The sequence below is a fragment of the Verrucomicrobiia bacterium genome, from assembly GCA_026414565.1.
In the GTDB taxonomy this organism is placed as follows: domain Bacteria; phylum Verrucomicrobiota; class Verrucomicrobiia; order Limisphaerales; family Fontisphaeraceae; genus Fontisphaera.
This window is the reverse complement of sequence record JAOAIT010000038.1, coordinates 57,672-115,342: the sequence shown is the minus strand read 5'-3', so window position 1 is coordinate 115,342 and position 57,671 is coordinate 57,672. Positions and strand designations below refer to the sequence as shown.

The following is a 57,671-nucleotide window of genomic DNA, read 5'->3' as shown; positions in this document are numbered from 1 at the left end:
CACATTGGCATGGATTTGCTCTGGATTTATTATGCCCGCTGGCGGTTGCGCCGCTATTTCCGCCTGGTGGCGGCCACGCCGGTGGGGCTGAAACCCCGCTACCAGGAGGGATAAATCGTGATGTTTCCCGCCATCGCCTGGCGCGAGGCGACCGTCAAAGCACGGCAGGAGAGCCTGATGGTGCAGCGGGTCCTGCTGGCGGCGGTGGCGGTGGCCATGGTGCTGGGCCTCCTGCTCATCGCCGAGGTGATGCGCAGTCCGCGTGGCATGGGGGAGTTCATGTACCATTTTCTGGGATGGACGTGCATGATTCTGGGGGGATTGGAGGGCCTGCGGCAGACACTCGACAGCCTGAGCCGGGAGAAACGCGAGGGCACCCTGGGGTTGCTGATGCTGACCCGTGTGACCAGCCTGGACCTGGTCCTGGGCAAATGGGTGGTTCATGCCCTTGCCACCTTCTACCATTTATTGGCCATTTTCCCTGCGCTGGCCATTCCCCTGGTGTTGGGGGGCGTCACCCTGGGCGAATTTGTTCGCCTGCTGTTGTGTGTGATGAACGGGCTGTTTGTGGCTCTGGCGCTGGGCATGTTGGTGAGCGCCCGGGGCCGCGAGGAATATGAGCTGTGGGCCACGGGGCTGTCCTGGCTCGTCCTGCTGATGGCCGCGCCCCCGGCGTTGGTGGCCATCATTACGAGCTGGCAAGGCTCGACCCAGCTCGCCTGGGCGGCCGCCCTCAGCCCTTTGAGAGCCTGGCAGCTTGCTCCAGCAACGGCCTACAGCCTGGCGCCCGGGCAGTTTTGGAGCGCCCTGGTCTTTTCGCACCTGCTGGGCTGGCTGCTGCTGGCGCTGGCCGCGTGGAGCATGGGCCGGGAGTGGAAACGCCTCGCCCGGGGGGCCGCGCCCAAGCGGTTGGGCCGGTTGGATCACCTGCTGCTTCCCGTGCTCAAGGTGTTGCGCTGGTGGGAAAGGCGCGCCGCGGGTGACCGTGGGTCTTCACCCGTGGAACGATTCCTGCGCAATGACCGCCTGCCCGCGGGATTGGTGCTGGCGCTGCTGGCCGTTGGCGTCCTGGCGCTGGTTGTTTTGTCGCTTTATACCTTGAACGATCTCTGGGTGGTGTATCTGGCGGCGGGCCTTTTTTATGCCGCGCATTGGGGACTGCGTTTCTGGGCGGCGGCCCAGAGCTGTCAGGTGCCCCGCCAACTGCGGGATTCAGGCTGGCTGTTCATCCTGCTTGCAGCCCCTCTCCAACCCGCCGAGCTCCCGCAGGCTTTGCTGCAGAGCCAGCTACCGGCACTGCGCATGGCGTTCTCCCTGCTCATGGCCATGGAAGTTCTGGTCGCAGCCACCTTCTTCATGCTGTTCTGGCCGACGGTCAAAATCTGGGTGATCTTTTCTTTGCCGTTGTGGTTTCTGGCAGCCCTCATCTTGTGGCGAGATTTAAAGGCCCTCAACGCCGCCGGCTTGTGGCACAGTCTGAATCTGAATCATTCCGCCCTCGCCATCCGGCGCACAATTTTCCAGGTTCTGCTGCTGCCCCTGCTGGCCGCGCCGCTGGGATTTTTCTGCATGGGCCTGGCCATTCCCTTCCTTATGATAGTGAAGTCCGTTGTTCTTTATTATCACTTTCGCGGGCGATTGCTGCGCGATTTTCGCCTGGGCCTCGAGCGCACCCAGGTTGTCACCGCCGAGCCGCTGCCGGAAAAAATCCTCTGCTGGCTGGGACTGAAAAAAGCGCCTCCCCGCCTCGCAAGCAGAGGCCCGGTGTGTGTCTCCTGCGGGCATGAGGTGGGCGATGCGGCTTATTGCCCTTTCTGCGGCTATCGTCAGCCCGGGGCCGATGTATAAGCCTCGCACCAGGGCACGACGGCCTTCTGCGGACCGGCAAGGCGGCCAGCTTCTCTGGACGCCGGTTCAACTCCGCAGTGCGCGGGCCACCTGCTCCCACCAGACGCGCTCGGGCACGGCATAGGGCCGGAATTTCTCCAGGTAACCCTCCTGTTCATTGTAGAACAGTCCACAATGCAGCCCCAGATGGCTGGCGCCGGGATCATCGCACAGACTGGCGGAATCATTGGCGCTCATCTGGAAGAGCACCCGCATCTCAAATTCGCTCAGGGCCTTGCGGCCCAGGAAACGGTTCACGTTATTGTAAGTGTCCACCGCCACAATCAAATGAATGCCGTGCGTGGGCCCTTCAGTAATGAGCTGACTGAGCTGCGCGGGCGGGCTGGCCTCGCCGCCACTGTCCATGGAGAAGGCAAACTCGTCCTCCACCTTGAGTTTCTTGAAGTTTTGCAGGCCGTGAACGAACACGAAGATTTCGGGCGCCTGGGCGGCGTCAGTTTCGGTGCGCGCGCGCAATTCCTGCACCAACTCGCCCAACAGGCCGCCCACATCACCGCTTTTGGCCAGGGTGAAGGGATGCGGAATGACGCCGGGGAGTTGTTCAATGAGCTGCCGCTGCGGTGTTTCCGGCGGCGAGGCATCCAGGAAATAAAACCGTGCGGCCTTTTGCGGGTAATGCGCTGCCAGGGCCACGGCCCCGACGGTGACGAGGGTCAGGATGGCCTCGTCGCGCTGCCCGACGATGAGGAGGTTGTTGCCGCTGCGCCGCTGGAAAACCACCTCGGTGGGGCCTTTGATCGAGTTGGGCGCGCCGAGCCAGAGCCGCGCCAGCGGCGGCGGCTGGATGGGGCGCTGCGCCAGCAGGGCCTGCAGGGCGTGGTTGTCGCGCACGTCGGCGGGGGCGTTGCCCTCAAACACCACCGGCCCGGTGTAGTGCGGGGTTTCGCGATCAGCCCGGGCGCGCACCGCGGCCAGCACCTGGTCGCGCTCCTCCTCGGGCAGCCACACCGTCTGGAAGGGACTGTTGCCCTCCAACGCGCCCGCGGCATCGTTGTAGATGCCTTCGCCAGGGCGTGAGAGCAGGCGCGGCGCGGCATTGTTTTCATCCATGATGAGGTAGGCATCGGCCTCGTTGCACTGCAGCGCAATGCGGATGACCATCTGCCCCATGGTGGTGCGGGCCAGGGTGTAGGCGCCGCCCAGCGTTTGCGAGCCCAGGATGACATGAATGCCAAAGGCCCGGCCCTGGCGCACAATCCGATCCAGCAGGACTGCCGCGGTTTGCGCGATGCGATCGTCCTCCACAAAAAACTCCTGAAACTCGTCAATCAGCAGCAGCGTGCGCGGCAATTTTTCCGCGCCGCCCGCGCGGCGGTAGCCGGCCAAATCCTGCACCCCGGCCTGGCGAAACAAATCGCCGCGCCGGCGCAGCTCCTCGTCCAGGCGCTGCAGGACGCTCAGGCCGAATTCACGATCACTTTCAATGGCCACCACCCGGGCATGCGGCAGCCGGTGATTGGCGTAACATTTGAACTCCACGCCCTTCTTGAAATCCACCAGGTAAAACTCCACCTGCTCCGGGCTGGCCCACCGGGCCAGGTTGGTGATGATGACGTGGAAAAGCGTGGATTTGCCCGAGCCGGTTTTACCGGCCACCAGCGCATGTTGTTTGGTGCCCCGGCCGATGGCCAGATATTGCAGCTTGGTGGCGCCGCTGCGCCCGATGGGCACGCGCAACTCCTCCGCCGTATCCAGCGACCAAACCTCCTCGGGCGCAGGGGCGACCTGCTCGAAAGGGACCTCGACGCGGTTGGCGCCGCGGCTCAACTCCCCCACCTGATGCAGGAAGGCAATGGCCAGCTCGGGCGGCGGCGGCGGATCAAGCTGCAGACGCACGCCCACCGGCCCCAGGCGGGCCAGCGTGAAGAAATCCCCCGGCCGTTGAATGCACACGCTGTTTTTGCGGAGGACGTCCGGCGCCAGGTCCGCCGTGCTGGTGTAGCGGTGATCCCAGTGAATCAAGGTGTAAACCCCGCAACGCGCCCCGCTCGAAGCAATGTGCAACAGCCGCTTGGCCGCCGCATCGCTGAAATTCATGGGGAAATCCGCAATAATGACAAAGTGGTATTTCTCCGCAATTTTCCCCGCCTGCGCGTTGTACTCGGCGATGGTTTCGTACTCGTTGCGCAGGTACATCTGGATGACCTTCTCCATGTGCTCGGTCAGGTCCTTGAGGCGCTCCTCAATCTGCGTGGTCTGGGTCCAGATGCGGCCGTTAATGAGGTTGTCCTCGTAATCGGCCAGATGCATGATGCCGGCAAAGTTCTGCCCCAGCTTGACCGGATCAATGATGGTGAAACTCAGCTTCCCCGGCGGCGTGGTGGCCAGCAGCCGAAAGAGGATGTTGTTGATGGCCGCAATGGCCTCGGCGCTGCCGGTGCGATTCGTCTCGAACAACAGGCAACCCTGCTGCGGATACAGCAGCCAGAGCGGCAGGGAAAGGTGTCCGCCGCCGGGCATGGGGAGGCGCGGATCCTTGGGCGCACCCTCCGCATAAAGACGCAAATCCACCTCCAACTGGCCAAACTTGATGCGATTCCGGGCCGTCTCGGGGGGCGTCCAATGCTCCCACAACGGCGGCTCCCAGGGCGGGGTGTCCTGCCGGGCAAACTCGGCGGCGGCCTGCGCCTCGCGCAGGAGCGGTTCGCATTGCGCCTGCCAGTCCTGCATGAGGGAGGCCCACAGCGCATCGGTCTCGGCATTCAAGCGGGCGGTGCGCTCGCTGCGATTTTGCTCCAAGGCGAGCCGCCGGCGCTCATATTCCTCCTGCAACTCGCGCAGGGCGTCCTCCCGCCCCCGCTGAATCTCCTGCAGCCGCTGCTGGCCAAGCCGCTCGTGGCGCTCCAGCACCCGCGCCAGTTTGCGGTCAATCTCTGCCGGCCAGAACTCGCGCAGGCGGGCGGCCTCCTCCGTGGCCTCCTGCCAGCGGCGGTTGATTTCCTCATTGGCCTGGCGCAGCTCGGTCTCAAGGCGTTCGACTTCCGCGGCGTGGCGGGCCTGGGCTTTGCTCAAAGCGGCGTTGTGCCAGCGGCGGGCGCGCTCGAGGGCCTGCGCAATCTTGCGGGCTTCAGGCAGGGCGGCGCGGCGGCTCAAAAAATAAAATATCAGCGTCGCCGCCAGCAAAGCCCCCGCCGCGCCGCCGCTGAGAGTCCAGGAAATTTCGGCCAGCTTGAAATATTTCAACAACGGCGGCAACCCCGCGCCGGCGGCCACCAGCACGATGCCCTGCACCCACACCGGCAGCAGCCGGTAAAACCAGGCCGCCGCCCGGCGGCGAAATTGGCGCAAATCCGCCTCCACCTGCCCGCGCAACTGGCCCAGCTTTTCCAGCAACTGCGGCTCCTCCTCCGCCGGCTCCGGCTCGTCAGGCAGGCCGGCGCCGGTGAGCATCTGCTTGAAATAACCGTACCCCGACATGAGGCGCAGGGCTTGCAGCTCGAGTGCCTCGAACTCCGCGCGCAGCGCGCCCAGTTGCTCGTGAAAGGCCGCCAGCGCGGCATCGTTACGAGCCAGGCCCTGTTCCCGGTTGCGGGCCGCCTCCATTTGCGCCTTTTGCAGGGCCACTTTCTGGCGGCCTTCATGATCCTCGATGCGCTTGAGAGCCTGCGCCTTGCTGGGCCGATGGCCCCGCCGGATGCGCTCCAGCCGCTGCCGATGCCGCAGCTCGAGGGCGGTTTGCCGCGCTTCGGACTGGGTGCGAATCCGGCTTTCCTCGGCGGCGCGCCAGACTTCCAGCTCCTCCAGGGCATTGCGGTGCTGGCGTTCAATGGCTTCGCGCTTCTGGCGTTCGTCGCGCAGCAGTTGCTCCTCCCGCCGGGCGCAATCGCGCACCAGGGTCTTGAGGCGCTCCAACAGCTCCAGCGTCTGGGGGATGGTCAGGGGGTTACTCACAATCGTGGCGGACGTGCTGCATCAGTTTATCCAGATGCTCAAAAACTTCAGCCGACTTGTCCACGCCGGTCATCAATTCGGCCAGGAAACGCCGCTCGAATTCCTCGCTCTTGGCGTCGCGCCAGTAGTTGCGGGTTTCCTCCCACCGCAGCATGAGGTCCTTGGTCAGGGCCAGGAGGGTTTTGCCGTTATTCCCCACACTCATAAGCGCTCTCCTTCGGCGGAAGCGCCGCCGGCGGCCGCATCGCTGCCGGCCGCCGGTCCGTCCGCCTCCCCCTCCCCGCGGGTTTCCGCCGCCGGCTCGATGGCGGGGGCCTTCATGCCGGTGTAGGCGTCCAACGTTTGCAAAATCTGATTCAAGTAGGCCACGCCCTTGGGCATGTCATGCGTGAGCACGGTGCGCAGGCTTTCCAACTGACGCAGCAGCGGCTCCACGCGGTGCTCATATTCGCGCGTCCAGTGTTTGACGCGATTGAGCTTTTCCTCGGCCTCGGCCAGCGCCCGTTGGGCCCGCTGAACGGCCAGGCGCTCGGCCGCGGAAGGCTCGCGCAGGTTGGCCATGCTGGCGCCGAAGAGCACCTGGCGGGCTTCCTCAAGGATTTTCTGGCGGCGGCGAACCTGGGCCTCCCAATACAGGCGGCGATCGGTTTGCAGCCAGGTGCGCAGCCGCAGCACCTCGTCGCAGGCATCCTCCAGCAGCAGGCGCGACTTGCTCAGGTACACCACCAGCGCCGCCTTGAACGCGTCTATGGCCTCGGTGGAGGATACGTGCGCGCGTTCGGCCATGGCTCAGCGCTGGTTCAAATAATCCTGGATGCGCTGGGCCTTGCGCATCAGGTAGGGCACATGCTGATCGGCCACCTCGATGAAACGCTTGAGCGCCTTGAGGGTCGTCTTGAATTCATCGGCAAACTTCACCTGCTCCTGGTCCTGCCAGGTCTCGCCCAGCGCGGCAAAGCGGGCCTGGAGGGAGCTGAGCCGGTTCTGTAAATCACGATTGAAGCGCTGCAGCTCTTCGGCAAAGCGCCTCACGTCCTCTGGATCCATGATGGCTTGCGGCATGGACTAACCTTTCTCTTTGGACTGCTTCAGCATGAAGTTGCCGCAGGCCAAGTCAAACCGATTTTCCAAAACGGCCACGCCGGCGAGGCCTCGCGTGGCAGACCTGCACCACCCGCCCCAGCGGCCCGCCACGCTCCACCCCGCGGCCAACCCCTCCGGGGCTGCCAGCCGGGTTTGCGCCCGCTCCGCCTCAGCGCGGCACCAACCGGGGGATGGGTCCCAGCGGCTGGCCGGTCAACCGGCTCCGAATCTGGAGCAAATCCTTATAGGCCTCCTGGAAGGCGTCGGCGTTGACCTGGTCCATGGCCTGGGGCGCCAGCCATTCAATCAATTCAATCCGTGCCTGGACCAGGGGCAGATCTTCCAACGTCGGCCGTTTCTTGTCGGTAAAACCATCCTCATTAAGATCCTCAATCAAATCTTTGCGTTCTTCCCGCGGCAGGCGGGGATCGTTAATGGCCTGAATCCAGTAAGCCGTGGCTTTGGGGTCCGCCCCCACCAGTTGCAAGGCTTCCCGGGCCAGGGGATCCACCGGCGGCGGTTTCTGCCGGCGCGGCGGTGCAGCCTCCACCGCCGGCGGGGCGGGGGTTTTGCTTGCATCGTCCGCCCGGACCGCGGCAGCCCGGTTGTCCCCGGGCGCGCCGGCAGCCGGCGGGGAAGCATGGCGAAGGCTGATGAAATACCAGGTGGTAAGGGCGCCGAGTCCCAGCACCATCACCACCGCGAGGATAAGCAGTTTAGGCCGGGTGTTCATACATCCATTAAACCACAAACCGGCCGGCCGGGCAAGCCGCCTGTAACGGCCCAATCCGCCGGCCTACTCGTGCCGAAGGGCCTCGATGGGATCCAATTGGGCGGCGGCCTTGGCGGGATAGAGGCCAAAGATAATGCCCACCGCGCCGGAGATGCCAAAAGCCACCAGCACCGACCACAAGGTGATGATGGTTTTCATGGTGGTCAGGTGCGAGACAATGACCGGCGTGACGATGCCCACCAACACCCCAATCAGGCCGCCCCCAATGGCCAGCACCACCGTCTCCACCAGAAACTGCATGGTAATGTCCCGCCGGGTGGCGCCCAGGGCGCGCCGAATGCCAATCTCCCGGGTGCGCTCCGTCACGGTGGCCAGCATGATGTTCATGATGCCAATGCCGCCCACCAGCAGCGAGATGGCGGCAATGGAGCCCAGCACGATGTTGAAGATGCGCTTGGTTTGCTCGGCCTGCCGCAGCAGTTGCAGGGGCACAATGGTTTCGTAATCCACCTTGTCATGGAAACGGCGCAGCAACGTCTTGATTTGGGGATCCGCCGTCTCCACCGTGGCGGTGTCGTGCATTTGCACGGTGATCTGATGCAACTCCACCTTTTCCGCCTCGTAACTGCCGGCCGAGCGCCGGATGAGCACTTCCCCGAAACGGGTGCGCGACGTGCTCAAGGGGATGTACACATTATTATCCAGCGGCTCGCCCTCCATCCGCCCGGCCTGGGTGCGCTGTTCGGGCAGGTTGCGCTCCCGCACCAGGCCCACCACCCGGTAGTAAAACGCGTCAATCTTCACCGACTGCTCCAGCGGATCCTGGTAGGGAAACAGCCGCTGCGCCAACCCCAGCGTCAAGACACAGACGTTTTCATTATTGATCTCGTCCCAATCACTCAGGAAACGCCCCCGCAGGATCTCCAGCCCGACAATCTCAGGGTAAAACGGCAGTGTCCCCAGCACCTGGCAGGGCACACTGTTCTGCGCAAAACGCACATTCTCGCGAATGATGCGCACGGGCAGCACGCGCTTGACCCCCGGCACGGTATCCTGAATGCGCGCCGCGTCGCGGTAGGTCAGCCCGTAATCAATGCTCATCCCGCGGCCCAGGCCGGAAACCTTGGTGTCCTCCGGCGGTTTGACGCTGCGAATGATGATGTTGGCGCTGCCCAGGCGTTTGATGGCCTCCTGCGCTTCGTAGGAGGCGCCTTCCCCGATGGCCAGCATGGCGATGACCGAGCACACGCCGAAAATGATGCCCAGCATCGTCAGCGCCGACCGCAGCTTGTGCAGCAGCAGGCTCTTGATGCCCAGCCGCACAATCACCAGAAATTGGAAAGCCAGCGGATTCATACGTTCCGGGGCGCGCTCCCAGCGGCCGCCCGATGTCCATTCATCACCTCCCGGTCAATCAGGCCGTCGCGCATGTGGATGATGCGGTGCGCCCGGCCGGCGACGCGTTCATCGTGGGTGACGAGCACGATGGTTTTGCCCTGGGCGTTGAGACTGTCAATCAACTCCAGCACCTCGCGGCCGGTGGTGGAATCCAGGTTGCCCGTGGGCTCGTCGGCCAGGATCATCAACGGATCATTGACCAGCGCCCGCGCGATGGCCACGCGCTGCTGCTGGCCGCCGGAAAGCTGGTTGGGGCGGTGATGCAGACGCTCGCCCAGGCCCACCAACTGTGCCAGCCGCACGCAGTGGTCATAGTGCGCCCGCAAATCCTTCCGTTGATACAACAGCGGCACCTGGATGTTTTCAATGACCGTGAGTTGCGCAATCAGGTTGTAGCTCTGGAAAATGAAGCCAATCATCCGCCCGCGCGCGGCCGAGAGCTGGTCATCCGGCATCGCCGACACATCAATGCCCCCCAGGTAATACCGGCCGGCGGTGGGCCGGTCCAGACAGCCCAGGATGTTGAGCATGGTGGATTTGCCGGAGCCGGAAGGCCCCATGATGGCCACGTAGGCGCCCCGCTTGACCTCCAAATTCACCCCGTCCAGCGCGCGGACGGTGACCTCCGTGCCCAGGACGTAGTGTTTCTTGACGCCTTCCAGGCGGATGATGGTCTCAGCGGCTGCCATCGTTGCGCGGTGCAGAAAAACCCTCCGGACGCATCCCGCCGTCCGGGCGCGGCCCCGGGAACCCTGCCGGGGCGTTGGTGCCGCCGGGGCGGCGGAAGGCGCGCATGGCCTCACGCATGGCCGCCTGCTCGTTTTCGTCCAATTCTCCGTCGCCGTTGGTGTCAAAGCGTTTCATCATTTCCTCGCGGCTGAACCGCGGCCCGCCGCGGCCCGCGCCCGGCTGCCCGCCCGGCCCGCCACCGCCGCCCGGGCCGGCGGCGTCGCCACCGCCGGCGTTCTCCCCGCCCCGGCCAGCCCCCGGCCCAAACATGCCCGCTCCATCGCCGCGCTCACCCCGTTCTCCGCGCTGCCCGCGCGGGCCGCGTCCACTGCCCGGCTCCGGGAAGCCGGCCGCGCCATTGTCCCTCCCGTTCTCGGGCACCATGCGATTGAGCCGCTCCGGCGGGGTGTTGGTGAGCCCCTCCGTCTTTTCATCCTTGCCCACGATGGCGCCCGCCAGATCTTTCTCCTGCGCATCGAAAGGCGGGCTGAGCAGCACGCGGTCCCCCTCCTTCAAGCCGGAGGTGATTTCGATGAACTTGGTGTTGTACATGCCCACATTGACCGGCACCGGCACGCTGGGATTATCCGCCAGAAACACCACCTGCTTGCCCTTGCGCGTGGTCACGCACTGGATGGGCACCGTGAGGACGCTTTTGAGATTGGTGATGATGATCTCGGCCCGGGCCGACACCCCCGGCTTCACATTGGGCAGCGGCTCCAGGATGAGGATTTCCGTGGCATAGACTTTAAGATTGGGATTGGCCCAGCGGCTGGACGTATCCGGCAAGGGTGCCACCCGGTTGACCGCCCCCTGGAAGCGGCGGTCCGGCATGGCATCCAGGACCACATACGCCGGCTGGCCGCGGGTCAACTGGTTGACGTGCGACTCATGCACCTTGACGGTGACCTTGAACTCGGAGATGTCCGGCAGCTTGATCAGCTCCTGGCGATACCGCACCACGGCGCCTTCCTCAATCATGGATTCACTGCTGAACCGCCGGTCCCCGCCCCCGCCGGCATACACCACCAACCCGTCATTGGGGGCATAAATCTTGGTGTTGGCCAACTGCCGCATGTCGCGTTCCAGCTTCTTTTTGCTCAGCTCCAGCGTGCTCTTCTGCGTTTGCACATCCGCCTCATATTGCGCCAGCCGGCGCTGGCCCTGCAGCTTGACCCGCTCCAGGTCATCCTTGGCATCCTCCACGGCCGCCTCCAGCGTGCGGCGCTTCTTGGGCAGATCAAAACTCTCCAGCATCCACAATTTCTTTTGCGCCTGCTCCAGCCGTAATTTGGTCTGGGATACCGAGAGGCGGTCGCGGTCCAGGTTGGCCTTGGTTTCAAAGCCCTTCTCATACAGCTTTTCCGTCCAACCCAGCTTTTCCTCGGCAATCTTCAAGTTTTCCAGCACGTTGGTGATTTCAATCTGCGCATCCCGCAACAACTGGGCGGCCTCACCCTTTTCAAACTTTTCCAGATCGCTCTTGGCAAACTCCAGTTTCAGCTCAGCGGCCGAGATTTCGCTTTCCACCATGCTTTTTTGGATTTCCAACTGTTGCTCGGCCTGGATCACGGCAAACTGGGCTTTCTCCACATTGATCTGCTGCTGATTCACCGCATCCTGGCTGGAGCTGGAGTCCAGTTCCACCAGCAGATCCCCCTTCTTGACGGTGGTGCCCTCGGGCACGATGTAAATGATGCGGGCGGTGCCCTCCACCTCGCTGCGCACCACCACTTCATTCACGGCCTCAATGTTGCCGCCCTCCACAATGGAGATGAGGAAGTCCCCGCGCTTCACCTCGAAATAAGCCGTGGGTTGCACCTGGTTTTTGGCGCGGCCGCGCACGACGGCGTAGGCTGTGAACACCGCCAGCAGGGCCACCACCACCAGCACCGGCTTGCGCCGCCACAGCGGCGGCGGAGCGGGAATCGTCGAAGAGGTGCTCATAAACAATTATTGGTTAAAGTAATCATCCGGCGGCAGCACCGGCTTGTCTTCGGTCTCCACCGGCGCAGCTTCGGGCGCCTTGGGCAGGAAGCCCACCAGGTGATCCTGCAGCCAGAACTTTTCCTTGCTGGTATCCAGCGCCCCGATGTCCAGCATCAGGCGCAACCGCGCCTGCTGATAGCTCACCAACGATAAAGTAAGCTGGTTTTGCGCGGCAATCAACGCGTCCTGCGCCTCCAGCACATCGCGCACCGCCACGTTGCCGGCCTGCAGGTTCATCGTCGTGCTTTCCACGCGCACCTTGGCCAGCTCGACGGCTTTTTTCTGAATCAAATACGTCTGCCGCTGCTGCTCGATGGTGCGCAGGCCGTTCTCGATGTTGTTGCGCAGGTTGTCAAACGTCAGCGTCAACGCCCGGATTTGCGCCTCAAACGCAATGAGCGCCTCCCGGTAGGCAAAGCGCTGATTCTTGCGGTCCAGCGGCAAATCCAGCTCCAGCCCCACCCCCGCACTGGCCTGGCGCGCGTCAAAGCGCGTCCAGTCGGTGGGCCGCTCGCTTTGCAGGGAGGCATCGGCGATGAACGTCAGGTTGGGCTTGAGTTTGTCCCGCGCCAGCCGCACGCGGCGTTGTACGTCCTGAAAGCGGTCAATGGCATTCAAGGTGGGCAGATGCCGCTCGGTGGCCAGCCGGTAGGCCTCCTCCGCATCCAAGGTCACCGGAATCAGCCCCACCTGGGCGATTTCTTCCAAGGCTTTGTCATCCAGGTACAATTTCGTGCTCAGCGGCAGACCCAGCCGGATTTTGAAGCTGTCCAACAGCGTTTGATAGCGCGCCACCGCGTTGATGTAGCTGTTTTTGGCGGAAAGCTCGGATTGTTTGGCCTGATCCACCTCCGTGCGCGTCTGGCGGTCCACCGCCCGCGCCTCCAGCCGCTCCGTCTGCGCCACGCGGCTCAGGTAGTTGGCGTAGTTGTTGCGCACGGCATCCTTCTGCGCCAGGATGTTGAAATAGTCGTTGAGGATGTTCAGCGCAAACTGCTCCTGATACTGGCTGAAGTTGCGCACGGCATAGACCAGGTTGCGCTCCGCCTGGGTCAGGCTCTCGAGGGCATCGTTGTTGTTGCCGAAGGCCTGAAACAAAGGCTGCACCAAATTCACTGAAACACTGGAAACCGCCGTGCGGCGCGGATCCCCGGTGTAATATCGGAACAGGTCATTGGCCAGCGTCAGTCCCAGCCGCCCGCCGCTGGCCAGGAGCTGGGTCATGTTCACGCCGCTGGAGGCCGACAAGGTGCCCTCCTTGGTGCCGTCACTGCGGCGGCGCAAGGCCCAGTCGCCCCCGGCAAACAGGCGTGGCTGGTATTTGTACCGCTCGCGGGCCAGGGCGAGTGCCGTGCTGTACAGGCTTTCTTTTTGCTCCTGATATTCGCGGCTGTTCTTGACCGCCAGATCCAAGGCCTCCTGCACCGACAACACCAGCCGGTTGGTCTCCAACCGGCTCTCGATCAACTCCGGCGGCTGCACCGACTCCGGTTTCCGTGCCGACCACGGTGTGTCAATGTTGAAGTCGTTGGTCTTCTTCAGCACCCGCTGCTGGGTCTGGTGGATCGAGCGGTACACTTCCCTGTCGGCCGCCTGCCGGTGGTATTTGGCCGTGCATCCCCCCCAAAAAAGGAGGGCAGCCAGGGCAAAAAGCCCCAGCTTTCCCGCCCGGCTCCGCGGAACCGGGCCGTCCTGTTGAACCCTGCTGTCCTGCATCCCGTTCGTTCTTAAGACGCACTAATAACGTTCGAGGTTACATTCCTATGACGTATTCCTGCCATCTTTTCTTTAATTATTTTGCTCGGGCGTGGTTTTACGGCATTTTGCCTCCCGCCTTGAGAGACCCAGCCATGGCAAGCTGCATTTTCCTTTGCAGGAAGCCGCCGGGAAAGGCAATCTTGGGGCTGGCGATGAGCACAACATTGGAGCCATCCACCATCCGCCGGCGGCTGCCGGACTGGCTGCGCCTGCGGCTGCCCAATACGGCCGCTTTTGCGCAGACCCGCAACCTGTTGCAGGATCAGCGGCTGCACACCGTTTGCGAAAGTGCGCGCTGCCCCAATCACTGGGAATGCTGGAGCAAAGGCACGGCCACCTTCATGATCGGCGGCGATCGCTGCACCCGCGCCTGCAAGTTCTGCGCCGTCACCACCGCCAAACCGCTGCCCCTCGACGCCACGGAACCGCAGCGGGTGGCCGAGGCCGCCCGTCGCATGGGCCTGCGCCACGTGGTCATCACCGGTGTGGCGCGTGATGATTTGCCCGATGGCGGCGCGGAGCACTTCCGGCGCACCATCGAGGCGGTGCGGGCGCTGAATCCGGGGGCGGTCATTGAAGTGCTGACCCCCGATTTTCAAGACCGGGACGAGGCCCTGCAGTGTGTCCTGGAGGCCCGGCCGGAGATTTTTAACCACAACCTGGAGACTGTCCGCCGCCTCACTCCCGCCGTGCGGCACCGGGCCACCTATGAGCGCTCGCTTAGCGTGCTGCGCAAAGTCAAACAATGGACGGGCGACACTCTCTACACCAAGTCCGGCCTGATGCTGGGGCTGGGGGAGACCGCAGCCGAGCTGGAGGAGGCGTTGCGGGACTTGCGCCAGGCAGGCTGCGATCTCCTGACGCTGGGCCAATACCTGCAACCCACGCCCGAACATCTGCCGGTGGTGGAATACATCTCGCCCCAGCAATTCGCCGCCTACGGGCGGATGGCGCGTGCCATGGGCTTTGTGCATGTCTCCAGCGCCCCGCTGGTGCGCAGCTCCTATCACGCCGATGATTTCCAACCCCAACGCCCCGCCCGGCCCTGAATGATTGGCACCGCGTTGAATGTGGCGGCGATTGTCGCCGGCGGGCTGGCCGGCAGCCATCCCCGCTGGCGGCTCACGCAACCGCGCGAGCAGCAAATCAAAACTCTCCTGGGTGTTCTTGCCCTCGTTCTGGGGGGCAAACTTTTCTGGGAAGGCACTCAAGGCCCATTTTTGCACGCCCTCAAGCTCTGGGGGCTGGTTTTGCTTTCCCTGATGCTGGGCAAAATGGTGGGCCGGCTGCTGGGCCTCCAGCAGGCCAGCAACCGGCTGGGCCAGTACGCCCTGCAACGCCTGCAGGCGCCCGGCGGCGCCTCCCGGCGGTGGGATCAGGCGCTCCTGGTTGGCGCCGCCCTGTTTTGCGCCGCGCCGCTGGCGTTCATCGGCAGCCTGCAGGACGGCCTGCATAATTTTTGGTTTCTGCTGGCGGTGAAAGCCGTAATGGACGGGCTGGCCGCCCAGGCTTTTGTGCCGATGCTGGGCCGGGGAATTGTGCTGGCCGCGTTGCCCGTGGCGGCCTGGCAGGGCTTGCTGACCCTGGGGACGCGCGCCCTAGTGGAGGCAGGCTGGCTGTCCACATTTGCCCCCGCCACCAGCGCCTTGCATCTGGTGTGCGGTTTTCTGGCCGTCAGTGTGGCGGTGGTGATTTTTGAAGTCCGCAAGGTGGAGCTGGCCAACTACCTGCCTGCGCTGGTGGTGGCGCCCGGTCTGGCCCGCTGGCTGCTTTGACCGCCCTCCGGCAGTTTATTTTTCCTCCGCCTTCCGTTTGCGGGCGTATTTCTCGATGCCGGCAATCACGGCCTCCAGGCTGGCCGGCTTGGCGATGAAAGGGTAGCCGCCGATGACGCCGTCGTGCTCCGCCACGCGGGAGGGCTTGACCGAAGCACTCAGAAAAACGATGGGGTAGTCCTTCAATTCCGGATCCGCTTTGAACTGGTTGGCCACGTCGCCCCCGAACATCTGCGGCATGATCACGTCCAACAGGACCACGTCCGGCTTGAATTGCCGGGCCGCCTCCGCCGCCGCGCCGCCCCAGTTTTCCACGCGGACCTCGTACTGCCCGGTACGCTCGAGATTGAGCTTCAACAGCCGCGTGAAGCTCTCTTCATCGTCCACCAGCAGCACCCGGGTCTTCATAATGGGCTAGTTGCAAGATAATATAATCCCCTCAGGCTTTGGAGCGCAAGGACGCTTTCAATTCCGCCAAAATGCGGCTGCCCTCCTCCACGCTGACCGGCTGTTTGCGCCGTTCCTCCGCGCGCTCCACCAGGTGCGACGGCAGCTCCAGCAGAAACCGGGAGGGATGCATCGGCGCAAGCGTGCCATACTTTTTCCGCGCCAGACAATGGCTCAGGGTGAGGGTCTGCCGCGCCCGGGTGATGCCCACATAAAACAACCGCCGCTCCTCGTCCACTGTGCCCTCCTCCTTGGAACGGGTATGCGGCAGCAGGCCCTCCTCCAGACCCACCAGAAACACATGCGGAAATTCCAGCCCCTTGCAACTATGCAGGGTGATCAACGTGACCTGGTCCCCCTCCACCTCCTTGTCCTCGTCCCGTTCGGTGTCCAGGGTCACCTCCTCCAGAAAGCGGTTGAGGCGCTCCCCCGGTGTGGCGCCGCCATAATCCTCCTGGTCCAGGGTGCTGACCAGATCTTTGAGAATGCGGAGGCGGTTTTCCGCCTCCTCCGGCGTTTTTTCGCTGCTGCGAATTTCCTCCCAATACCCCACCTGCTCCAACCAGTGCTCCGCCCACCGCCGCAGGGAAAAACCGGGCGGCGCGGGCTGGGTCAGGGTGTGATGATGCGTCTCCACCAGATGCAAAAACTGCCGCACTGCCTCGCGGGTCCGGCCCGGCAGGGCCGCCTGCACGTCGGTGTGCCGCATGGCGGCGAAGACCGAACAACGCCGCTCCTGGCTGGCCGCCAGCAGCCGCTCCATGGTGGCCTCGCTCAGGCCGCGGGCGGGCACGTTGGCAATGCGCAGCAGGCTGATGTCGTCGTGCGGATGATGAAACGTGCGCAAATAAGCCAGAAAATCCTTGATCTCCCGCCGGTCAAAATAACTCTGGCCGCCCACCAGATGGTAGCGCACGCGCGCCGCCCGCAGCGCGGTTTCCAGCGCGCGCGCCTGGTGGTTGGTGCGAAACAAAATGGCCTGGTGCTGCCACGGGATGCGCTTGAATTTGCGGTTGATTTCAATCTGCTCCACAATGCCGCGCGCCTCCTCGTCCTCGTTGGCAAACGTGTGCAGCACAATGCGGCTGCCCTGCCCGTTGCGGCTCCACAGCTTCTTGGGCCGGCGGCGGGCATTGTGGGTGATGACGGCATTGGCCGCCTCCAGGATGACACTGGTCGAGCGATAATTCTGCTCCAGTTTGATGACCTTGACGCGCGGGAAATATTTTTCCATGTCGAGCAGGTTGGCAATTTCCGCGCCGCGCCAGCCGTAGATGCTCTGATCATCATCCCCCACCACGCACAGGTTTTGATGCTGCGCCGCCAGCAGCCGCAGAATTTCAAATTGCGCGGCGTTGGTGTCCTGATATTCGTCCACCATGATGTAACGAAAGCGCTGGCGGCACTGGGCCAGCACTTCCGGGTCCTGCCGCAGCAGATGCAGCGTCAGCCCCAGGAGATCATCAAAATCCACCGCGTTGCACGCCCGCAAGGCCGATTCATACCGCGGCAGCAGCCGACGGGCCAGTTCGTGCAGCGTGTCCTCCCGCCCCCCAAAGCCGTTTTTGAGCCGGCTGATGGCCGCCGCCACCTCCGCCGGCTCCAGCGTAACCCCGCGCACGTTGAAGTGCGCCAGAATGCGGCGCACGGCGCTGAGGCGCTCCGACTCGCTGTAGATCACGAAATTGGGCTTGTAGCCCAGGCGGTCAATGTATTGCCGCAGCAGCCGCGCCCCCAGCGCATGAAACGTGCAAATGGTGGGCGCTTCCGGCGGGGGCTGCCCCGGCGCCCCCCGCGGCCGCGGCACCAACTGCGCCACGCGCTCTTTCATCTCGCGCGCGGCTTTATTGGTGAACGTCACCGCCAGAATCTGCCCGGGCGGCACCCCGCGGGCGATCAAGTGCGCCAAACGATAGGTGATGACGCGCGTCTTGCCCGTGCCGGCCCCCGCCAGAATCAACACCGGCCCCTCGGTGGTCTCCACCGCCCGGCGCTGTTCGGGATTCAAACTGTTCAAATCCACCATGAGTGCGGCGGAGTGTAGAGGGTGACCGGCGTATGGCAAGACAGGAACACCGCCTTTCCTCCCCCGGCCTGCCCGCCTCGTCCACCAGCGGATAATCTGCGGTTGCAGAGGGCGGACGTTTGGGCTAGAAGTCAGCCATGAAGCACATACGTTTAAGGACGCCAGCCCTTGGTCTTGCGTTGCTGGTCTCGCTGTCATGGCATGCCGCCGCCGCCACCCCTCCCCCCGGCTTTGTGGCCTTGTACAATGGCCGGGATTTGTCCGGATGGTGGGGCACAGGCGACACTGACCCGCGCACCTACATTTTCCTCAGCCCCGCCGAATACGCCAAACGGCGGGAGGCCAGCCTTCCCAACATCCAGCGCCATTGGACCCCGGCGGGCGAGGAGCTGATCAATGACGGCAACGGCCTTTTTCTGACCACCGAGAAGTTCTTTCGGGACATTGAACTGCTGATTGACTACAAGACCGTGCCGCGGGCGGACAGCGGCATCTACCTCAAAGGCACTCCGCAAATCCAGATTTGGGACTACACGGACACCAACAAATTCAAGCTCGGCGCCAACAAAGGCTCCGGCGGCTTGTGGAACAACAGCCCCGGCGCCCCCGGCAAGGATCCCCTGGTGCTGGCCGACAAACCCTTCGGCGAATGGAATCATTTCCGCATCCTCCAACTGGGCACCCGCACCACCGTCTACTTGAATGACCAACTGGTGGTGGACAATGCCATCATGGAGAATTACTTCGACCGCAGCCGCAAACAGCCCCTGCCGCCCTTCGGCCCCATCCAACTGCAGACCCACGGCGGCGAAATCCGCTGGCGCAACATTTTTGTGCGCGAGATTCCGGCCGACGAAGCCAACCGCCGCCTGCGCGGCAACGATGCCGGCTTCACCCCCCTCTTTAATGGCCGCGACTTCACCGGCTGGCAGGGGCCGCTGGACAATTACGAAATCAAGGACGGGGCCATCGTCTGCAAACCCGGCAAGGGCGGCACCATCTACACCAAGGAGGAATATGGCGACTTCGTCGTGCGGCTGGAGTTCAAGCTGCCGCCGGGCGGCAACAACGGCCTGGCCATCCGCTATCCCGGCCAGGGCGACACCGCTTACGTGGGCATGTGCGAGCTGCAGGTGCTGGACGACAACTACGAGCAGGTGAAAAACACCAAGCTGGATCCCCGGCAGGTCCATGGCTCGGCCTACGGCATGGTGGCCGCCTATCGCGGTTACCAGCGGCCCGTGGGCGAATGGAATTATCAGGAAGTCACCGTGGTGGGCTCCAAAATCAAGGTGGAATTGAATGGCACCATCATTCTGGATTGCGACCTGAGTAAGGTCACCGAATTCATGGGCAACACCCCGCATCCGGGCAAAGACCGCACCCGCGGTTTCTTTGGCTTTGCCGGGCACAATGACCCGGTCATGTTCCGCAACATCGCCATCAAACGTCTGTAACCCCCGTTGGCCCTCACGCTACCGGAGATTTCTTATGAGCCTTCCAGCAACCTCCTCCCTTTCCCGCCGCCGCTTCCTGCGACACCTCACCGCCGCGGGCCTGGTGGCGCCGTGGGTCACGCATGATCTGCTGGCGCAAGCGGCCGCCCCGCTCCTGCGCCACGCTGCCGTGGGCGCGGGCGGCATGGGCGCCTCGGACATTGATTCGCTGACCAGCCATGCCGCGGTCAAACTGGTGGCCGTCGCGGATGTCGAACTGCGCCGCGCCCAGGCCCTGCAAAAACGCTTCCCGGAGGTGCGCGTGTATCAGGACTGGCGCGTGATGCTGGAAAAGGAGCAGGGACAAATTGATTCGGTCAATGTGGCCACGCCCGATCACATGCATGCGCCGGTGGCCATGACGGCCCTGCAAATGGGCAAGCACGTGTATGTGCAAAAGCCGCTCTCGCATGACCTGTACGAAAGCCGCCGCCTGACCGAAGTCGCCCGCGAAAAAAAGCGCGTCAGCCAGATGGGCATCCAGATTCATTCACACGTGGAATACCGGCTGGCGGTCAGGTTCGTGCAGGAGGGCATGATCGGCAAAATCAAGGAGGTGCACGCCTGGAGCAATAAAAAATGGGGCGATCCCGCCCCCCGCCCGGAGCGCTCCGATCCCGTGCCCGAGGGATTCGACTGGGATTTATGGCTCGGCGTATGCGCCGCGCGCCCCTTCATTGGCAACGGCTATTATCACCCGGCCAACTGGCGCAAACGGCTCGATTTCGGCACCGGCACCTTTGGCGACATGGGCTGCCATATTTACGATCCGGTTTTCAAAGCCCTGGCCCTGACCGCGCCGCTCACGGTGCGCTCGGAAGGCCCGCCGCCCAACGCCCACAACTGGGCCAACGACGCCAAAATCCTCTATGTCTTCCCCGGCACCCGCTTCACGGAGGATAAAACGGTGAAGGTGACATGGTATGACGGCGATCAGCGCCCGCCCCGCGACATCCAGGCCCTGGTGCCGCGCCCCCTGCCGGATCAAGGCTCCCTGTTCCTGGGCACCAAGGGCGTGATGCTCCTGCCCCACATCGCCAAACCGGAGCTGTACCCCGATACCACTTTCCGGGACGTGGTGTACCCCCGGCTGGAGCGCGTGGATCATTACCATTCTTTTGTGGACGCCTGCCTGGGCCGCGGCCAGACATCCGCCGGTTTTGATTACTCGGGACCCCTGACGGAAGCCGTGTTGTTGGGAGGGGTGGCCAGCCGCTTCCCCAACACCACGCTCAAGTGGAATGCCGCGCGACTAAGTTTTGACCTGAAAGACGCCACCGCGCTGGTCCGCCGTGCCTACCGCAAGGGATGGGAAGTGAAAGGGTTGAGCTAGGCCGCAACCGCCCCGGCGGCGCGCCGGTTCAAGCGCTTTCCGGCATGGCACGTGCGGCGGGCAACGGAAAATCTTGCCTTGGACGGTCGAATCCGCTCAAACACGAGGGACAGGAATTGAACTTTTATGGCCTTTTATAACGAAGCCAAGCTGCGGGATATTTCGCAGCGCTTTCAGATTTACGGGCAGATCCTGCATGCCGAGCCGTGCAAAATCGGCCACATCAACGAAACTTACACCGCCACCTATGACCAGGGCGGCGTGAAGGTGCGCTATATTCACCAGAAGATTAACACCAATGTCTTCAAGGATCCCGTGGCGGTGATGAGCAACGTCATGCGCGTCACCCGCCATGTCCGCGCCAAGCTCGAAGCCGCCCAGGCCGAAGACATCACCCGCCGCACGCTCATCGTGGTGCCCACGCGGGACGGCCGGGATTTTTATTACAACGGCGAGGGCGAGGCCTGGCGGACCTTCGTGTTCATTGAAAACGCGCGCACCTATGAATCGGTGCAATCACCCGCGCAGGCCTACCAGGCCGGCCGGGGGTTTGGCACGTTTCAATGCCAGGTGGCCGATCTGCCCGGCGAGCGCCTGCACGAGACCATCCCCGATTTTCACAACACCCGCATGCGCTTCAACGCCCTGGTCAAGGCCATCGAGGCGGATCACTTCAACCGCGCCGCGCTGGCCAAGAAGGAAATTGCCTTCGCCCTCAAGCAGGAGCCCATCGTGGATGTGTTGCTCAACGCCCTGGCCCGGGGTGAAATTCCCGAGCGCATCACCCACAACGACACCAAGTTCAACAACGTGATGCTCGATGCCGAGACCGGCCAGGCGCTCTGTGTGGTAGACCTGGACACGGTGATGCCGGGGCTGGCGTTGTATGATTTCGGCGACATGGTCCGCACCACCACCAGCCCCACGCTGGAAGATGAGCCGGACTTGAGCAAGGTGCGGATGCACATGCCCATCTTCAAAGAGCTGGCGCGGGGTTACTTGGAGGCCGCCACCTTCCTGACTAAAGCGGAGAAATCCTATCTCGCCTTCGCCGGCAAGCTCATCACCTTCACCATCGGCATCCGCTTCCTGACCGATTTCCTGCAGGGCGACGTCTATTTCCGCGTGCACCGGCCCCAACACAACCTGGACCGCTGCCGCACCCAGTTCAAGCTGGTGGAGTCCATCCACCGGCAGCAGGAGGCCATGCAGGCCTTTATTGACGGCCTCTAGGCCCTGATTTTCTCCTTGGCACAAGCTGCCGCCGCCCGCAAGCTGGCGCGCATGACGGATACCGGCATGAACGTCCATCAGGTGGCGCACCTGGCGCGGCTGGAGCTGTCCGCCGCCGAGGCCACCGCTTTTCAGGCCCAGTTGGCGGAAATCCTGACGTATGTCGAAAAACTCAAAGCAGTGGACATTGCCCACGTCGAGCCGACGGCGCATCCCTTCCCGCTGGAAAACGTGACCCGGCCGGACGAAGTGCGACCCTCCCTGCCGCATGCGGAAGCCCTGCGCAACGCCCCCGCCCGCAGTGAGGGCCTGTTTGTGGTGCCCAAAATCGTGGAATAACCGCCGCCATGCTGAACACGGCCTCGATTCTGGATTTGCGCGACCGGCTGGCCCGGCGCGAAGTCACCGCCCGCGAGGTGATGGAAGCCTGCCTGCGCCGCATCGAAACGGTGGACCGCCAGATTCACGCCTTTATCCGTCTGGATGCCGAAGAGGCCCTGGCCCAGGCCGAAGCGGCGGACCGCCTTCTGGCCGGGGGAGAAAAACTCCCGCTGCTGGGCATCCCCATCGCCATCAAAGACGCTATTGCCGTCCGGGGCCATCCGCTCACCTGTGCCTCGCGCATTCTGGAGTCGTTTGTTTCGCCCTACGACGCCACGGTAATTGAAAAGCTGCGCGCCGCCGGCGCGGTGGTCTTTGGGCGGCTGAACATGGACGAGTTTGCCATGGGCAGCTCCACGGAAAACTCGGCCTTTGGCCCGACCCTGAATCCGTGGCATCCGGAATATGTCGCCGGCGGCTCCTCGGGTGGCTCCGCGGCCGCGGTGGTGGCGGATGAATGTTTGGCGGCGCTCGGCTCAGACACGGGCGGCTCCATCCGCCAGCCGGCGGCGTTTTGCGGATGCGTGGGCCTCAAGCCCACCTACGGGCGCGTGTCCCGTTACGGCCTGGTGGCGTATGCGTCCTCCCTGGATCAAATCGGGCCGCTCACCAAGACGGTGGCCGACGCCGCCCTGATGCTGGAGGTGCTGGCCGGCCACGATCCGCGGGATTCCACCAGTGTGCCCCGCCCCGTGCCCGCCTACTCGGGCGCGCTGGGCCAGCCAGTCAAGGGACTGCGGGTGGGTCTGCCGAAGGAGTATTTTGTCGGCGGGCTGGACCCGGTGGTCAAAGCCGCAGTCACAGCGGCCCTTCGCACCCTGGAAAGCCAGGGCGTGGAATTGCGCGAAATCTCCCTGCCGCACACCGATTACGCGATTGCCACCTACTACATTATCGCCACGGCCGAAGCCAGCGCCAACCTGGCCCGCTTTGACGGCATCCGGTACGGCCTCCGGGTGGAGGGCGCCGATCCCCTTGAATTGTATTGTCGCACCCGCGGACAAGGCTTTGGCGCAGAGGTCAAGCGCCGCATCATCCTGGGCACTTATGTGCTGAGCAGCGGCTACTATGACGCCTATTATCTCCGCGCTCAAAAAGTCCGCACGCTCATCCGGCAGGACTTCCTCCGCGCCTTCGAGCAGGTGGACGCCATCCTTACTCCGACAGCGCCCACGCCGGCTTTCCGGTTGGGCGAAAAAGCCGCGGATCCCCTGCAGATGTACCTGACCGACATTTTCACCATCTCCTGCAACCTGGCCGGCCTTTGCGGGATTAGTGTTCCGTGCGGCTTCGCCGAGAACCCCCGCCGTCCCATTGGACTGCAACTGCTGGGGCGGCATTTCGACGAAGAAACCCTGCTGCGGCTGGCCTATGCGTATGAGCAGGCCACCGATTGGCGGCAACACAAGCCGCCGTGCTGAATCATGGCCGGCCCACAGGCATGGGGCGGCTGGCTGGCCGCCGCGCTGATGGTGTGCAGCAGTCCGCTGTGGGGCCAGACACCGGCAGAGGCTGCCGCCGCGGTGCCCTCACGCCGCCTGGTGCCGTTCACGCTCGCGGACCAATACGGCACGAACCACGTCATCCGGCTGCCCCTGCCCCGGTTGACGTTCATCACTGTGGCCGATAAATCCGGCGCCGCCGAGGTCAATGCCTGGGTCAATCCCCTGCACCTGCTGTATGGCCGGCGGTTGGACATCCTTGGCGTGGCCAATGTCAGCGCCGCCCCCCGCTGGTTTCAAGGGGAGGTGCGCCGCCATTTCCGGCGGAATTACAAGCATCCCGTGCTGCTCGATTGGGAGGGCAAAGTCACCGCCTCCCTCGGGGCCAGCCAGGCCGCCATTACCGTCATTTTGGCCCTGCCGGATGGCTCGGTCATTTACCAGCACCACGGCCCGGCCACCGCCCCCGCGCTGGAGCGGCTGTTGCAAACCGTGGGCAAAGTCTTACAACAACAGCCGGGCAATTGAGCCGATGACCCGTTCATGGAGCCGAATCGTTTGAATCACACCCGCCAGCCGCGGCGATGTCCTGCGACAATCTTGATGCTGGGGCTGAGTTTATGGTGCTGCAAGCCCCTGGCCGCTGCGCCCATCCCTCGTCCCTTGATCAAGGACACGGCCCATGGCCGGCCCAACCTTGTGGTTTTTCTGGCTGAAGGCCTGACTTATGCAGACCTTCCCCCCTACGGAGCCACCAACCGCCTACCCCACTGGCAGCAGCTTGGAGCGGAAGGAATGCGGCTGGATTGCGCCTATGGCGCCGGCCCCTGGCCCGACCTTGCGGTGCGCGGGCTGCTGACGGGACTGCCGCACTCCGCAGCAAAAACCAACGGAGCCCTGGCTTTAATGGCCCCGGCCGATGCGCCCCCCCTGCCCCAAATGCTCCGCGAGCGGGGCTATGCGACCGGGATGCTGGGCTGGTGGCCACCCGGTGAAGCCTGGCCGCCCCTGGCCCAAGGCTTCGAAGAATGGCTGGGCAGCCTGGATCGCAGCGAGGCCCGCCAGGTCTATCCGCGCTTCCTGCACCGCAACCAGATTCGGCACGAGTTTAATCCGCCTGCCACGCCGCAGAGATTTGCGGCGCCGCAGTTGTTGGTGACGGCGATGACCAATTTCGTGCGCACCTCCCGCCTGTATCCGTTTTATTTGCAAATCATTTACCCCTCCCCCGCCACCAACGCCAGCCGCCAGGAATGGTTGGAGCGGCTGGACCGCGATTTGGGCCTGCTGCTGGCCACCCTGCGGGCTCAACGGGTGGAAACGCAGACGCTCATCCTGGCCGGCGGCCTCGTGGCCCCGCGCCAGGCTGGCGAACCGCTGCGGCCGTTGCCCGCTCCCGTTGGCTGGCTGCGCTGCAGCACCAATGGGGTTTATGAAGGCGACTTGCGCATGCCCCTGCTGCTGCGCTGGCCCGGCAAACTCAAGGGTGGCACCCTCCAACCGCAGCCCCTGACGCTGCCGGAGCTTCACGCCACCCTGGCCGCCTGGGGAGATGCACCGCTGGCCGCTGCGACCGCTGACCGCTCGCCAGCGGATTACTTGTTGCAAGGCTTTCCTTCCAATTGGACGGCGCGGGGCTTCTGGGAGAATCCGCACACTGGCGCGGAAGCCTTGCGGGATGGCCCCTGGAAACTGGTGCGTCCCGAACGTCAGGCCCCGTGGGAGTTGTATCATCTGGAAAAGGATCCGGCAGAGCGCGAAAACCTGGCACTGCGCCTGCCGGAGGAATGCCAGAGAATGCAGGCGCTCCGGGAAAAGCAGCGAGCCGCAAAAACTCGCTGACCGCGCCGGCTAATCAGGTTGGATCCAACCCCGCCAGCGATACAAGGCCCAGGCCAGTTGCTCGCGCACAAAAAGGGACATTTTGACAAAGCCCTGGTAGCGCGGCACCAAGTTGAACGAGGGCGGCCCCTCCAGGCTGACGGACGTTTTGAAGTCACATGGCACCGGAAACACCGGCACCCCCGCCGTTTTGAAACATGCCACCGCGCGGGGCATGTGATAGGCCGAGGTCACCAAAATCACCTGCTTCCAGCCGCGCTCCTGGCAAAGCTGCGCCACTTTCAGCGCCTCCTCCCGGGTGTTGTCGCACCCCCCAAGGCTAATCACTGGCGCCTGCGGCAGCCGCCAGGCCTCCAACCAGCGCCGCACCATGTCGGCCTCCACCCGCTTCTGCCCGTCAGGCAGGGCGGCCTCGGCGCCGCCCAACACCAGCGCGCGCCCCTTGCCCAGGCGCATCAATTCCAGCCCCATGAACAACCGGTCCCCATCCGCAGTCACGCCCAGCCCAAAGACATCCCGGCGCGAAGGCTCAAAGCCCCCGCCCAGCACCACCACGGCATCCGCCGCCGGCACCTCCTCCAACGCCGGGGCCAGATGTTGCTTCTCCAAGCGCCCCAGCAACCAGCCGGAAAAACCCGTGCTGCCGACGAGAAACATCAGCAACGCCAGCCCCGCCGGCGCCAGGGCCAGCCGCCAGCGCTTGCGTGACAACGCCCACAACGCAAGCAATACCAGGACACCCCACACCAGCCCCACCGGCTCCAGAAGGTTGAACACCATCCGTTGCAGACTGGTGATCATGCCTTCCAGACCATGATGCGCCGCTCGGTCATGCCTTCCAGGGCATAGCGCACCCCCTCCCGCCCCAAACCGGATTCCTTCCATCCGCCGTAAGGCATGACATCCGCCCGCCAGGTGGGCACGTCATTGACCAGCAGGCCGCCCACTTCCAGCGTCTCAAAAGCCTGGTGAATGGCGGGCATGTCGCGCGTGAAAATCCCCGCCTGCAATCCGTAGGGCGAGTCGTTGATCAGCCGCAGCGCCTCGGCCCAGTCCGCATACGGCCCCACGGTGACCACCGGCGCAAAGATTTCCTGGCAGTTCACTTTCATCGCCGGCGTAGTGCGGATCAAAATAACCGGCGGCATCAACGTGCCGCGGGGCTGTTCTCCCAGCGCCATTTCCGCTCCCTCGCGCACGGCTTCCTCCACCCACGCCCAGGCGCGCTGGGCTTCGGCTTCCGAGATCATCGGTCCCACGTCGGTCTGCTCGTCCAGCGGATCGCCCACCTTCAGGCGGCGGGTGCAGGCAATGAATTTCTCCAGGAAAGCGTCAAACACCGGCCGGTGCACAAAAATGCGCTGCACACTGATGCACGTCTGCCCGGCGTAAGCGAAACCGCCCATCGCGCACCGCTGGGCGGCGTAATCCAGATCAGCATCCGCATGCACCGCCACGCCGGCGTTACCCCCCAGCTCGAGCGCCACCTTCTTGTGTCCTGCCAGGTCACGCAACCGCCAGCCCACGCCGCCGCTGCCGGTGAAACTGAGGTATTTCATGCGCGGATCGGTGGCCAGTGTCTCCGCCATGGCCCCCGGACAATGCACCACATGAAAGCTGCCGGGGGGCGCCCCGGCGTTTTGCACTATCTCGGCCAGGCGCAAAGCGGTCAGCGGCGTCTGGGAGGCCGGTTTGAGCACAATGGGGCTGCCGCAGGCCAGTGCCGGGGCCACTTTGTGGGCCACCAGATTCAACGGAAAATTAAACGGCGTGATGGCCGCCACCGGCCCCACCGGAAAGCGCCGCACCAGGCCCTGCCTCCCCTCGCTGGCGGCGTCCAAATCCAGCGGCAGCCATTCGCCCCGCAGGCGTTTGGCCTCCTCCACGGCATCGGTAAAGGTGAGAATGGCGCGCCCCACCTCGGCGCGGGCGTATTTGAGCGGCTTGCCCGCCTCCCGCGCAATCAACTGCGCCAGCCCCTCGCGGTCGGTTTTCAACCCCGCCACCACCCCCTCCAGAATGGCCGCGCGCTGGTAGGTGGGCAGCCGGGAAGTCAGGGCAAAGGCCTGTGCAGCGCTGTGCATGGCCTGCTCCAAATGAGCGGCGCCGGCGCGATGCGCCAGCCCGGCCACCTGCCCGTCATAGGGCGAGCGAATGGCCACCACCGCCTCGCCCGCCACCCATTCGCCGCCAATGAACAAGCGAAATTCGGGCGGCGGCGGAGTTTCGACCTGGAGGGCGCCTTCAGCCATGGCCATGCGGATTATTAGATGACTTCCCGATACACCTCCGGATGCGGGCGGGAAATGACCACGGCATTCACCAGCACCCCGGCATCGGCGATAATCTTTTTGCCCGCCGCCACCGCCGCCTGCACCGAGCCGACATCGCCGGTCATGGTCACAAAGGCCTTGCCTCCCAGGGCCATGGCCAGGCGGATTTCCATGAGCGTGACGCTGGCCGCCTTGGCCGCCGCATCCGCCGCCTGCAACAACGTGGCCACATTGAACGATTCCAGGATGCCCAGCGCGCCCGTAGGCTCCCCGGGATGCGTCCGGCCCAGCGCGGCGATGACATCCTCGTGCACGTTGGTGATGACGAATTGATCAATCAAACAGCCGTTGGCCGCCGCCGCGCCCGATTCCACCGCGCTGCGCACCGCCGCGGCATCTCCACCAATGAGCACCATGTATTTCCCGGAGCAGATGGAGCGCGACAAAATCAGGCGCACATTGCCCGCCTTGAGCATGGTATCGGCCACCAGAAAACCACTGGCCACACTGGACAACTCAATCAAACCGATGGATTTCTCTTTCATGGAAACAAGCTTTCAGGCTCATGCCACCGCCAGAGTCAGGCTTTCCGAGTTCACCGCCGTCACCCGCCCCGCCAGCGGGGCGTGCACCACGGCTCCCAGCGCATGGGCCGGCGGGGCCGCGACCACCTGACCGGCTTTGACGAGCTCGCCCACCTTGACCTGCGGCTGGGCGGGCGCGCCAGCGTGTTGTTTAAGCAGCAGCCGCAGTTCCCGCGGCCGTCCCGCCCACTCGCGCAGCGGCGCGGGCATATCATAGTCCTGCACGTGCAGTTTGCGCGTCAGCGCTTGAATGGGCACCCGCCGCCCCTCCCGCAGGGGATGCACCTGCACCTCCATCTTGCCGCTCCATTTCTGGTTGGCGCGGCGCATGGCCGCCTTGGCATCGTCGCAGGCCTCTTTGGGATAAAGCTCCTCCGGGCAGGCATACAGCGTGCACAGTCCGCACGAGCAGCATAACGCCGCCCATTGATTCCAATACTCCGCGCCGGTGGACGTGAAGGCCAGGCTGCGCATCACCTGATGCGGCTCCACGGCGTAACCCAGCAGATAGCGCGGGCAGAACTCCGTGCAATACCGGCATTGATCGCAGGCCGACTTGCCAATCTGCGCCATGCGCGGCTGGGGATTCAGTTTGCGTTGAATGATATGATGCTCGCGGGGCAGCACCACCACGCCGGTGGCGGTCTTGGTCACCGGCGTGTCCAAATCCAGGGTGGTCTGGCCCATCATCAACCCGCCAATGCAGAGCACCGGCTCGCCCGTAGTTGCCCCGCCGGCGGCCTCCAGACACTCGCGCCACGAGACCCCCACCGGCACCAGCAGGGTGCACGGCTCACGCACCGCCCCCGCAATGGTCACCATCTTGTGCGTGACCGGCTGCCCGCGGGCGGCCCGGGCCACATTGACAAAGGTCTCCACATTGTTGACCACCACCCCCACATTCAACGGAATCCCCTGCGGCGGTATGAGCCGCCCCGTCACCGTGTACACCAAATCATACTCATCGCCGGAGGGGTAATAATCACCCAGCAATTCCAGCCGCAGGGAGGTGCCGGCGATGGCCCGGGTGACGGCTTCAATGGCTTTCTTTTTCTTGGCCTTGATGCCGATGACCCCGGTCTTCGCCCCCACCGCCTCCATGGCCAGCAACATCCCCTCGCGCAGCTCCGCCGCCCATTCCTCCATCACCACGGCATCCTTGTGCAACAACGGCTCGCACTCGGCGCCGTTGGCAATCACGGTATCGGCCCGGGCGGCCAGTTTGACATGGGTGGGAAAGCCGCCGCCGCCTGCGCCCACCACGCCAGCCTGCCGGACTTTTTCAACAAGGCTCATCGTGCCGAAGTGTACCGGGGGGCGTTGAAAACTCAAACGGAAATCCGCAGGGCTGCAGGCCGGTGATCCCGGCCCGAGTCCGTGAGCTGCGCCCCCGCGCCGCAGCCTGCGCAGAAGAAATCCCTGGGGGCTATCCCCCCAAAAAATCACGTGCACTTTGGCCGAAGCAGGCTAATGTTTCGCCCACCTGAACGATCTTATGGGTCTGATTCAACCATTTGCGGCGGTCCGCCCACGTCCCGAACTGGCAGCGCGCATTTGTGCGCCGCCCTACGACGTGCTTTCCACGGAGGAAGCGCGCGCCCTCGCCGAAGGCAATCCGTTGAGTTTCCTGTGGGTCAGCAAGCCTGAGATTGAATTCCCCCCCCATCACGACCCCTACGCTCCCGAGGTCTATGCCCGCGGCCGCGAGCATTTCCAGCGGTTGCTGCGCGCAGGCGCCCTGGTGCAGGAAAAAGCGCCGGCCTATTATTTATATCAGCAGCGCATGGGCCGCCACGTGCAGACCGGCCTGGTGGCGGTGGCCAGTTGCGCCGCCTACCTCGAAGGCCAGATCAAAAAGCACGAGCTGACCCGACCGGACAAGGAGGACGACCGCCTGCGCCATATCGAAGTGGTGGGCGCGCAAACCGGACCGGCCTTTCTTGTGTATCGCGCCCAGCCCGCCCTGGACGATTTCATCGCCCGTAAAATTGCCGAATACCCCGAAGTCGAATTTACGGCACCCGATGGCATCCACCATGCCGCCTGGACCCTGCGCGAGCCGGCGGACCTCGAGTTCATCCAGCGTGCCTTCGCGGCGATTCCCGCGCTCTATATTGCTGATGGCCATCACCGCACGGCGGCGGCGGCGCGTCTTCATCAAAAACGGGGGGGCGGCCCGGCGGCCTGGTTTTTAGCCGTGATTTTCCCGCATCATCAAATGCAAATCCTCCCCTACAACCGGGTGCTCAAAGATTTGAACGGCCTGACGCCGGCCGCCTTGTGGCAACGTCTGCATACCGTGCTGGAGGTGCTGCCCGGAAGCTCCGCCCAACCGGCCGAAAAACACGAACTCAGCCTGTATGTGGAGGGCCGCTGGCACCGGCTGCGCTGGAAAGCGGGCGTCACCGCCACCTCCCAGGCCGTGGAGCGCCTGGACGCGGCGCTCTTGCAACGCCTTGTGCTGGGACCCATTTTTGGCATAGACAATCCCCGCACCAGCCAGCGCATCGCTTTCATCGGCGGCATCCGCGGCACGGCCGAATTGGAGCGCCTGGTGAATAGCGGGGAATATGCCGCGGCTTTCTCGCTCCATCCCACCACCATCGAGGACTTGATGCAGGTGGCGGACGAAGGGGGAATCATGCCCCCGAAGAGCACCTGGTTTGAACCCAAGTTGCGCGACGCTCTCTTTATTCACCTGGTTTAAGCCGTGAACCCGGCTTCACATCGCCTGGGCACCTTCATCCTGGCCGCACTGGCCGGAGGGCTGCTGGCAGGCGCGGCGGCGGCGTGGTACGGGGAAACTCATCCCGCCTGGCTGGCGCAAACCCAGCGTTTTGCCACCGCCGTGCTGGATCCCCTGGGCCGGATTTTCCTGCACCTGCTTTTCTGGGCCGTGGTGCCGCTGGTTTTTTCCACGCTGGCCCAGGGAGTGCTCCAGCTCGGCAACCAGGGCGGGCTGGGAGGTTTGAGCTGGCGGGTGGCCCTGCTCTTTGCCGCCAACATGGCCGTGGGGGTGGCCCTGGGATTGATGGCGATGAACTGGCTCGTCCCCGGCACCGCTTTGCCCGCCGAAACCCGCCAACAACTGTTGCGGGAATTTGGCCCGACAGCCTCCGCCACGCTCGAAACAGTGGCGGCCCAACCCCTCACCAGTTTCCGCGCCGTGGTGGACCTGCTCCTGCCCCGCAACCTGCTCAAGGCGATTGTGGAATTTCAACTGTTGCCGCTCATGGTGCTGGCGCTGCTGCTCGGCGCTGCCGGCACGCGCCTGCCCGAGGCCAGCCGCGCCCGGCTGCATCAGGGACTGGAGCTGGTCAGCACGCTGATGTTGCAACTGGTGCGCTGGGCCATGTATCTGGCCCCCCTGGCCGTGCCGGCCATAATCTTTAGCACCGTGGTCAAAGCCGGGCTGCCCGTCTTGAGTGCCCTGATTGGCTTTGTGCTCGTATGCCTGGGGGTCATGACCTTGCACCTCTTTGGCTTCCTGGCGCTCTGGCTCAAATGGCTGGCCGGGCGATCACCCTGGGCCTTTTTCAAGGCCATTCGCACCGTCCTCATCACCGCCTTTTCCACCAGTTCAAGCAGCGCCACCCTCCCGGCCAGCCTGGCGGCCAGCCGTGAGTCCCTTGGCATTTCGGCGCCGGTGGCGGGCTTTGTCCTGCCGCTGGGAGCCACGTTGAACATGAGCGGCACGGCGTTGTATGAGGGATGCGTGGTGCTGTTTGTGGCGCAGGTCTATGGGGTGCCCTTGTCCCTGGGCATGCAAGGGCTGCTGCTGGTGATGACCGTCTTGAGCGCCGTGGCCGTGGCCGGCATCCCCGGGGGGTCATTGCCCTTGATTGCGGGTCTGCTGCTGACCTTTGGTGTGCCGCCGGAAGGGCTGGCGCTGGTGTTGGGGGCCGACCGCCTGCTGGACATGGCCCGCACCACTCTTAATGTGGCGGCGGACCTGGTGACGGCGGCCGTGGTGGACAAATACTGGCGGCGCCGGCTTGCTTCCCCGCCCTCCAGCTCAAGTTTTTAGGCCCCGGCCACGGGCTGAGGCCCATGCTTTTATTGATTGGGGCTGAAGCTGGCTTTTTCTACATTCAAACGCGGAGTGAAGAACAGCGAGGGACTGGCCAGGCCGGACGCCACGGGATTGGTGCTGTTGGGCTCAGTGGCGGCAGCGGCGGGCGAAGATCCGCCTTGCGCCAGTTGCTCCGCAAAACCGGCCGAGGCACTCAGGCCGCCCGCCGGGGTGGCAAGGCCCGGAACGCCAGGCCCCGCCGGCAGGAGGGTTTGGGAGGCCACCGGGTCAGGTGTCCGCAGCAGCATCAATCCTCCCACCAACACACCGCAGGCGCCCGCCGCCGCCAGGCCGGACCACAGCGGGCGGGTGGTCAGCGCGTTCCAAAAACGCAACAGCCAGGCACTTTCCGCGTCGCCTTCCACCGCATTGATGCGCGCCATGACCTGGTGGGAAAAGTTCTGAAAATATCCCGGCGGCGGCTGTTCATGCCGCTTCAGGGCGAGCAGTTGGCGCAGCCGCGCAAACTCATCCTGTGGCTGGGGCATGCTCATATCAGGTCAAAAACTCGGCCAAATAGGCTTGCAGTTGTTGCCGCGCATAAAACAGGCGCGAGCGCACGGTGCCCTCGTTGCAATCCATGATCCGCGCGATTTCCTCGTGCGGCAACCCCTGGATGTCATGCAACGTGACCACCATTCTATGAGTATCTGACAACTTCAACATGGCCTTGTTCAATTTTTCCTGCAGCTCGGCCAGGTTGAGATCACGCCGCGGTGTCTTATCACTGATCAAGGCCACCAAATCGGGATCATTCTCCACCTGCGCATCCAGATCATTCAGGCTCAGATGCACCCGGTTTTTGCGCTGGCGCAAATAATTCAGCGTTTTATTGACCGCAATCCGATACAGCCACGTGAAAAAGGTGGCATCCCCTTTGAAGGACGGCAGCGCCCGATACGCCTTGATGAAGGTCTCCTGCGCGAGGTCATTGGCGTCCTCATGATTGGCCGTCATGTGATAAATGGCCGAATAAATCCGCTCCTGATACCGCTGGATCAACTGGTCAAACGCCTCCAAATCCCCGCGCTGCGCGCGGCGCACCAGGGTTAAATCGTCCACCGGCCGCGGCGGGCTGCCGCTGGCTGCCGCCGGGGAGGCGGCCCGGCCTGGGGAAGCATCGCTCATAATCATGGGCGCATTATTCGGTATTCCTCAGGGCTTCGGCCTGCCGCCCCAGCAGATCGGCCAGCCCTTCCAAACCCTGCCGGCTGGGGGTGGCCGGCACCATCCGCAGGTGTTGCCGTGCCTCACCCAACCGCTGTTGAATGGCCGCCACCGCCCCTTCCAGCGCCTCGTGCCGGGCCATGATGTGCAACAAGTCCCGCAGCCGCGCCGGATGCCAGTGCTCAATCCATTCCTGCACCTTTTGACGCTGGGCCGGCTCCAGGCGTTCCAACAAAAGCAAGACCGGCAGGGTTAACTTGCCCTTGGCCAGATCCGTCCCCAGGGACTTGCGCGCCTCCGCTTCCGAGGCAAACAAATCCACGCAATCATCATACACCTGGTAGGCCGTCCCCAGCGCCATGCCAAACGCCCGCAAAGCCTCGCGCTGGGCAGGCTTGGCCCGGCTTAAATAGGCGCCCATGTCGCACGACAGCGCAAACAGCTCGCCGGTCTTCATGCCCACCACCTTGAAATATTCCTGCTGCGAAAAGTTGAAGTTCCGGCGCTGCCGGGTCTGCAAAATCTCCCCGGCACACACCGTATTGGTGGAGGCGGAAACGGCGCGGCATACCTCGGTGGTGGGAAAACTGGCGGCCAGTTGCAAGGCGTGGGCAAACAGGCAGTCACCCACCAGCACCGAGATGTCATTGCCCCAATGGGCCGCCAGGGTGGGCTGGCCACGGCGCACCTGGGCTTCATCCAGTACATCATCATGCACCAGGGTGGCCAAATGGACCATCTCAATGATGACCGCCACCGTGACATGGGCTTCGGTCAATTCGCCCAGCGACCGGCCGCTTAACCCCACCAGCACCGGCCGTAATTGCTTGCCCTGGCTCTGCAGGGCTTCGGCGGCGTAGGCGGCAATCTCCGGATCGAAGGCCGCCACCTGGGCGGTAAGCCGGGTGCTGACCTCCTCCAGAAACGGCCCCACCGGCGCAGAAAGGGTCTTCCAGGCGTGCGATAAATTCACCCCGGCTGCCGCAGGCGGGGAGCCTTGGGCCGCCTTTGTTTCGGCTGCTAACATTCCCTCAAACTTAAGTGCGCTTGTCCCCCAAGTCAAACCAGGAAACAATTGGGGATAGCCAGCTTCAAGCCGTCGGCGCCTGCATTACCGTATCTATAAATCTTTGGGCGATGTGCGGCATGGCGTATTGGGTGTGCACGCTCCGATGGGCCGCCCGGGCAAACTGGCTCCATTGCTCCTGATTCAACAACAGGCTCTCCATGCCTTCGGCCAGTGCCTCTGCGTGGGGGGCGGTTACCACACCGCCGCCGGTGGCCTGCACAATCTCCGGAAAAGCCGCTGTAGCCGGCTGCACCACCGGCACGCCGGCCGCCATGGCCTCCAACAAGAACATCCCGAAAGACTGGTTGTACTGCACCGGCACACTAAAAAGGGTCAGCCCGTTGAAAAAGGCGATTTTCTCCTCCCGGCTCACGTTGGGATGAAACTCCACCGCCTCCGCCAGGCCGGCGGCCGCCAGTTTCCGTTTTTGTTCCTCGACCACCGGCTCATCTGAAGGGCCGCAACCACCGCCCATCTTCAACCGCGCCGCCGGCACCCGCCCACGCTGGCGCAGATGCAAGAAGGCATCCACCAGCACCGGCAGCCCTTTTTCGCGGCACATCCGCGCGAAAAAACCGATGACCGGCGGCGAAAATTGCCCGGCCGGGGCCGCCGGATAACCCGCCAGATTGAGGCCCAGGGGCACCACTTGGATGCGCTCCGGCGGCAACTGCAGCCGCCCGGCCATGATCCCGGCAAACCAGCGCGAGGGTGAGACGAATACGTCCACCACGCGCGCCCGTTCCTGCACGAGTCGCCAGGCTTCGGCGCGATGCGGCTCCGGCAGACCGTCCAAAAAGCCGTCCTCACCGGTCAACTGACAGACGAGCCGGGCGCGCAAGTCCCGTTTCAGGCGCGGCGCCAGCCCCAGGAGGAGGGCATTCGACAGGCAGATCACGTCCGGCTGGCCCTGTCCGGCCAGCCACTCCACCAGCTCCTCCAGTTCGGCCTTCTGATGCCCCTCCTCACCGCGCAACATGGACACGGTCAAATCCCCCGCCTCACTGGCGCGCGTTTTGGCCGCGCGGCCGGCGGCCCAGCGCAGCAAGGCGGGCGAGGCCAGGCCGCGCCGCAACCAGCGCGGCATGTTCTGGAGCCAGGGGAACTTTTGCTCCAAATACACGTTGATGCCGCCAAAAAAAATGGGGGTGCCGGAACTTTGATCCTCCTCATCCAGTTTCAAAGGCAGGTACAACGGCACCATCAGCGCCTGGTGCCCCTGCCGCCGCCACTCCGCCACCAGGGCGTTGTCCCGGAAACAGTTGCCACAATACATGCCGCCCGCCCCGGGCGTAATCTGCACAATTTTCAATGGCCGTGTTCCCACGGAACGCCAAATTAGCGCAGCAACCGCTCCGCGTAAAGCAGGTCCACCGGATAGGTAATCTTGGGATTCGGCGCCGGACTGGGCACCAACACCACCGGCTGGCCAATCAGCTCGCAGGCGGCGGTGTCATCAGTCAGGTTCAGCCCCTGCTGACGGGCAGCGGCCAGGGCCCGCCGGATGATGTCCACGCGGAAGGTCTGCGGCGTTTGCACCGCCCAGAGATGGGTGCGATCCACCGTGCGCCGAATCAACCCCGCGGCATCGGCCTCCTTGAGGGTGTCCGTGACTTTTTGCGCGGCCACAGCGGCGCCATGTTGCATGGCGGCCTTGAAAGTCGCCTCAATCAACTCCGGGCTGACACAGGGGCGCGCCCCATCATGGATGGCCACCCATTCGACGGCCGGATCCAGGGCGGCCAGGCCGTTGGTCACCGAGTCCTGCCGCTCGGCCCCGCCGGCCACCACCTTGAACGGTTTGGCAAGGCGGGTGTCTTGAGCCAGCGCGGAGAAGCGCGATTGCTGCCCCTCGCGCACCACCAGGATTATTTGCTGCACGCAGGGCGAGGCATCCAACTGCCGCCACGCATGCAGCACCACCGGCTGGCCGGCCAGCGGCAGAAACAACTTGTCCACCCCCGCGCCCATGCGGGTGCCGGAGCCGGCAGCCACAATGATGGCGGCATTCATGGAAACCGGAAGGCCACCGCCAGCCCCATCAGTCTTTGATGGTCAGCTTGTAAGTGGGGGACAGCTTGCTGTCCTGCCGCGGCTCAGGAAAGGCGTTGACCCAGTACTCGAATTTGAAGCGGTAATAGACCTCTTTCTGATCGGCCGGCACCGGGATCAAGGTTTCCCACCGGTTTTTCATCAAGCGCGTGCGCTCCATGGGATAGGTTTGATCCTGGATCATGACTAGGGGCCGGATGGAATCCTGCCGCAACGCCTGCTCGCGGTGATCAAACTTGACCTCGACGGGATAGAGTCCGCTGGGGTTCCGGGGCAAACTTGCCGGCGTCAGATTGGTAATGGTGTGACACCCCGCCACCAGCAGGAGGAGACCGCCCAAAAACACTAGCCGCGCAACGTTTCGCATCATGCACCGCAGGTTGGCAAACTCCCCCCGCCTTGTAAAGCCGGATTCCTGCCTCAAGGCACCATCCACCGCGAGTCGTACCCGTCCCCGTTCCAGGTGAATTCGGCCCGCTTGTGGGTGTCGTCTGGGAACAACGCCAGCCAGTCAAAACGCTCCACCGTGGTAATCACCACGGCAAAGTTGCGGAAGGCCAGCTCATGCTCCGAGGCCACCTCCACCTGCGGCGGCAGAAACGCTGGCAGGCCCGTCCCCGGGGGCAGGGGCGAAAGATACCGCAGGTAATTCAAATCCGGGCGGGCGCGCCAGATCTCCTCGGCCACCGCGTTTTGATGATGCACCACCGCCACCCCCCGGGCGCGTAACTGAATACGCTCCACCGGATCGTAGAACAACCATTCCACCCGCGGCTGGATTTGCAGTTGCTGGATTTTGTTGGCCCGGGCGTCCGAGTAAAACACCAGGGCCCGCCGCTCGGCATCGGCCGCCCGCAAGACCACCGTGCGCACGGCCGGCCGGCCGGCATCTACGGTGGCCAGGGCCGCCAAATGCCAGGCATCCTCCCGGCGTTCCGCCCCGAGCTCCAAGCGTTCCCAGATGCCCGCCAGCAAGGCGGCCAGGCTTGGTGTGTTCCAATCCATGTCCAACTTCCGCTCCCTTTCTGTCGAGCACCGACAAGGGCTATATTCCAACCCCAACCGCCCCGTCGCTTCAAGCCCAAAGCTGGCCCCCCAAAATCCCCGCCCCCTGCCCCAGTTCCCTCCGGTTGGGCCCCCCAAGGTTTTCAATTAACGCTGGCCTTGGGGCGATTATCTCCTACATTGCACGCATGTTCACTATGAAAAAAAATCCAGGCCACCCGCGGCGCGTCATGCCGGCCGCGCTGGCCTGCCTGGTTTTGGCGCTCTGCGGCGCTCACGCCGCCACCCTGCGCATCCCTGCCTATACCGCCTACGTGGAGCCTGACCCGGACGGCCTGCGCATCTCCTCCCGCACCGGTCTCATCAGTGGCTGGCAAAACCCGGAGCTGAAAGTCTTGTGGTTTGGGCAATTCAAAACCCCGGGAGAATTGCAGGTGCACGTCGCGCTGCGGTTGCCCGAGGGCCGCACCAGCCGGCTGCGCCTTACCCTGGCCGGCCGTAGTGCCGAAGCCACCGTCACCGGCCAGGGCACCAACACCCTCAGGGCGGATTTCGGGCGTTTCTCCATCCCCACCAACGGCTATTACCGTTTTACTTTGGAATCTGGGAATGCCCAAGGCACCGCGGCGGGGGATATTGAGGCCTTGGAGCTGGACGGTCCGTCGGTGGCGGGCGCTCATTTCAACCTGAAATCCCGCCGCAACGCCGCGTCCGTGCATTGGTTTTATACCGTGCCCAAGGAGGTCCAGGTGGAGGCTTTCTATTGCGAGATGACCGGTCTGGAAGACCCCGTCACCACCTACTACATGGCCTGCGGCTGGCATCGCGGCTACTTCGGCATGCAGGTCAACAGCCGCAATGAACGCCGCATTATTTTCAGTGTCTGGGACAGCGGCAACGAGGCCGTGGACCGCGCCAAGGTGCCCGAGGAAAACCGCGTCCAACTGGTGGCCAAAGGCCAGGACGTTTATGCAGGCGATTTTGGCAACGAAGGCACCGGCGGACACAGCCATCTCAAATACCTGTGGAAAACCGGCGAAAAACAGCGGTTCATCGTCACCGCCAAGCCCGTGGCGCCGCAGCAAACCATCTTTTCCGGCTATTATTTCCACCCGGAAAAAAAGGAATGGATCCTGATTTCAAGCTGGCGCGCCCCCAAAGAGGGCGGCTATCTGCGCGGGCTCTATAGTTTCAGTGAAAATTTTGGCGGCAGCACCGGCCACCTCGTGCGCAAAGCCCTCTACGGCAATCAATGGATTCGCACGCCGCAGGGGCAATGGCTCGAGCTGACGCAGGCCCGTTTCAGCCATGACTCCACCGGCAAGGCCGATCGCCTGGACCGTTTTGGCGGCATCGAGCAGGGGCAGTTCTTCCTTTGTCACGGCGGATTTCTCCCCGGCTTCACCGCTTATGGGGAGACCTTTCAGCGGCCGACCGTGGGGCGTCCGCCCACGGATCTCCAACTGCCTCCTCTGCCCGAGTAGTGCCTGCCCCCAAGCCCGGCGGTTCAATCCGGGCGGGAGGAATCCACCGGCGGCCCGTCAAGCACCTCGCGCAGTTTGACGCTGAGGGTGTACAAATTGAACGGCTTGGGCAGAAAGTGTATGCCCTTTTCCACCACCCCCCGCTCGACGATGACGTTGGCGTTATAACCGGACATGTACAGGCATTTCAGCCGGGGGTGGTGCTTTAGCAGCGTTTGATACAACTCGCGCCCATTCATCCCGGGCATCACCACATCGGTGAGCAGCAAATCTATGCCATTGCGCGCCTGCTCCGCCAGTTGCAGAGCGTCCGCCGGACTCCCCGCCACCAGCACCCGGTACCCTAAACGCTCCAGCTTGGTCTTGACCACCCGCCACACGGCGGCTTCATCTTCCACCAGCAGCACCGTTTCATGACCCATTTCGGGCCTGGATTTGATGCCTGCGGGCGCGGAGGAGACCTCGGCAGCTCCTTGATGTCGCGGGAAATACAAACGGAAACAACTTCCCTGCCCCGGCTGGCTTTCCACATGGATGAAGCCATGATTTTGCTGCACCACGCCGTACACCATGGCCAACCCCAGCCCCGTGCCTTTACCCACCTCCTTGGTGGTAAAGAACGGTTCAAAGATGCGCGCCTTGACCTCCGGCGTCATACCGCAGCCGGTATCCCGCACCGACAGCATGACATAATCCCCGGGCAGGCAGTCCTCCATTTGGGCCGCCGCAGCCGCGTCCACGGTCACATTGTGCGTCTCGATCGTCACCGTGCCCACCCCGGCAATGGCATCCCGCGCATTTACGCAAAGATTGGCCAGGACTTGATCCAATTGCAAAGGATCCATTTTCACCGGCCACAAATTGGGGCCGGGAACGCACACCAGGCGCACCTCCTCGCCCATCAACCGCTGCAACGTCTTTTGCATGGCCTGCACCGATTCATTAAGATTGAGCACCCGGGGGGAAATCGTTTGTTGCCGGGCAAAGCCCAGCAGCTTGCGGGTCAGATCGGCAGAGCGCTGGGCGGCATCCTTGATTTCCTTCAAATTTTCCTGCAGGGGATGGTGCGGCGGTAAATCCTCGCGGGTCAACTCCGTGTAGTTCAGGATGACGTGCAACATGTTGTTGAAATCATGCGCCACCCCGCCCGCCAGCCGGCCCACCAATTCCATCTTCTGCGCCTGAATGAGCTGCGTCTGCAGCCGCTCTCGCTCCAGCTCGGCTTTCTTGCGTTCGGTGATGTCCCGCCAGGTGGCATAGAGATGCTTCTCCCCCTTCACCACGATGGGCACCAGTGAGACATCCACCAGCAAGGATTGCCCATCCAGGCGCCGGACTTCCCATTCAAAACGACACCCCCCCTCCGCCTCCGCCCGTTGCATGTACTCCAGCGCCGCCGCCGCCGAATTACGCCCATCCGGCTGGCGGGAGGGAGAAATGTCTTGCGGCGTGCGACCCAGCAACTGGCTGGAGTCACTGGCCTGCAGCAGGCGCAAAGTGGCCTTGTTGCACCCCACAAAACGGCCCTGCTTGAGTAACATGATGGGATCAGCCGAATCCTCAAACAGCTTGCGGAAGGTCTCCTCGCTCTCGCGCAGCTCGCGGGTGCGCTCGGCCACCTCCAGCTCCAGCCGCGCTTCATAACGACGCACCAACCCCACCAATACCCCAAGGGCGCCGCTTAGAAAGACCCCCGCCACCATCGTCATGATCCCCGCCCGCTTGGGATAAAGTTTTTCAAAGGTTTCCAAGCCCAGGGCGCGCAATTCATGCACCCGGCCCGCCGCCAGCACAGAACAGGAATAAACCAAACATGGTTGTTGAGCATCTGGACTGATGGAGATTGCCGTCTTTCCCGTCCCATGAGGTGTCCCCAGGATATACCATTCCAAAGGCACCAGCCGATCCGTCACCACCTGCTGCAGAAAATCCTTTAATCGCAAGGCTGCAAAAGCAAAGCCCGACAACGTGCCGGAGGGCTTTTCTGCATACACCGGCCGGTAAATCACCATCCCCTGTTGGTGCTCCCGGTCATGAATCAGCGCAACGACATCCGTGGCCGTGGCCCAGCCGCTGTGTTCGGCCTGCTCCATAGCGCGCCGGCGCACGGGATGCGAGCCGGCATCAAAGCCCTGCGCTCTTTGGTTGCCGCTCCACGGCGCCAGGAATGTCACCGGATAAAAAATGTCCCGGCCGGTGGCCGGCACTTGCTGCCCCGCCTCGTCCAGTTGCCAGATCCAGAAGTTCGTGAAACCTTCCGCCCGCATGGCCTGTTCAAAAGGAAACTGGCGTGCTGGCGGGATCGCCGGCATCCATCCCCAGGCCTGCACGCCGCCATGGCGCGTCAAATATCCCGCGAAAAGTTGAAATTCCTGCCAGGTCACCGACTCGCTGCCCTCGAAAAAGCGGCCCAAGCCTTCCAGTTCGACATTGACCACATTATCCAAGGCTTTGGCGAGCGCCGCCATGCGAATGGTGGCCCAATGCTGAAACACCTGCTGGCGGTTGCGGCCCTCGGCCTGGTGCGCCAGCCAGGCCACCAACCCCGTCAGAATGAAACCACAACCCACCACAATGCCACTTTCCAGATAATCCATCCACGCTGGCGCCTTCAGACCGAGTTTCATCCGGTGTTTGAACAATCCCAGGCAAAATCCCAAAAAGATCAGTACGGCCAATGTAAAAACGATTACCGGCAGCATGGCCTCCCGAAACACCCGCCGCTTCCAGTCCGAAGCATCCCAATCCAGGGCTAACACCACCGGCACGCCGTCCTTGCGCCCCGCATTCAGCGGCACCAGCGCGGTCACCCAAGTACCCCAGCGATCAGTGTTGGGCCCGGTCACCAACGGCATCCACCGATCAAACACCTGATAAAAGCCCGGTTGAGCCTCGGAAAACACCTGCCCCGGCGGCGAATAATCCGGTGATTCCGGCGGCTCGCCATCCAGGAAGAAAAACAATCGCCCGTCGGCCCGGCGCCCCAGCAAATAAATAAAGCGGCAGTCCGGCACACTTTTCTGCAGGGCTTTAAATTGCGCTTTCAGCCGTTCATAGACGGGTTTGTGCACATCCTCCGGCCGCCCTTCCAATGCCCGAATCTCCTCCAAAGGGAGGGTTTGCGCCATCAGTTCGGCGGTTTCCTGAAAATTTAAGCGAAAGAAGTGCTCCGTGCGGGTGATCAACACCTGGATGAGTGCTGCATCCAGGACGAGCAGGAAGACGATGGCCACCCCGAAAGTCAAAAAGGGACTGAGTTTTTTTGGCAGCCGCGAACTTAACTGCATGGGCGACGTAGTTTTTTTTTTTACAGCATGGATATGCTAGGGGACTCAGGGAAAAGTTCAATTCTGTAATAGCTCAAGCCCAAGATTCCCGGGCCACTTTTTCCTGCCGGGAGTTTTCCCCATTGGCGAATGTCTGCGGCCAAGTTATCTTCATGCCATGCAAAAACTTATATTCCCCTGGCTGGGTGGCTTCATGGGGTTGGTCTTGACCGTCCAAGCTGCCTGGCCGGAATTCCGCGGCCCCACCGGCGACGGCCACGCTCCTAAAACCGCCCGCCCGCCCGCCACGTGGAGCGAAACCGCCAATGTCCGCTGGAAGACCGCCATTCACGACAAGGGCTGGTCCTCGCCGGTGATATGGGACAATCAAATCTGGCTCACGACCGCCGCGGAAAACGGCACCCGTCTTTACGCGGTTTGCGTGGATGCGGCCAGCGGCAAAATATTGCATGATCTGCTGCTTTTTGAAGTGGAGACCCCCCAATATTGCCACCCCTTCAATTCCTACGCTTCCCCCACGCCGGCCATGGAAGCCGGGCGGGTGTACGTCACCTTTGGGGCGCCCGGTACCGCCGCGGTGGACACCCGCACCGGCAAGGTGTTGTGGACCCGCCGCGACTTCCAATGCAACCATTACCGCGGCGCCGGCTCGTCGCCCATCCTGTACCAGAATCTCCTCATCCTCCACTTCGACGGCAGTGATCATCAGTACGTGGTCGCCCTCCACAAGGACACCGGCCAGACCGTCTGGCGCGTGAACCGGTCCATTGACTTTCAGGATTTAGGGGCCGACGGCAAGCCCTTCATGGAAGGCGACTTGCGCAAGGCCTTTGCCACGCCGCAAGTGGTGACGTTGCAGGGCCGGCCGCTGCTGATCAGCCAGGGGGCCAAGGCCCAGTACGCCTATGACCCGCTCACCGGCAAGGAATTCTGGCGTTTTGAGGAGCGCTCCTGTCATTCGGCCAGCGGCCGCCCGCTCTACGGCAACGGGCTCCTCTATATGACCTGTGGTTTCTCCCGCGGCACCCTGCTCGCCTTGCGCCCGGATCCCCAGGACCCCACCCGGCCGCCCGCTGAAGCTTGGAAAACCAATCGCAGCATGCCCAGCAAACCGTCCCCACTGCTGGTGGGCGATTTGATCTTTGTGGTGGATGACGGGGGCCTGGCCTCCTGCCTGGATGCCCTGACCGGCCAGGAAATCTGGCGCGAACGCATTGGCGGCAATTATTCGGCCTCCCCCCTCTACGTGCCCGCCACCGGCCTGATTTACTTCTTCAGCGAAGACGGCAAAACCACCGTGATTAAAGCCGGACGCCAGTTTGAAAAAGTGGCGGAAAACCGCCTGCCCGCGGGTTTCATGGCCTCGCCCGCCGTGGTGGGCAACGCCCTGATCCTGCGCACCCGCACCCATCTGTACCGCATCGAAGAATAGCCGTCGGCTCAGTGTGCCTGAAGCTCCGGGCCCGGCTGCCTTCGCCCCCCGCACCCCACGCTCGCGCGGCGCCTGTGCACAACTTGTGCGCATCCGCATTTGACAGGATTCCCAAAGCGGTCTTTGATGCCTCCACGCCCGGCAACTGAGCATGAAGTCTCCCAACCTGGTTATGTACGGCGCCAGCGAGCGTAATGCGGACATGCTTTACGCCACCGGTCTGTTGTCGCCCGATCCCTTTGTTTATCTGCGCTTGCGCGGGCGTTGTTTTCTGATCGTGCCCGATTTGGAGGTGGCCCGCCTGCGCCGCCTCAAGGGCCGTTGTCGGATTTTGCCGCTGGGCGCCTTCCCGGCAGCCGGACACAATGGCGCCCACTTTGGCCATTACGATTTCCTGGCCCGGGTCATTCGCGCCCTCCTGCGCGAAGAACGCATCAAAAAACTGGTGGCCCCCATGGACTTCCCCTATGGGCTGGCCAGGCAGTTGCGCCGGCTCAAAGTCAAATTAAAGGTGGCTGACGGGCCGCTGTTTCCCGAGCGCGCCACCAAGAGCAGCGAGGAAATCAAAAAAATCAGCGCCGCCCTCATCATGGCCGAGGTGGGGCTGGCCGAGGGCGTGCAGGTGCTGAAAAATTGCAAGGTGGGGCGCGAACGCAAATTGACCTACCACAACAGCCCGCTGACCGCGGAAAAATTGCGGGCCATCATGAACACCGCCATCTACCAGGCCGGCGGCGTGCCGGGCAACACCATCGTGGCCGGCGGGGCGCAGTCGTGTGACCCGCACGAGCCGGGCCATGGCGTCCTGCGGGCGGGCGAGCCTATTGTCCTGGACGTTTTTCCCCGCTCGCAGAAAACCGGGTACTTCGGCGACATCACCCGCACCGTGGTCAAGGGGCGCGCCTCGGAGGCCCTCCGGCGCCTGCACGACGCCGTCTGCCGCGGCCAGCAACTGGCCTTTGCCCATCTGCGCCATGGACGCCCCGCCCGGGAAGTGCATGCCGCCGTGCTCAACTTTTTTCACCAGCAGGGTTTCCCCACCCGCCTGCAGTCCCGCCGCAAAGAAGGCTTCTTCCACGGCACCGGCCACGGTGTGGGGCTGGAGCTGCATGAAGCCCCCCTCGTGGCGGATCAATCTCCGGACACCCTCCTGCAGGGGCAGGTGATTTGCATTGAACCAGGACTTTATTACCCCGAACTGGGCGGCATGCGCATGGAGGACATGGTGGTGGTGGGACGCCGCGGCATCAAAAACCTCACCCAATTTGACCGGCAACTGGAGGTGTAAAGCCCCCCCGTCGCCCCGCGCGAGCAAATCCCCCAGCCCGCCTCAACCTCCCCCGCCGGCGCTAAGGGCTGGTGAGAATCTTCAAAAACTCCGGATGCGTGCGCAGATTGTGGAAGCGCCCGTCTCCCATGATTTCGTCGCGGAAATTCTTGACCGCCGGGTTGGCGGCGCGCGCCTTTTTGTTCAGCTCGAAGGCCATCCGCAAGTGGGCGAGCGCCTCCTCATTTTTGCCCAGGAGCGCCTGCACGCCCGCCAGATCATAAAACACCTCGCCGGAATTGGTGGCCAGTTTGCTCAGCCGCAGGAGCGTCTGCTCCAGCGGGGGGGCCTGATTGAGCTGGTAGAAGGCGTTGGCCAGCGCCGTCAGCTCGTTGGTGCCCAGCTCGGGCTGCTTCAGGGAGGTGGCCAGCACATTCACGGCTTTGTTGGTGTGGCCCGAGAGGATGTACACCTGCGCCAGCGCAAAGGCATTGCTCACCGTGGGCTGCACCAGAAAGTTTTTCTCCAGCTCGCTCACCCGCAGGAGGTTTTCATTGGCCTTGCGGATGTCCTTCAACCGATTGACCAAGTCCGCCACCTGCGCGTTGCCGGGGTCCAGCTTCCGGCACGTCTCGGCAATCAGCAGCGCATCATTGATGCGCGCCGGGTCTTCGTAAAGGTTGCTGAGCAGCAAATTGATGTAACGGAAGACGGCCTCGGGGCTGTACGGGCAGAACGCCAGCGCCTGCTTGAACGCAAACTCCGCCTCTTTCATCAACCGCTGCCGCTGGGCCGGGGTCTTGGGCCGGTACTCGACGGGGGTCTCGGCGGCATTGGACAGCCGCCACGCATACACGCCGGCAATGGAGCTGCGCAGCTTGCTGAACGCCTTTTGCGCATTGTCGTCGCGGATGAATTTGCGGTCACCGGTGAACTTGCTGTAATCCCGGTGCAGATACACCTCCTCCGCAAACTTGCAGATGTTGGAAACCGGGGTGTCATAGGTGATCCAGTTGCCGATCAAACGCTCCGAGTATTGCGTCCAGAACTCGTGATCCAAGGCCAGTTGCCGTTCGGTCAGATCCGTCATCGGCGTGCGATTGATGCGCATGATGATGCCATACGGCTCCAAATACGGATACATCCATTCCAGCGGGAAACTTTCCTCCACGTAAAACTCATGCGTGGGATTCTTGTCAAAAATCACCTTGGCCAGCAGCGCGTTGATGGACATCACCGCCACCTGGCCCGACACCTGCACGCGCCCGCCCTCAATCCGCACATCTTCACCGGGCCGGATTCTCCCGCTTTGCATGCGGCGTTGCACGTCATCCAGATACTCGCTAAAGCAGCGCTGCGAATCCTCCACCGATGGCGTGTGGATCTCGCGGTCCGGGTACACACCCCCCGGGCTTTTAACGATTTCGGCGGGATACGCCTCCTCCAGCAACAGGCGGTTGAGCCGGATCCGCGTGTGGCTTTGGGGATTCTGCGCGATGAATGCCCTGGTGGTGTCCTTCAGGGTGACCCCGGCAAACCGGTTGGACTCATAGAGGATCGGCCCCTCCAAGACCCGGTTCAAATCCGCTGCCAGGGCCTTCGCCAGTGCCGGCCCGGGCGTGCCCAGCAGGTTCTGCGTCTCCGCCCCCAGTTGGGCGAGCAGGAATTTGGATACGCCGGCCGGCGCGCCGCCGGTCTGGATTTTTTTCGCCAGCCCCGCCAGGTCCGTGAAATGCTCCGGGCGAAAATAAGAGCTGCCCGCCCGGCGCCGTTTTTCCACCCGATCGCCCAGCCCCAGGAAAAACGCATCCACCGGCCGCACCATCCGGGCCAGCAGATTGGTCCGGCCCTGCTGCACCTCGGCGGCGCTGCGCAGGAGCTCCTGGAAAAACGGCGGATCGTTCTGCGCGCTGCGGTTGTAATGCGCGCGGATGTAGTTCAGGTACGTCCCGTCGGCCAGCGCATTTTGCGTGATCAGATACACGTCCCGCCGGTCAAACACCGGATCGCGCGGCTTGTACTTGGGCTCGATGAAACTCTCGCAGAAGATCATGTAGGTGGGATTGAAACGGCCCGGGTCCGTGCCGCCAAACAACACCGCATCCCGCGCCATCTCGGGGTACACCAGCTTGCCGGCCCGGATCATTTCCTCCCGCTCCTTGCTGTCATAACTCCATTCGCCTTTGGCATTCTTGAAGGGCGGCGTGAACATGTCATGGCCAAACCAGTAGCCAAACAGATGCCCCCGCTGTTCATTGTCCTCCCAGTGGGAAAGCACGCTCTTGATGGGCATCAGGGCAAACACCCCCAGCACCAGCGGCATGCACACCCGGGAGCGAAACACCCCCAGCATCAGCAACCCCAAACTCGCCAGGACCAGGCTGTACACCGCGGTAAAGCGCACCAGCGGGCTTTTATTGGGGATGGCGATCCAGTCATAAAACCAGCTTTCCGGGTCCACCACGTTCTTCTCCGTGTCGCCAAACGTCCCCAGCACCACATACAACGCGATGCCGGTGGCCGCCGCCACCCCCAGAAGAATGGGCCGCCGCCAGCGCGCATAATCCACCAGCAGCATCGCGGCCAGTATCGCCAGCCCGTACCCGATGAACATCGAAACCACCACGTGCGAGGAAGTGAAGAACACCCGGTTCAACTCCCTGCTCTGGCGGTCAGTGCCCGGGTTGAGCATGATCATGAGCAATACCGCCAGGCACAGATAAATGGCCATCAACCCCAATAACCAGGCCCGCTCGCGCTTTTGCATCTTTTTCCAGAAAGCCAGCGGCACCAGCCCGATCACCAGGTACACAAAGGTGAACTCGTTGACCATGCCCCCGGTGTAATCCCACATCTGGCGGATAAACCGCAGCGGGTTGGTGAAAATGTTGGTGGGATTGGTCTTCTCGTACTGGCCCCGCGTGAAGGCATGCCAGAAACCCTCCTCGGTGCGCGGATAACCCCAGTTCAGCGGGGGATTGGTCATCGAAGTGATCGGCATGAACAGGTAGAGCGACGTCCCCGCAAAAAACAGGCAGCCGCCCAGCAGCACCACCCAGATCTCCTTGAACTGCTCCCGTCGCAGATAAGCCTGAAAGGCCAGCGCCCCCAAGGCCCCGAAAAACATCAGTTTCACCAGCACCATCGTCGCCCGGTTGTTCATCTGCCAGGCGATGGATTCCTTGCCGTTGGCGTAGTTGAGGGCCAGCGCCACAAACAGGGCAAAAAACAAACCGTCGCGCAAAAAGTAGTAGGTCTCCGTCTTGAAGATCAGCCACAAGTAGGCCGCCAGCGAAGCCAGCCCCACCATCAGGAAGATGGCGTACACCATGTTGATCTGGCCCGGCGGCGAATCAAAGGTGGACAAACACCCCCGCGCCTTGAGGATCAACCCGCCCACAAACAACAGCACGTTGCCCAGCATCAAATCCCGCCCCAGCTTGGGCTTGGCAAAAATGATGGCCACCTGAATGCCCATCGCCGCCAGAATCAGCGTCTGATGGTTGGTAAAACAGATGCCGAACATGAAAAACGCCAGATAGAGATAGCGGTTTTGATTCGGCGCATAAGTCCAGCGCAGCAGAAACACCAGCACGGCCGTCAGCGAGAGCACGCTCAGTGAATACACCTCCACAATCACCGACTGGCTCCACATGAAGCCGTTGAACCCCATGACCAGCGCCGCCACAAAGCCGGTGGTCAGGCAGATGTAATTTTCCCATCGCCGCTCAATATTGCGCAGGCTCTCGATGCTCTCCAGAAGCATGCTGCTGCCGCGCGAAACCATCAGCCCAATCAAGCCGCAGGCCAGCGCTCCGGCAAAGGCGCTTGCCACCGCCACCCGGTAGGCAATATTGGACACCGGCAGCAGCTCGGTGAACAACCAGGTGTAAATCGTCCACACCGGATAGCCCGGCGGATGCGGCACCCCCGCATAATAGGAGGCCACCGCCAATTCCCCGGAATCCTCCAGCGTCACATCGGGGGCCAGGGTGTACAAATACCCCGCGAACACCACCAAAAAGGTCAACCCCAGCGTGGTCCAGTCCACCGGCCGAAACAAGGGCGGCACCGGCGCCGCCGGCGCGGCAGCGGGCGCGGGCGTGCCGCGCGGCTCGGGGGCTTTGGCCAGTTTGGTCTTGGCCACCGACGGCGCCGGGGCGGCGCCCTCGCTCTTGCTGCCCGTGGGTTGGCTTGGTTTCTCTGTGCTCATATTCGCTTTCCCATCAAACCTTGGGCCATGGCCCTCAACTCGCAATGCAAGCGGTAACACTGAAAGACGCAGGGGCAGTTTGTCCACTATAAAAAATCCGCCCCCGCCCTTCCCGCTCCCGCGCCGCCTGCGCCCTCAGCTCTCCAGCATAGACACCCTGCAGCCGGGCCCAGTTCAAATTCGCCGTCCCCCCCACAGCCCGGTGGCGTCTGCTCCGGCCGCGCCGCCGGCGGGAAAAGGTTTGCAATTTTGCCCCGCCCGATTTTAAGTTGTGCAGGAACACCTGGCCGGCCAAACCAAGATTCGGGCGGCTGCGCCGGCAGTGCCCGCAGGTTGGAATCGCCGTCAGCAGCAGCATTGATTATATGGAAAGCGCCAATGTCAGCATCCTGCTCGTGGACGACAGCCCCGATGCGTTGGAATTGTATCGCACCGTCCTGGGCGACCTGGGCCTCAACCTCATCACCGCCCAAAACGGCGAAGAGGCCCTGCGGCTGGTCAAGGACAATGAGTTTGCCGCCATTGTCCTGGACATCCAGATGCCTGGTATTGATGGTTACGAGACGGCCATCCGCATCCGCAGCCTAGAGAAAAGCCGTCAAACCCCCATCATCTTTGTCACCGGCAATTACAAGGACGAGCAGAGCGCGGCCCGCGGCTATGCTTTGGGCGCTGCCGATTACATCACCAAACCTTTCCGCGTGGATGCCTTTCGCGGCAAAATCCAGGCCTATGCCGAGCTGTTTCGCCGCACCCGCAAAGTGCTGGAGCAAATGCGCACGGCCGTCCCGGGGGTCGAGCGCGAGCGCGTCCTGGTGGCGCACAGCGGACTGGCGCCCCTGCTGAAATCAGCCGGCTGGCCGGACAAGCTGGGCGTCGAAATCCTGGAATGCAACGCCATCAAGGATGCCATCGAATGGGTGAAAAAAGGCGTGGACCTTGTCATTCTGGGCAGTGAACTGAGCGATGGCGACGGCTTTGAAGTGGCGCGGTTCATCCGCCAGAACGAAGAATATGCCGCCCTGCCCATCATCATCATCACCGGCCATGCCCCGGCGGAGGAAACGCTCCACCAAGGCTTCGAGGCGGGGGCGGTGGATGTTCTGCCCATGCCGGTGAATCTCGACTTATTGCGCGCCAAGGTGCAGGCGTTGCTCAGTCAGTTCCGGCAAATTCGCAGCCTCAGGCAGCAGTATCAGGAAATCGAGCGGCTCAAGGCGGAAATCGAAAATACCCGCAAACGGCTGCTGGAAATTGAAAGCGAGCTGGACCGCCTGGCCTCCCTTGCCGTCTGAGCGCCCGGCGCACGGCCTTCGCCCCTCACGAGGCGAGGGACTCCTGGGGCGGCGGCGGAAAGGGGGTTTCCTTTTTGCGAAACTTGGCCCGCCATTCCGAGGGGGTCATGCGAAACCGCCGCTTGAACATCCGGCTGAACAGGCCCAGATGCCGGAATCCCACCGCCCACGCGATGCTCAAAATCTTATCATCGGTCTCCATCAACAACTGGCTGGCACGGTGCAGCCGGAACTCCGTCTGCTGCGTGCGCAACGACACTCCAAAGCATTGCCGGAAGAGCCGGCGCAAATGCCGCAGACTGCAGCCGCAAATCTGCGCCAGCTCGGCCGGCTCGCGTCGGATCCATTCTTCCTTGGGCAGCCGGCTGATATAGGCTTCCAGGCGCTCGCGGGCGCTGAGCACGTCCTCCGCAGGCTCCCCCCCTCGCACGCCAGGGGTGGTCAACGGCGGGACGGGAGGTTGATTCTTCACATCTGGCGCCATAATCATAACATCTCGGTTTATCACACCATCCCAACCGTCCCACGAACACTTAACGGGAAGGTGACAGTTGCATGAAATCTGGGCAAAATCCGCCCCCAGATTCTGCTTGGCAAACCGACGGGAGCTTTTAAGTTGAGGCTATGCGCGAAATTCGTGCGGAAATTATTCAAGGCGACTGCCTCCACGTCCTGGAGCAATTTCCGGAGAATTTTTTCGACCTGATCATGACCTCGCCGCCCTACGCAGACCGGCGAAAAAACACCTATGGGGGTGTGCCTCCGGAACGTTACGTTGAATGGTTTCTGCCACGCAGCCAGCAGTTTCTGAGGGTCCTAAAACCCACCGGTACCTTTATTCTTAATATCAAAGAGAAAGCCGAAAACGGCGAACGCCATACCTTTGTCATCGAATTAATTTTGGCCCTGCGCAAGCAAGGCTGGCTATGGACCGAGGAATTCATCTGGCACAAAAAAAATTGTTACCCTGGCAAGTGGCCCAACCGGTTCCGCGATGCCTGGGAGCGCTGCCTGCAATTCAACAAAACCCGCCACTTCAAAATGAATCAGGAGGCCGTCATGGTGCCCATGGGCAATTGGGCCCAAACCCGCCTTAAATCATTGGGTAAAAATGATGTGGTGCGATTCAATTCACAAGTGGGCAGCGGGTTTGGTAAAAACATTGCCAACTGGCTGGGCCGGGATAAAGCCTACCCCACCAACGTGCTCCACCTCGCCACCGAGTGCGGCAATAAAGCCCACAGCGCCGCCTTTCCAGAGGAGCTGCCTGAATGGTTTATCAAACTCTTTACCGACGAAGGCGACACTGTGCTGGACCCGTTTGCAGGCTCAGGCACAACGTGCTATGTCGCCCAGCGTATGAGCCGTCATTCCGTGGGGATTGATGTAGTGCCCGAATACTGTGAGCTGGCCCGCAGCCAGTTGAGCAGCCAGGCAATGTTGGCATTGGAAACCAAGGGACCTTATGGCAACGATAACGGCCAAGGAAATCACTGATTTTATCGAAGACCATATCGGCCCTTCGTTCCACGAGAAACGCCTCAAAAGTTTGGAAAATTTGAGGCTGGAACAGATTTTACGCCGCAAAAACCCTTACCTGTACAAAGCCAAAAACATCAACACTGCCGGAGACTTCGTTAAGATTTTATTGGACGCCCATCTTTCGTCACAAGAAGAAACCATTTTCGGCGGGTTCCTTGAAGAACTGGCCATCTTTATCTGCGGCAAGGTTTATGGGGGCCACAAGTCGGGCGCCGAGGGGATTGACCTCGAATTTGACCGTGATGGGATTCGATACATCGTCGCCATCAAGTCCGGCCCCCATTGGGGCAATAGCAGCCAAATCCGCCGCATGGTGGAAGATTTCAAAAAGTACAAAAAGACCTACAAGGGGCGTGTCGAGGCCATCAACGGCTGTTGCTACGGCCGCGACAACCAACCCAACAAGGGTGACTATCAAAAGCTTTGCGGGCAGCGTTTCTGGGAGTTCATTTCCGGCATCGAGACGCTCTACACCGACATCATCCAGCCCTTGGGGTACCGGGCCAAAGAAAAAAACGAAGCATTCGCCAGCGAATATGCGAAACGCCTAAACTGCTTCACTCGAGATTTCATCCATAAATATTGTGAACCTGATGGTACCATCCAATGGGAAGCCATCGTAAGGCTCGCTTCATCCAAATAATTGAATTGCAGACTGCACCCGCTTTTTCCTTTCCCTGTCGTGCCGGGATATTTATATGGGGCGGTCTTGATATTTTAGGGAAAGCTGGGTAGATCATGACCCTGGTGGTTGGGTTTGGGCAAGTAAAGATGGTGACGTTGAGCGAGGTTGAGAGGGCGCCAGTGTAGGAGGGCACCGGCCAGTGCGGGAGCGGAGCGTTGGAGGATTTGGAGAGGGCTTTGCCATTCTTTGGCACGGTTGGGGCGGACGAGGTTGAAATAGTGCCAGTAGGTGGTGATTTTGGCCCAGAATTGGGTTGGGCCGGAGAAGGATTCGCGATCAAAGAACTCATCTTCGACGAGGCGGTGGACGGTTTCGACATCGCTCTGCCAGGTGAAGCGTTTTGGAGGGATGTAGCGGTGATGGGAGCCGAAGGCGCGGACGGTGGCAGGCAGGCCCTGCTCGTCCTTGTTTTCGAGGAACTCGGCACCGTTGTCGGTCTGCCAAGTCAGGCGAGAGAGGTCGACGCCGTGGCCGGCCAGGTGGACGGAGAGTTGTTCAGCCAGGAAGACGGCATAGGATTTGGAGAGTTCGTCAGCATAGCCGGTGAAGGTGGCGCCGGAAACGACCTCTCGGGCGGTGTATTGGAAGCGGGGCAAGCGGTAGCGCATCATTTGGGGCCAGTAGAAGGGGATGTCCTGGAGGTATTTGGTGTTGGTGGACAACTGACTAAAGAGAGGCCATTGGCGTTTGAGGGCGCGGAGGTGTTTTTTGGTGGCGGGTTTCTTTTTGCGTGGCCGAACCAGTTGTCGTTGGCGCAGCACGCGGGCGATGGTGTTGTGGCTACAGGGGAGGTTAAACTCATGTTGGAGGCGTTGGGCACCGAAGCCGGTTTGCTGGCGCAGTTTGACGATCTGGCCTTCCAAGCCGGGAGAGACCTGGTGGGGGCAGTGGTGGGGTCGTCGACTGACTTCGGCCAAGGAGGAAGGCTTGCCTGGCTGGTAGCGGCGGATCCATTTGCGGACGGTGTTGCGGGAGCAACCGAACTCGCGGGTGGCAGCCTTGAGGCCGTGGGCGCGGGCGAAGGCGACCAGCTTCTGATGCAGCCAATGACGATCGGTGCGCATACGATAGAGTTCAAAGTAAGTGCTGTGCACGCCTGGAAGATGACACACTGGGGCGTGCGGCCGTTCGGCCCTCAGCTGCGGCGGCCCAGGGTGCCCCTCGCTGCGCTCGGCGGGGAGGCTTGCGAGCTGGAGGCTCGAAACCCAAGCCTCCCCGCCCCGATGCCGCCGGTCTTCGGACCTCACTGAGCAACCGGCTCAGCTCCGTCTTGCGTCGCGTGCTTAACACTTTGATCTTCACCATAGGGGGGTCACGATGTACCCAGCTCATCCCACGGTCTTGATATTTTGTCCTGGGGAGTTCTTTTCTAGAGTGTTAATATTTAACCATGCAGCTCCTCCAAAGTTTTTCGGCTACTGCCGGCCTTGTTTTGGCGACAGGTCTGGCCCTGGCCCAGGCTCCGGCGGGCCAGACTGTGCCCCCTGCCCTGCGCCTGGGTACGGCGGCGGTGGACATCACACCGCCTCTGGGCATCTTGCTGGCCGGTTATTACCATGAACGGGGCGCCGATGGCGTCCTGGATCCCCTGCTCTGCAAAGCCGTGGTTCTCGAGTCCGGTGGCGAACGCGCCGCGCTCGTCGCCCTGGATTTAATTTGGGTGACCCGGCCCGTCACCGACGCCGCCCGGGCGGCAATTGAGCAAGCCACGGGCATCAAGGTTGGCGGCATCATGATTTGCGCCACCCATGCCCACACGGGACCGGAGCTGGCGCATCAAGGGCTGCGCCATGCCACCCTAGGCGAGCCTCAGGCCCTGGTAAAGGAATACACCGCCCGCCTGCCGGCCCGGATTGCGGAGGCCGTGCGCCGCGCCGACCAGGCACGGCAGCCGGCCCTCTTGAGCGCAGTGAAGGCCCGCTGCGAGAATCTCACCTTTAATCGCCGTTATTTCATGCGCGATGGCTCGGTGGCCTGGAATCCCGGCAAGCTAAACCCCAACGTCATGCTGCCCGCGGGCCCGGCGGACGCGGAGGTCGGGGTGTTGCTCTTTGAATCGCCCGGCGCGCGCGGACCGGCCCAGTCCCTCGCCACGCTGGTGCATTATGCCATGCACACCGATACCACCGGCGGCAGCAAGTTCAGCGCGGACTGGCCCGGCGCCCTCAGCCGCGTGCTGGCCGGGTATCACGGCACTCAGCACCTCTCGCTCGTGTTAAACGGCGCCTGCGGCAACTTGAACCATATTGACGTGAACTGGCGCTGGCCCCAAAGCAGCCCCCTCGAACAGCACCGCATCGGCACAATCCTGGGCGCAACCGTGTTTCAAAGTTACAAGCAGCTTCAACCGCTGGCCCCGGGAGCCATCCGGTTTGCCTCCCAATGGGTGGATTTGCCCGCCGCCACCGTCTCGCCGGCGGAGGTCGAAGCGGCACGGCGTTTCCTGGCGGAGGCCAAAGATGACCGCGGCGCGAATTTCATGCAGAAGGTCCGCGCGTATCGCGCACTGGATCTGGCGGCCCAGGCCGGCCAACCTTATCGCGTGGAAGTGCAGGTCATCGCGCTGGGGCGTGAAATCGCTTGGATCAGCCTGCCGGGCGAGGTCTTCACCGAACTCGGATTGGCCATGAAGAAACGCTCCCCCTTTCCCTTCACTTTTCCAGTTTATCTGGCCAATGAGAGTGTGGGCTACATCCCCGACCGCCGCAGTTACGCCGAAGGCGCGTATGAGCCGGAGAGCGCCCGGGTGGCGCCGGGGGCGGGCGAGCAATTGGTGGACACCGCCGTGGCCTTGTTGCAGCGGCTGTACCAAGGCCCATAGCCCCGCCGACCTTTCAGCCGCCTCGTCCCTCCCCCCCTGCCCCCCTAGGCCCCCGGGGCCGGGGAGGCCGATGAATCCAGGGTCTGACGGACCGTCTGCGCAAGCTGCCGTGGCGTGAACGGTTTTGCCAAAAAGGTTTTCTGCGCAAAAAAGTCGGGCTTGTCCACCGGGCTTTCGCCCGGATAACCGCTGATATAAATCACCTTCAACGCCGGATTCTGCGCCAGCAATCGCCTGGCCAGCTCATCGCCGCGAAGGTCCCCGGGCATGATGATGTCCGTAATCAAAAGCTGAATGGCCTGCTGGTGCTGTGCGAAAACCTCCAACGCTTCCCGGCCGTGTTTGGCCATCAGCACGTTGTAACCATACTTGCGCAACCCCTTGGCGGCCAGTTCGCGCACCGGCGCTTCGTCTTCGACCAGCAGAATCGTCTCCTGCCCGCCGCGCAGCGGCGTGACCCCGACCGCCGGGGACGCCCCCGCCAAACTGCGCGTCGCCGGAAAATAAATTTGAAAAGTGCTGCCCTGGGCGGGCGTGCTTTGCACGTGAATACCCCCATGCAGTTCGCGCAAGGCATTGGCCACCACCGTCAGGCCAATGCCGGTTCCTTTGCCCCGTTCTTTGGTGGTAAAGAAGGGATCAAAAATCCGCGGCAAGATCTCCGGGTTGATGCCACAACCGGTATCCTGCACCGTGAGCCGCACAAAGGGGCCGTGTTTGGGGAGGTTGGGGGCCAGCGTCAGGGCCTCGGCAGTCTCCACCACGGCCGTTTCAATCAGCAAGGTACCCCCCTTGGGCATGGCGTCCCGGGCGTTGAACGCCAGATTCAACAGGATTTGCTCCAACAAGGTGCGATCCCCCTTGAGCCAGGCGCCCTCGGGACAAAGATGGGTGACAATAACGATCTGATCGTTCAACCGCCGGGTCAGAAGCCGGCTCACCTGCCGGACCACCTCGTTCAGCTCCAAATCCTCCATCGTGAGAATGTCGCGGCGCGCCAGACTGAGCAGTTGACTGGTGATGCGGGCGCCTACCTGCGCCGAGCCGGCAATTTGATCCACATCCTCGCGCAGATGGGCGGGCAGCGCGGCATCTTCTTGCAACATGTTCGCACTCATCATGATCGAAGTGAGAATGTTGTTGAAGTCGTGCGCCACGCCGTGGGCGATCATGCCGATGATCTCCATCTTTTGCGTCTGCCGCAGCTCTTCCTCCACCGCTTTGCGCGCGGTAAGGTCTTCAAAGATGCCCACCACTTTGACCGTGCTGCCGAGTGCGTCAAGCACGGGGGAAAGGGTGACCTCGGCCACGAACATCTCGCCCCCGGCCCGCCGCGCCCGCAATTCACCCCGCCACGTCTGGCCCAGCAACAGCAACTGCAGGATGTTCTCCAAACTCTCCGCCTGCTCCTCTGCCGGCGGCAGGAAATAATCCTCCCAATTCTTACCGTCCACCGACTCCCGCGACACTCCCAGATGAGCCGCGAAAGCAGGATTGACCCACTCGATGCCGCCGGCTGCATCGGCCAGGAAGATGCAGGCCGCGCTGGCCTCCAGCGCGCTCAATAGCAGCCGCTCTCGGGCCATGAGTTCGCGCTGACCGGTGATGTCCAGACAGAAGCCGATGTAACCTTGAAAAGCGCCCTGCCGGTCAAACACGGGCACGGCCTCCTCCTGCAGCCAGCGGTAGTGGCCGTCGTGCCGTTGCAAACGGTAAACGAACTGGCAGGGCCGGTGCTGTTGCAAGGCCTCTTGAAAGGCGGCATCACAGCCCGCCAGATCGTCCGGATGCACCCCCGCTTTCCAACCTTCTCCCTGCTCCTCCTGCAAACTGCGCCCGCGGAACGCCAGCCAGCGCTGGTTAAAATAATCAAACGTCCCCTGCGCATCACAATGCCACACCAGCGCCGGCGCGGACTCAATGAGCGTCCGATATCGGAACTCACTCTCAATTAAAGCG

At 62.8% G+C, this 57,671-nt stretch carries 47 protein-coding genes (2 of these 47 cut by a window edge); 20 read left to right on the top strand and 27 right to left on the bottom strand.

The genetic code is table 11. The annotated features are described in order from the left end of the window. Together N3J91_09025 and N3J91_09020 are read left to right on the top strand one after the other, a co-directional pair. Positions 1-114: the final stretch of an ABC transporter permease gene (locus N3J91_09025; GenBank protein MCX8156573.1), read on the top strand. It extends 1,653 nt beyond the left edge of the window; only the last 114 of its 1,767 coding nucleotides appear in the window; the start codon falls outside the window, past its left edge; it ends in the stop codon at positions 112-114. Positions 115-120: 6 nt separating this feature from the next. Next, a complete protein-coding gene (locus N3J91_09020) occupies positions 121-1,848 on the top strand; it encodes an ABC transporter permease subunit (GenBank protein ID MCX8156572.1) in 1,728 nt (575 codons plus the stop codon). A 66-nt stretch (positions 1,849-1,914) separates the two neighbouring features. On the opposite strand, the gene N3J91_09015 is transcribed toward N3J91_09020, so the two are convergent. The 9 genes from N3J91_09015 to N3J91_08975 all read right to left on the bottom strand — a co-directional run bounded on the left by N3J91_09015 (position 1,915) and on the right by N3J91_08975 (position 13,309). Next, the gene (locus N3J91_09015; GenBank protein ID MCX8156571.1) at positions 1,915-5,799 is read right to left on the bottom strand and encodes an FtsK/SpoIIIE domain-containing protein; all 3,885 of its coding nucleotides are present in this window, start codon (positions 5,797-5,799) and stop codon (positions 1,915-1,917) included. Continuing rightward, positions 5,792-6,004: a hypothetical protein gene (locus N3J91_09010; GenBank protein ID MCX8156570.1), complete on the bottom strand. Its 213-nt coding sequence runs from the start codon at positions 6,002-6,004 to the stop codon at positions 5,792-5,794. The genes N3J91_09015 and N3J91_09010 overlap by 8 nt, the downstream gene beginning before the upstream one ends. Continuing rightward, positions 6,001-6,585, bottom strand: coding sequence for a hypothetical protein (locus N3J91_09005; GenBank protein MCX8156569.1), 585 nt, complete (start codon positions 6,583-6,585; stop codon positions 6,001-6,003). Before N3J91_09005 ends, N3J91_09010 begins: the two co-directional genes overlap by 4 nt. Before the next feature lie 3 nt (positions 6,586-6,588). After that, positions 6,589-6,861, bottom strand: coding sequence for a WXG100 family type VII secretion target (locus N3J91_09000; protein ID MCX8156568.1), 273 nt, complete (start codon positions 6,859-6,861; stop codon positions 6,589-6,591). A gap of 190 nt (positions 6,862-7,051) precedes the next feature. Continuing rightward, a complete protein-coding gene (locus tag N3J91_08995; GenBank protein MCX8156567.1) occupies positions 7,052-7,615 on the bottom strand; it encodes a hypothetical protein in 564 nt (187 codons plus the stop codon). A gap of 63 nt (positions 7,616-7,678) precedes the next feature. Further along, positions 7,679-8,971 carry an ABC transporter permease gene (locus N3J91_08990; GenBank protein MCX8156566.1) on the bottom strand — a complete coding sequence of 431 codons (1,293 nt, stop codon included), beginning with the start codon at positions 8,969-8,971 and terminating at the stop codon, positions 7,679-7,681. Next, a complete protein-coding gene (locus N3J91_08985; protein ID MCX8156565.1) occupies positions 8,968-9,702 on the bottom strand; it encodes an ABC transporter ATP-binding protein in 735 nt (244 codons plus the stop codon). The genes N3J91_08990 and N3J91_08985 overlap by 4 nt, the downstream gene beginning before the upstream one ends. Continuing rightward, positions 9,689-11,689 carry an efflux RND transporter periplasmic adaptor subunit gene (locus N3J91_08980; protein ID MCX8156564.1) on the bottom strand — a complete coding sequence of 667 codons (2,001 nt, stop codon included), beginning with the start codon at positions 11,687-11,689 and terminating at the stop codon, positions 9,689-9,691. Before N3J91_08980 ends, N3J91_08985 begins: the two co-directional genes overlap by 14 nt. A 6-nt stretch (positions 11,690-11,695) precedes the next feature. Beyond that, positions 11,696-13,309, bottom strand: coding sequence for a TolC family protein (locus N3J91_08975; protein MCX8156563.1), 1,614 nt, complete (start codon positions 13,307-13,309; stop codon positions 11,696-11,698). Between the two features lie 332 nt (positions 13,310-13,641). Between N3J91_08975 and lipA the strand changes: the two genes are divergently transcribed. Then, the gene (lipA, locus tag N3J91_08970; GenBank protein ID MCX8156562.1) at positions 13,642-14,538 is read left to right on the top strand and encodes a lipoyl synthase; all 897 of its coding nucleotides are present in this window, start codon (positions 13,642-13,644) and stop codon (positions 14,536-14,538) included. Next, entirely contained in the window at positions 14,539-15,264 is a 726-nt protein-coding gene (locus N3J91_08965) for a DUF554 domain-containing protein (GenBank protein ID MCX8156561.1), read from the top strand. Positions 15,265-15,279: 15 nt separating this feature from the next. On the opposite strand, the gene N3J91_08960 is transcribed toward N3J91_08965, so the two are convergent. Next, a complete protein-coding gene (locus N3J91_08960; protein MCX8156560.1) occupies positions 15,280-15,672 on the bottom strand; it encodes a response regulator in 393 nt (130 codons plus the stop codon). A 31-nt stretch (positions 15,673-15,703) separates the two neighbouring features. Continuing rightward, complete coding sequence (locus tag N3J91_08955; GenBank protein ID MCX8156559.1) at positions 15,704-17,737, bottom strand: UvrD-helicase domain-containing protein; 2,034 nt, start codon at positions 17,735-17,737, stop codon at positions 15,704-15,706. Positions 17,738-17,874: 137 nt separating this feature from the next. Between N3J91_08955 and N3J91_08950 the strand changes: the two genes are divergently transcribed. The 7 genes from N3J91_08950 to N3J91_08920 all read left to right on the top strand — a co-directional run bounded on the left by N3J91_08950 (position 17,875) and on the right by N3J91_08920 (position 25,464). After that, positions 17,875-19,194 carry a DUF1080 domain-containing protein gene (locus N3J91_08950; protein ID MCX8156558.1) on the top strand — a complete coding sequence of 440 codons (1,320 nt, stop codon included), beginning with the start codon at positions 17,875-17,877 and terminating at the stop codon, positions 19,192-19,194. 34 nt (positions 19,195-19,228) lie between these two features. Further along, complete coding sequence (locus N3J91_08945) at positions 19,229-20,566, top strand: Gfo/Idh/MocA family oxidoreductase (protein MCX8156557.1); 1,338 nt, start codon at positions 19,229-19,231, stop codon at positions 20,564-20,566. Positions 20,567-20,692: 126 nt separating this feature from the next. Beyond that, on the top strand, positions 20,693-21,799 hold the full coding sequence (locus tag N3J91_08940) for an aminoglycoside phosphotransferase family protein (GenBank protein MCX8156556.1): 1,107 nt from the start codon (positions 20,693-20,695) through the stop codon (positions 21,797-21,799). A gap of 51 nt (positions 21,800-21,850) precedes the next feature. After that, complete coding sequence (gene gatC / locus N3J91_08935) at positions 21,851-22,138, top strand: Asp-tRNA(Asn)/Glu-tRNA(Gln) amidotransferase subunit GatC (GenBank protein MCX8156555.1); 288 nt, start codon at positions 21,851-21,853, stop codon at positions 22,136-22,138. 8 nt (positions 22,139-22,146) lie between these two features. After that, positions 22,147-23,601, top strand: a complete 1,455-nt coding sequence (gene gatA / locus N3J91_08930) for an Asp-tRNA(Asn)/Glu-tRNA(Gln) amidotransferase subunit GatA (GenBank protein MCX8156554.1) — start codon at positions 22,147-22,149, stop codon at positions 23,599-23,601. Positions 23,602-23,604: 3 nt separating this feature from the next. Beyond that, a complete protein-coding gene (locus tag N3J91_08925; GenBank protein MCX8156553.1) occupies positions 23,605-24,150 on the top strand; it encodes a hypothetical protein in 546 nt (181 codons plus the stop codon). 15 nt (positions 24,151-24,165) lie between these two features. Then, on the top strand, positions 24,166-25,464 hold the full coding sequence (locus N3J91_08920) for a sulfatase-like hydrolase/transferase (protein ID MCX8156552.1): 1,299 nt from the start codon (positions 24,166-24,168) through the stop codon (positions 25,462-25,464). Positions 25,465-25,473: 9 nt separating this feature from the next. Here the strand turns inward: N3J91_08920 and N3J91_08915 are convergent, their stop codons facing one another. Genes N3J91_08915 through N3J91_08900 form a run of 4 tightly spaced genes read right to left on the bottom strand, consistent with a single transcriptional unit; the run spans position 25,474 to position 29,617 of the window. Then, on the bottom strand, positions 25,474-26,265 hold the full coding sequence (locus N3J91_08915; protein ID MCX8156551.1) for a YdcF family protein: 792 nt from the start codon (positions 26,263-26,265) through the stop codon (positions 25,474-25,476). Next, positions 26,262-27,716: an aldehyde dehydrogenase family protein gene (locus tag N3J91_08910; protein MCX8156550.1), complete on the bottom strand. Its 1,455-nt coding sequence runs from the start codon at positions 27,714-27,716 to the stop codon at positions 26,262-26,264. The genes N3J91_08915 and N3J91_08910 overlap by 4 nt, the downstream gene beginning before the upstream one ends. Positions 27,717-27,730: 14 nt before the next feature. Next, positions 27,731-28,282, bottom strand: a complete 552-nt coding sequence (locus N3J91_08905) for a BMC domain-containing protein (protein MCX8156549.1) — start codon at positions 28,280-28,282, stop codon at positions 27,731-27,733. A gap of 18 nt (positions 28,283-28,300) precedes the next feature. Then, positions 28,301-29,617, bottom strand: a complete 1,317-nt coding sequence (locus N3J91_08900; protein MCX8156548.1) for a 4Fe-4S dicluster domain-containing protein — start codon at positions 29,615-29,617, stop codon at positions 28,301-28,303. A gap of 199 nt (positions 29,618-29,816) precedes the next feature. On the opposite strand from N3J91_08900, the gene N3J91_08895 reads away from it, so the two are divergent. Beyond that, positions 29,817-31,028: a DUF1015 family protein gene (locus N3J91_08895; GenBank protein ID MCX8156547.1), complete on the top strand. Its 1,212-nt coding sequence runs from the start codon at positions 29,817-29,819 to the stop codon at positions 31,026-31,028. 3 nt (positions 31,029-31,031) lie between these two features. Beyond that, the gene (locus N3J91_08890; protein MCX8156546.1) at positions 31,032-32,348 is read left to right on the top strand and encodes a dicarboxylate/amino acid:cation symporter; all 1,317 of its coding nucleotides are present in this window, start codon (positions 31,032-31,034) and stop codon (positions 32,346-32,348) included. A gap of 29 nt (positions 32,349-32,377) precedes the next feature. Here the strand turns inward: N3J91_08890 and N3J91_08885 are convergent, their stop codons facing one another. From N3J91_08885 to N3J91_08855, 7 genes are all read right to left on the bottom strand, one after another. Beyond that, on the bottom strand, positions 32,378-32,887 hold the full coding sequence (locus tag N3J91_08885) for a hypothetical protein (GenBank protein ID MCX8156545.1): 510 nt from the start codon (positions 32,885-32,887) through the stop codon (positions 32,378-32,380). 1 nt (position 32,888) lies between these two features. Beyond that, positions 32,889-33,521, bottom strand: a complete 633-nt coding sequence (locus tag N3J91_08880) for a sigma-70 family RNA polymerase sigma factor (GenBank protein MCX8156544.1) — start codon at positions 33,519-33,521, stop codon at positions 32,889-32,891. Positions 33,522-33,534: 13 nt separating this feature from the next. Further along, entirely contained in the window at positions 33,535-34,587 is a 1,053-nt protein-coding gene (locus N3J91_08875) for a polyprenyl synthetase family protein (GenBank protein ID MCX8156543.1), read from the bottom strand. A gap of 64 nt (positions 34,588-34,651) precedes the next feature. After that, complete coding sequence (locus tag N3J91_08870) at positions 34,652-35,956, bottom strand: glycosyltransferase family 4 protein (protein ID MCX8156542.1); 1,305 nt, start codon at positions 35,954-35,956, stop codon at positions 34,652-34,654. 11 nt (positions 35,957-35,967) lie between these two features. Next, positions 35,968-36,642, bottom strand: coding sequence for a 2-C-methyl-D-erythritol 4-phosphate cytidylyltransferase (ispD, locus tag N3J91_08865; protein MCX8156541.1), 675 nt, complete (start codon positions 36,640-36,642; stop codon positions 35,968-35,970). Between the two features lie 28 nt (positions 36,643-36,670). Beyond that, entirely contained in the window at positions 36,671-37,051 is a 381-nt protein-coding gene (locus tag N3J91_08860; GenBank protein ID MCX8156540.1) for a hypothetical protein, read from the bottom strand. Between the two features lie 50 nt (positions 37,052-37,101). Beyond that, positions 37,102-37,686 carry a pyridoxamine 5'-phosphate oxidase family protein gene (locus N3J91_08855; GenBank protein ID MCX8156539.1) on the bottom strand — a complete coding sequence of 195 codons (585 nt, stop codon included), beginning with the start codon at positions 37,684-37,686 and terminating at the stop codon, positions 37,102-37,104. Between the two features lie 197 nt (positions 37,687-37,883). On the opposite strand from N3J91_08855, the gene N3J91_08850 reads away from it, so the two are divergent. After that, the gene (locus tag N3J91_08850; GenBank protein MCX8156538.1) at positions 37,884-39,170 is read left to right on the top strand and encodes a DUF3472 domain-containing protein; all 1,287 of its coding nucleotides are present in this window, start codon (positions 37,884-37,886) and stop codon (positions 39,168-39,170) included. Positions 39,171-39,193: 23 nt separating this feature from the next. Here the strand turns inward: N3J91_08850 and N3J91_08845 are convergent, their stop codons facing one another. Next, a complete protein-coding gene (locus tag N3J91_08845) occupies positions 39,194-42,457 on the bottom strand; it encodes a CHASE domain-containing protein (protein MCX8156537.1) in 3,264 nt (1,087 codons plus the stop codon). Between the two features lie 157 nt (positions 42,458-42,614). On the opposite strand from N3J91_08845, the gene N3J91_08840 reads away from it, so the two are divergent. Together N3J91_08840 and N3J91_08835 are read left to right on the top strand one after the other, a co-directional pair. Further along, positions 42,615-43,889, top strand: coding sequence for a PQQ-binding-like beta-propeller repeat protein (locus tag N3J91_08840; GenBank protein MCX8156536.1), 1,275 nt, complete (start codon positions 42,615-42,617; stop codon positions 43,887-43,889). Positions 43,890-44,040: 151 nt separating this feature from the next. Beyond that, on the top strand, positions 44,041-45,177 hold the full coding sequence (locus N3J91_08835) for a Xaa-Pro peptidase family protein (protein MCX8156535.1): 1,137 nt from the start codon (positions 44,041-44,043) through the stop codon (positions 45,175-45,177). Between the two features lie 61 nt (positions 45,178-45,238). Here the strand turns inward: N3J91_08835 and N3J91_08830 are convergent, their stop codons facing one another. Further along, on the bottom strand, positions 45,239-49,369 hold the full coding sequence (locus tag N3J91_08830; GenBank protein MCX8156534.1) for a DUF2723 domain-containing protein: 4,131 nt from the start codon (positions 49,367-49,369) through the stop codon (positions 45,239-45,241). A gap of 365 nt (positions 49,370-49,734) precedes the next feature. Between N3J91_08830 and N3J91_08825 the strand changes: the two genes are divergently transcribed. Next, positions 49,735-50,664 (top strand): response regulator, encoded by a 930-nt coding sequence (locus tag N3J91_08825; protein MCX8156533.1) that lies wholly within the window; start codon positions 49,735-49,737, stop codon positions 50,662-50,664. 25 nt (positions 50,665-50,689) lie between these two features. On the opposite strand, the gene N3J91_08820 is transcribed toward N3J91_08825, so the two are convergent. After that, positions 50,690-51,154: a helix-turn-helix transcriptional regulator gene (locus N3J91_08820; GenBank protein MCX8156532.1), complete on the bottom strand. Its 465-nt coding sequence runs from the start codon at positions 51,152-51,154 to the stop codon at positions 50,690-50,692. Positions 51,155-51,288: 134 nt separating this feature from the next. On the opposite strand from N3J91_08820, the gene N3J91_08815 reads away from it, so the two are divergent. After that, positions 51,289-52,161: a site-specific DNA-methyltransferase gene (locus tag N3J91_08815; protein MCX8156531.1), complete on the top strand. Its 873-nt coding sequence runs from the start codon at positions 51,289-51,291 to the stop codon at positions 52,159-52,161. Then, the gene (locus tag N3J91_08810; protein MCX8156530.1) at positions 52,130-52,849 is read left to right on the top strand and encodes a PmeII family type II restriction endonuclease; all 720 of its coding nucleotides are present in this window, start codon (positions 52,130-52,132) and stop codon (positions 52,847-52,849) included. The genes N3J91_08815 and N3J91_08810 overlap by 32 nt, the downstream gene beginning before the upstream one ends. 74 nt (positions 52,850-52,923) lie before the next feature. On the opposite strand, the gene N3J91_08805 is transcribed toward N3J91_08810, so the two are convergent. Next, entirely contained in the window at positions 52,924-53,985 is a 1,062-nt protein-coding gene (locus N3J91_08805; protein MCX8156529.1) for a helix-turn-helix domain-containing protein, read from the bottom strand. 296 nt (positions 53,986-54,281) lie between these two features. Between N3J91_08805 and N3J91_08800 the strand changes: the two genes are divergently transcribed. Further along, positions 54,282-55,712: a hypothetical protein gene (locus tag N3J91_08800; GenBank protein MCX8156528.1), complete on the top strand. Its 1,431-nt coding sequence runs from the start codon at positions 54,282-54,284 to the stop codon at positions 55,710-55,712. Between the two features lie 44 nt (positions 55,713-55,756). Here N3J91_08800 and N3J91_08795 read toward each other — a convergent pair whose 3' ends face one another. After that, a protein-coding gene (locus tag N3J91_08795) for a PAS domain S-box protein (protein MCX8156527.1) crosses the window boundary here: on the bottom strand, positions 55,757-57,671 show its 3' portion. The gene runs 968 nt beyond the window's last position; only the last 1,915 of its 2,883 coding nucleotides appear in the window; the start codon falls outside the window, past its right edge — the gene reads right to left on this strand; the stop codon is at positions 55,757-55,759.

Coding starts and splice junctions, on each gene's coding strand:
- N3J91_08910 (MCX8156550.1), bottom strand. CDS start 27,716: ATGGCTGAAGGCGCCCTCCAGGTCGAAACTCCGCCGCCGCCCGAATTT.
- N3J91_08825 (MCX8156533.1), top strand. CDS start 49,735: ATGGAAAGCGCCAATGTCAGCATCCTGCTCGTGGACGACAGCCCCGAT.
- N3J91_08955 (MCX8156559.1), bottom strand. CDS start 17,737: ATGGTGGATTTGAACAGTTTGAATCCCGAACAGCGCCGGGCGGTGGAG.
- N3J91_08965 (MCX8156561.1), top strand. CDS start 14,539: ATGATTGGCACCGCGTTGAATGTGGCGGCGATTGTCGCCGGCGGGCTG.
- N3J91_08845 (MCX8156537.1), bottom strand. CDS start 42,457: ATGCAGTTAAGTTCGCGGCTGCCAAAAAAACTCAGTCCCTTTTTGACT.
- N3J91_08990 (MCX8156566.1), bottom strand. CDS start 8,971: ATGAATCCGCTGGCTTTCCAATTTCTGGTGATTGTGCGGCTGGGCATC.
- N3J91_08840 (MCX8156536.1), top strand. CDS start 42,615: ATGCAAAAACTTATATTCCCCTGGCTGGGTGGCTTCATGGGGTTGGTC.
- N3J91_08885 (MCX8156545.1), bottom strand. CDS start 32,887: ATGAGCATGCCCCAGCCACAGGATGAGTTTGCGCGGCTGCGCCAACTG.
- lipA (MCX8156562.1), top strand. CDS start 13,642: ATGAGCACAACATTGGAGCCATCCACCATCCGCCGGCGGCTGCCGGAC.
- N3J91_08980 (MCX8156564.1), bottom strand. CDS start 11,689: ATGAGCACCTCTTCGACGATTCCCGCTCCGCCGCCGCTGTGGCGGCGC.
- N3J91_08945 (MCX8156557.1), top strand. CDS start 19,229: ATGAGCCTTCCAGCAACCTCCTCCCTTTCCCGCCGCCGCTTCCTGCGA.
- N3J91_09020 (MCX8156572.1), top strand. CDS start 121: ATGTTTCCCGCCATCGCCTGGCGCGAGGCGACCGTCAAAGCACGGCAG.
- N3J91_08905 (MCX8156549.1), bottom strand. CDS start 28,282: ATGAAAGAGAAATCCATCGGTTTGATTGAGTTGTCCAGTGTGGCCAGT.
- N3J91_09010 (MCX8156570.1), bottom strand. CDS start 6,004: ATGAGTGTGGGGAATAACGGCAAAACCCTCCTGGCCCTGACCAAGGAC.
- N3J91_08995 (MCX8156567.1), bottom strand. CDS start 7,615: ATGAACACCCGGCCTAAACTGCTTATCCTCGCGGTGGTGATGGTGCTG.
- N3J91_08850 (MCX8156538.1), top strand. CDS start 37,884: ATGAAAAAAAATCCAGGCCACCCGCGGCGCGTCATGCCGGCCGCGCTG.
- N3J91_09000 (MCX8156568.1), bottom strand. CDS start 6,861: ATGCCGCAAGCCATCATGGATCCAGAGGACGTGAGGCGCTTTGCCGAA.
- N3J91_08985 (MCX8156565.1), bottom strand. CDS start 9,702: ATGGCAGCCGCTGAGACCATCATCCGCCTGGAAGGCGTCAAGAAACAC.
- N3J91_08835 (MCX8156535.1), top strand. CDS start 44,041: ATGAAGTCTCCCAACCTGGTTATGTACGGCGCCAGCGAGCGTAATGCG.
- gatC (MCX8156555.1), top strand. CDS start 21,851: ATGACGGATACCGGCATGAACGTCCATCAGGTGGCGCACCTGGCGCGG.
- N3J91_08860 (MCX8156540.1), bottom strand. CDS start 37,051: ATGATGCGAAACGTTGCGCGGCTAGTGTTTTTGGGCGGTCTCCTCCTG.
- N3J91_08900 (MCX8156548.1), bottom strand. CDS start 29,617: ATGAGCCTTGTTGAAAAAGTCCGGCAGGCTGGCGTGGTGGGCGCAGGC.
- N3J91_08815 (MCX8156531.1), top strand. CDS start 51,289: ATGCGCGAAATTCGTGCGGAAATTATTCAAGGCGACTGCCTCCACGTC.
- N3J91_08830 (MCX8156534.1), bottom strand. CDS start 49,369: ATGAGCACAGAGAAACCAAGCCAACCCACGGGCAGCAAGAGCGAGGGC.
- N3J91_08875 (MCX8156543.1), bottom strand. CDS start 34,587: ATGTTAGCAGCCGAAACAAAGGCGGCCCAAGGCTCCCCGCCTGCGGCA.
- N3J91_08940 (MCX8156556.1), top strand. CDS start 20,693: ATGGCCTTTTATAACGAAGCCAAGCTGCGGGATATTTCGCAGCGCTTT.
- N3J91_08950 (MCX8156558.1), top strand. CDS start 17,875: ATGAAGCACATACGTTTAAGGACGCCAGCCCTTGGTCTTGCGTTGCTG.
- N3J91_08925 (MCX8156553.1), top strand. CDS start 23,605: ATGGCCGGCCCACAGGCATGGGGCGGCTGGCTGGCCGCCGCGCTGATG.
- N3J91_08820 (MCX8156532.1), bottom strand. CDS start 51,154: ATGATTATGGCGCCAGATGTGAAGAATCAACCTCCCGTCCCGCCGTTG.
- N3J91_08800 (MCX8156528.1), top strand. CDS start 54,282: ATGCAGCTCCTCCAAAGTTTTTCGGCTACTGCCGGCCTTGTTTTGGCG.
- N3J91_08915 (MCX8156551.1), bottom strand. CDS start 26,265: ATGATCACCAGTCTGCAACGGATGGTGTTCAACCTTCTGGAGCCGGTG.
- N3J91_08855 (MCX8156539.1), bottom strand. CDS start 37,686: ATGGATTGGAACACACCAAGCCTGGCCGCCTTGCTGGCGGGCATCTGG.
- N3J91_08960 (MCX8156560.1), bottom strand. CDS start 15,672: ATGAAGACCCGGGTGCTGCTGGTGGACGATGAAGAGAGCTTCACGCGG.
- N3J91_08810 (MCX8156530.1), top strand. CDS start 52,130: ATGGCAACGATAACGGCCAAGGAAATCACTGATTTTATCGAAGACCAT.
- gatA (MCX8156554.1), top strand. CDS start 22,147: ATGCTGAACACGGCCTCGATTCTGGATTTGCGCGACCGGCTGGCCCGG.
- ispD (MCX8156541.1), bottom strand. CDS start 36,642: ATGAATGCCGCCATCATTGTGGCTGCCGGCTCCGGCACCCGCATGGGC.
- N3J91_09005 (MCX8156569.1), bottom strand. CDS start 6,585: ATGGCCGAACGCGCGCACGTATCCTCCACCGAGGCCATAGACGCGTTC.
- N3J91_08895 (MCX8156547.1), top strand. CDS start 29,817: ATGGGTCTGATTCAACCATTTGCGGCGGTCCGCCCACGTCCCGAACTG.
- N3J91_08920 (MCX8156552.1), top strand. CDS start 24,166: ATGGAGCCGAATCGTTTGAATCACACCCGCCAGCCGCGGCGATGTCCT.
- N3J91_08880 (MCX8156544.1), bottom strand. CDS start 33,521: ATGAGCGATGCTTCCCCAGGCCGGGCCGCCTCCCCGGCGGCAGCCAGC.